We start from the raw sequence: 54,838 nt of genomic DNA on the forward strand, positions 1-54,838 counted from the left end.
GTGGGGGGACGAACGCAGCCGCCGCATCCACATCCCCGGCAGCCTGCCCTCCCCCGAGAGAAACACGAGGGAGACTGGCAGCGGGCCGACCGTCCGGTGAAAGGGGCCGTCATGTGGCAGCGCAGGAGTGTTCCGCGGGACGCCGTGCACCATCCGTTGTTCGCGCGCTGTTATGCGCGGTGCGGGGCCGCGGCCGATCAGCGGGCGGGGGTGGCGGAGCTGCGGCGTGCGCTGCTGTCGGGTGTCACCGGCCGGGTGATCGAGGTCGGCGCGGGCACCGGGCTGAATTTCGCGCACTGTCCCGGGACGGTGTCGGAGGTGGTGGCGATCGAGCCGGAGGCCACCCTGCGGCGGCTGGCGCGGAACGCGGCGGTGCGGGCGGAGGTGCCGGTGGATCTGGTGCCGGGGGTCGCGGAGGCACTGCCGGTCAAGAGTGAGGCGTTCGATGCGGCGGTGGCCTCGCTGGTGCTGTGTTCGGTGCGGGACGTGCGCCGGTCCCTGGCGGAGCTGCGGCGGGTGCTGCGGCCCGGCGGTGAGCTGCGCTTCTTCGAGCACGTACGGGCGGCGGGCGGCGGGCTTTCGGCGGTGCAGTGGACGCTGGACCGTACGGTCTGGCCGACGCTGATGGGCGGCTGCCACACCTGGCGGGATCCGCTCGCCGAGATCCGGGCCGCGGGCTTCGATGTGGTGCACGTCCGGCGGCTGAAGGTGCCGGAGCGCGGGCCGACCCTGCCGACCTCTCCCGCGGTGCTGGGGACGGCACGACGGCCGGTCGGCTGAGCGGAGGCGAATCGCGAGGCGGCTCAGCGGAAGCCGAAACGCGAGGCGGGACCGTGCCCGTCTCGCGTCCGCCGGCCGGTCAGACCGTCCAGCTGCGCAGTTCCTCGGCGATGGCGTGCAGGTCGGTGGTGCCGTCCTTGACCAGGCGGGCGAGGTCGCGGACGCGCTCAGGGGAGGTGGCGATCTTCAGGCCGCTGGCGATGAGGTAGCCGTAGGCGACGGCGGTCGCGAACATCGCGTTGGAGCGCGCCAACGCCGGTACGTGCAGCAGCAGTTGGAGCAGTGCCGCGGCCCGGTCCTGCGGGTCGGTGTAGACGGGTACGCCGAGGATCTCCGCCTCGTGGCGGCTGACGGCGGCCACCAGGGCGCCCCAGTCGGTGATCGGAGGGTCTCCCGGGGTGTGCTGTTCGGCGATCAGGAGGAGCCAGGCGAGGTCGATGCGCAGGGTCACTTCTTGCCCGGGTGTCCTTCCCGGCCCTGGGCCCTGCCGTGGCTGCTGCCGACGGCCGGATCGAGGCCGAATTCTTCGGCGAAGACGCGCTCGTACTGCTTCATGAAGTCGGATGCCGCCTCGACGAAGGTCTGGCCGACTTCTCCCGCGTCCTTGAGGACGAGTTCTTCGATATAGCGATTCACGCTGACTCCCCGCTGCAGGGCTCGCTCCCGGGCCGCTTCGGCGGTGGCTTCGTCCACACGGACGTTCAATTGTGTCTTCGCCACGCTCCCAAGCTAGCGCGCATCCGCTAGCACCGGCAAGCGGTACCGCCCGGCTCGCCCCGCCCTCCCGGTCCCTCCGCCGGCTCCGCAGCCCGCGTAGCCGGCCGAGGAAGACCTGGCGCACGCCTAGCCCGGTACGTCCTCCGTGGACAGCGGCCGGAGCGGATCGGTCGCCGCGGGTGGGGTGGCCGGCAGATCCCGGGCGGTGGCCGCGGCCGGTACCGGGTGCCCGGTGTCGTCGCCGGTGCGGCGGGCACGGGACCACAGGTAGTAGAGCGGGGCGGTCACGATCAGGCCGACGAGCCAGGACAGGTCGGCGCCGCCGAGGTGGGCGGCGAGCGGGCCGGTGTAGAGGTCGGTGGCCAGGAACGGGATCTGGACGGCGATGCCGATCGCGTACGAGCCGAGCGCGATGGTGTTGAAGCGCCCGTAGCGGCCGCCGTCCGGTGCGAAGAGGGCGTCGAAGTCGTAGCGGCCGTGGTGCAGCAGGTAGAAGTCGATGAGGTTGATCGCGGTCCAGGGCACGAGGACGACGAGCAGGACCAGCACCAGGTTGACGAAGCGGGCGACGAAGTCGCTGGACAGACCGAGGGCGAAGGCCAGTGCGCAGGCCAGGACCAGTGCGGAGACGGCGCCGCGGGCCATCAGGCGGGGCTGCCAGCGGCTCCGGAAGGTCTGCCCGATGGTGATCATCGAGAGGACCGCGCCATAGAGGTTGAGCGCGTTGTGGTTGATGACGCTGAAGAGGAACAGGATCAGCAGGACGGGCCCGAAGGCGCCGGCCGCGTCGTGGAATCCCCCGACCGTGTCCGGGTTCGGGCTGACCAGGGCGACGACGGTGCCGGCCAGGAACGGCAGCATCGAGCCGAGGGCGGAGCCCCAGTAGGTGGCCCAGAAGGTGCTCGCGGTACGGACGGTGCGCGGCAGGTAGCGCGAGTAGTCCGAGACGTACGGGGCGAACGCGAGCTGCCACAGGGCGCTGAGCGAGACGGTCGCCAGCCAGCCGGCGAAGGTGAATTCGCCGCGGGTGAAGAAGTCGTGCGGCAGTCCGCGGGCGACGACCACCGCGATGCCGGTCACGATGCCGAGGCCGAGCACCACTGTCGCGATCTTGTTGAGGGTGTGGATGAGGCGGTAGCCGATCAGGCAGATCACCGCGGATCCCGCGGCGCCCAGCAGGATGCCGGCGCCGACCGGTACGGCGGGAGCGAGCCCGTGCAGCGACTTGCCGGCCAGCACGATGTTGGACGCGAAGAAGCCGACGTACATCGCGGCGGCCACCACCACGATCAGCAGCGCGCCGAGCGTGCCGAACTGTGCGCGGCTCTGGATCATCTGGGGCACGCCGAGGTGCGGCCCCTGTGCGGAGTGCAGCGCCATGAAGACGCCGCCGAGCAGCTGGCCGACGAGGACGGCGAGGACGCCCGACCAGAGCGACTGGTGGAAGACCTGAACGCCCATCGCGCCGGTGACCAGCGGGAGGGGCGCGATGTTGGTGCCGAACCACATGGTGAACAGATCACGGGGGCGCCCGTGCCGTTCACTGTCCGGCACCAGGTCGATGGTGTGGCGTTCGACCGCTGCGGGCTGCGCGGTTCCTCCGGGTCCGGTCATGGCGACCTCCTCGGGGCGGCCCGCGCAAGGCGGCGGGCTGGCGGGTGGCGGGAAGGGCCGGCCGTCGGGCTGCGGCGGGGCGCGGGTGGCCGGCGGGCGGCGGGCGGCCGGTGCGGGGTGGTCCGGCGGGTGACGAGGGGCCGGATGGATCGGCCGACCGGCGGGGTTGGACGGGAGTCTTGGGCACTCCGCGCCGTCCGGTCAATCAGAGAAATCCGTCCTCCCCCATCACTTTTGCCGATGCAGGCGATGCGCGAGGATCGCCGGCATGCCCAAGGACGCGAACTTCACGCTCGTACAGCTGCGCTACTTTCTCGCCGCCGCGGAGCTCGGCAGCATGACGGCGGCCGCCCAGCGCATCAACGTCTCGCAGTCCGCGATATCGACCGCGGTGACCCATCTGGAGCGCGAGCTGGGGGTGCAGCTGCTGATCCGCCGGCACGCCAAGGGGCTGTCGCTGACGCGGGCGGGCGAGCGGTTCCTGCACGAGCTGCGCGGCTTCCTCACGCACGCCGACGATCTGACGGAGGCGGCGCGGAGCCTGGGCACGGACCTGGTCGGCGAGCTGGCGGTGGGGTGTTTCCAGACGCTGGCGCCGTTCTGCCTGCCGCAGCTGCTGCGGGAGTTCGGCCGGGCGCACCCCGCGGTCCGGGTGCAGGTGACCGAGGGCGACATCCGGACGGTGCAGGACGCGTTGCGCGGCGGGACCTGCGAGCTGGCGCTCCTCTACGACCTGGGACTCGATCCCGATCTGGACCGTGAGGTGCTGGCGGTGGCGCCGCCGTACGCACTGGTGCCGCCCGAGCACCGGCTGGCCGGTGCCGGGGCGGTGCGGCTTGCCGATCTGGCGGAGGACCCGATGATCGTGCTCGATCTGCCGCTGAGCCGCGACTACTTCCGGTCGCTGGCGCTGAAGGCGGGGATCGAGCCGCGGGTGCGGCACCGCAGCACGAGTTACGAGACGGTGCGTGCGCTGGTCGCCGCCGGGCACGGTTTCGCAATCCTCAACCAGCGTCCCGTGCACGACACGACCTATGACGGCGGGCGCGCGGTGGCGCTGCGGCTGACGGATCCGCTGCCCGCGCTGCCGGTCGTGCTGGCGCGGCTGTCGGGGGTGCGGCCCACGGGGCGGGCGCAGGCGTTCGCCGCGGTCTGCCGGGAGGCCATGGGGGCCTGAGCCGCCGGGCTTTCGGAGCGGTCAACTGCCTCTCGTCCGGGACTTTTCCGGGTATCCGTAAAACAGATGCAGTTGCTCGAAAACATCTGCTTTACGGATGGAGAGCGCGGCTCCCATAGTGGTCGCTCAGCAGAGCCCGCACCCTTTGGGAGGCTGATGATGACGCTCGCCCCGGACCACCTGACCGACCCGCGTCCGCTCCGTTCCGACTTCGTCGCGGCCATGGCCAACGCGGCGACCGGCGTCACCGTCGTCGCCACGGACGGCCCGGCCGGACGCTTCGCCCAGACCGTCAGCGCCATGACGTCGGTCTCCGCCGATCCCCCGTCGCTGCTGGTCTGCGTCAACCGGCGCAGCCCGCTGGCGGACGCCGCGGCCCGCAACGGCGTGTTCGCGGTCAGCGTGCTGGCCGTCGAACAGGCCCATGTATCCGATGTGTTCGCCGGCCGGGCGCACGGCGGTGCGCCCTACGACTTCGGGTGCGCGCCCTGGCGGCATCTCGCCACCGGCGCCCCCGCGCTGACCGAAGCGGCCGCCGTCTTCGACTGCCGGCTGTCGGCGTCGTACGAGCACGGCACGCACCGCATCCTGCTCGGCGACGTGCGCGCGTCCGGCCTCACGACGGCCCGGCCGCTGGTGCACCACGCCCGCGCGTACGGCGCGCCCCGGGCCCTGTGACCGGCCCCGCCCGTGCCGCCTCACCCCTCACGTCCCTGTAAGTCACTGTAAGGAGCGCCCAGATGATCCGTACCGGGGAGCAGTACCGGGAGTCGATCCGCGACGGCCGGGAGGTGTGGATCAACGGCGAGAAGGTCGCGGACGTCACCGCGCATCCCGCCTTCCGGCCGCTGGTCGACATCCGTGCCCGTATCTACGACATGGCGCACGATCCGGCGACCCGCGACGTGATGACGTACACCGCGCCCGGCGGCGACGAGGTCAACGCGGTACAGCAGAAGCCGCCACGCACCCAGGAGGACTGGGACGCGAAGCGGGCCGCCACGGACGCGGTGCTCACGGATGTGGGCGGCGTGGTCACGCGGGTCGGCGACGAGACGATCGGCGAGGTGTGGTCGCTGATCGACGGCCAGGACATGCTGGACGCCATCAACCCGGCCTACAGCGGCAACGTCCGGCGCCATATCGACCAGGCGTGCTTCGGCGACCCGTTCCACGTCTCGGCGAACACCGACCCCAAGGGTGACAGGTCCAAGCGGCCGCAGGACCAGGACCCGGACATGCTGCTGCATGTCGTCAAGGAGACGGACCGCGGCATCGTCGTGCGCGGCGCCAAGTACGAGACCGCGGCCGCCTACGCCAACCAGGCGTTCACCAAGCCCACCATCGCGAACTGGGGCGACTCCGAACTCTCCGACTACGCCCTGGGGTTCATGCTCGACATGGGCTCGCCCGGCCTGAAGTACATCTGCCGCACGGGCTTCGCGGGCCGCGCGCCGGCCGATGACTACCCGCTGGCGAACCGCTTCGACGAGGTGGACACGCTGGTCGTCTTCGACGATGTCGAAATCCCTTGGGAGAACGTGCTGTTCTACCGGGACACCAAGGCGGCGACGTTCATACGGGCCACCCTGCACCGCTACAGCGCGTACGCGTTCACCCAGCGCAATCTGCGGCTCGCCGACCTGATGATCGGCGCCGCACTGTGGAACGTGAAGCAGACCGGTCTGGAGAAGCAGCAGGCCGTGCAGGAGAAGCTGGCGACGCTCGCCTGTTACCGGGAGGGCATCAACGCGCACCTGACGGCGGCGGTGGCGATGGCGGAGCCGAGCCCCGGCGGGCTGCTGATGCCGAATCAGTCGCTGCTCTACACCGGCCGGGTGCTGGCCTGTTCGCAGCTGCACGAGATGATGCACATCGCGCGGGAGCTGTGCGGCGGGCAGATCTGCATCACGCCGGACAAGGCGTCGTTCGACCACCCGGACACCGCGCCGTGGCTGGAGAAGTTCTACTCCGTCAACGAGCACTGGGTAGCCGAGGACCGCCGCAAGCTGCTCGCCTATGCGCGGGACCTGCTGAACTCCGACTACGCGGGCCACCGGCTGACGTTCCAGCTCTTCGCGCAGTCGCCGCCGTTCGCGCATCTGGGCGCGGTCTACCGCAACTTCGACTGGGACGGGCCGCTGGACCTGGTCAAGGACGCGGCCGGGCTCTCGGACAAGGTCCTGGGCACCCTGGGGAGGACGGCATGAGCGCGCACACCCGGATCCGGCGGTTCAACACCGCCGACACCTATCCCGAGCAGAGCCTCGCCAACGACCTGGCGCAGGCCGTGGTCGCGGAGGGCACGGTCCATCTGCGCGGTCAGATCGGGCAGGACCTGGACAGCAGGGAGAGCGTCGGCGTCGGCGACGTGGCCGCGCAGGCGGAGCGGGCGATGGCCAACATCGCGATGCTGCTGGCGGAGTGCGGCAGCCGGCTCGACGAGATCGTCAAGATCACCGTCTATCTGACCGACATCCGGCACCGGGAGGCGGTGTACCGCACGATGGGCCACTGGCTCAAGGGCGTGCACTACGTCTCGACCGGGCTCGTCGTCTCGGCGCTGGCCAGGCCCGAGTGGCTGGTGGAGATCGACGCGACGGCGGTGATCCCGGAGCACCGGCGGGCCGAGGCGGAGCAGGAGCGGCTGCGGCACGCCGCCGAGCGGGGTGAGGCGCTGTGACGTTCTCGATCGCGGCGCGCTGCGTCCGCACCGGTGAGTTCGGGGTCGCGGTGTCCTCCTCCAGCCCTGCGGTGGCGGCCCGTTGTGCGTACGTCCGTGCCGGGGTCGGCGCGGCCTGCTCGCAGAACGTGACCGATCCCCGGCTGGGCCCGGCCCTGCTGGACGCACTGGCGGACGGGGCGGGCGCCGAAGAAGCCGTGAAGCGGCTGGCCGATGCCGAACCGCACGCCGCATGGCGGCAGTTGACGGCGGTCGGCGTACGCGGCGTGCCGGCGCAGCACTCGGGTTCCGGCACGTTGGGGGTGTATGCCCACGCGGTGGGCGCGGACGTGGTCGCGGCCGGGAATCTGCTCGCGGATCCCGGTGTGCCGGCGGCGATGGCCGAGGCGTTCGCCACCTCCCCGGACGCTCCGCTGGGCCTGCGGCTGACCAATGCGCTGGCGGCGGGCGCGGCGGCCGGCGGCGAAGCGGGCCCGGTCCATTCGGCGGGGTTGCTGATCGCCGCCGATGTGCCCTGGCCGGTCACCGATCTGCGGGTGGACTGGACGGACGGCGACCCGGTCGCCGAGCTGGCGGCCCTGTGGCGGCGGTGGGAGCCGCAGTGCGCGGATTACGTGCGCCGCGCGCTGGATCCGGGTGCCGCTCCCGGTTACGGCGTGCCGGGTGATCCGGCGTGACGCCGGTGACCGCCGCGCACACGGCGGCGCGGACCGCCGTCGCCGCCGCGGCCGACGACCTGCTCGCGCTCAGCCACCAGCTGCACGCGCACCCCGAGGTGGCCTGGGAGGAGGAGCGCGCCGCCCGGTGGACGGCCACCGCCCTGGACGAACTGGGCTACCGCGTGACCCCGGGCATCTGTGAGCTGCCCACCGCCTTCTCGGCGACCGTCGGCTCCGGGCCGCTGCATCTGGCGCTGTGCGCGGAGTACGACGCGCTGCCGGGGCTCGGGCACGCCTGCGGGCACAACCTCATCGCGGCGTCGGCGGTGGGCGCGGCGGCCGCGCTGGCGCCGCTCGTCGACGATCTGGGGCTGACGGTGACCGTGCTGGGCACGCCGGCCGAAGAGGGCGGCGGCGGCAAGATCCTGATGCTGGAGCGGGGCGCGTTCGCCGGGGTGCACGCGGCGATGATGGTGCATCCGGGCCCGGTGGACGTCGCCGAGGCGGAGCCGTTCGCGGTGGCGCACATGGAGGTCGGCTACCGGGGCAAGGCCGCGCACGCCGCCGCCTACCCGGAGCAGGGCCGCAACGCTGCCGACGCGTTCACCCTCGCGCAGGTCGCGATCGGCCTGCTGCGGCAGCAACTCCCGTCCACGGTACGGGTGCACGGCATGGTCACCCGCGGTGGCGAGGCGCCCAACGCGATCCCCGAGCAGACCCTGGGCCGCTGGTACGTGCGGGCCAGGACGCTGGAGGAACTGGCCGCGGTGCGGCCGCGGGTCGAGCGGTGCTTCGAGGCCGGGGCGCTGGCGTCCGGCTGCGAGCTGCACATCGAGGACGAGAGCCCGCCGTACGCGGAGTTCCGTACGGACGAGGACCTGCTGGGGCTCTACCGGCGGCACGCCCTGGAGGTGGGGCGGCGGTTCACCGCGCCCGGTGCGCCGGAGGCCAGGATGAACCGGGCGTCGACCGACATGGGCAATGTGTCGCGGGTGCTGCCGGCCATCCATCCGTACATCGGCATCGGCTCGCTGCCCGCGGTCAACCACCAGAAGGAGTTCGCCGCGCACTGTGTGCGTCCCGATGCCGACCGTGCGGTGCTGGACGGTGCGGCGGCGCTGGCGCTGACGGCGGTGTCGGCGGCCGCCGATCCGGAGCGCAGGGCGCGGCTCACCGGCGGGAGCGGCCGCTGACCGGCCGGGCCCCGGCGTGGACCGCGTCGCACGGAACGCGATCCGCGGCCGGGTTCCGGTCGTCGTGAGCGCGGTCCGTCCGGCCGGCCCGCTCGGCGCCGTCGCCCTGCAGCCGGACCCCGGCGCCGCCGGGCGTCCGTCCCAGCGCATGCACGCACAGGCCGACGACGACGAGCGCGAGCCCGAGCCAGCCGGACAGCGCGGGCGCCGCGACACCCACCACAAGGGCCTCGCCGAGCAGAGTGAAGGGCACCTCGGCCGCCTGGGTCGCCTCGACGGCACCCAGCGCGGCCGGCTCGTGGCGCACCAGATCGGTGGCGCGGAAGAAGACGGTGGTGGCCACGACTCCCGAGACCAGGGCGACGATCAGGCACTGCACCACCTGGTCGCCGGACGGCGGACCCGCCGTCGCCGCCGCCGTGCCCGCCAGCACGAACCACAGCGGGAGCGAGCCGAGCGTCATCGCCAGGGTGCGCTGGACGCCGTCGAGCCCATCGAGGCCGAGCAGCTTGCGGTTGCCCAGCGGGTAGGCGACGGCGGCGACCGCGACCGGCAGCACGACCTTGAGTGCGGTGAGCGCTCCGGTGCCCTCGGCGTGCTGAAGCTGGGCCAGGACGACACCCGCGACGATCAGCGCCGAGACGCCGATGGTGCGCAGCGGCACCCGGCCGCCGCTGAGCGCGCCGATGGCGATGCCCGCGACGATCACCAGTTGCCAGGTGGAGGCGACCAGCCAGCCGGCGCCCGCCTCGCCGGCCCAGGTCAGGGGCGCGTAGAAGAGGCCGAAGCCGACCGTGGACCAGACGAGCCAGACGGCGGGCCTGGTCCGCAGACTGCGCAGGACGCCGGGCAGTCCGCCGCGCACGGCGACCAGGGCGGTCAGCGGGACGGCCATGAACAGGTAGCGCAGGCTCGTGCTCCAGAGCCACGATCCGCCGGAGACGCTCATCCAGCGGTTGAGCACGAACGTCGTCGCGAAGCAGGCGGCGGCGACGATGCCGAGCGCCATGGGGCCTGCCACGCCGCCCCTGCGGGCGGGCGCGGGGACCGCGCCGTGGTCGTGGGTGGGTATCGGCACCGCGTCTCCCGTTGTCCGTCGTCGGATGGCGGGCCCGGCCCTGCTCGCCGCCCGCTGATTGATATCTGAAATGTTAGTTGGCCTTCGCGGACGGCCGACGGCAGGGGCAGGTCCGGCCGCCGCCTCCGGGCCACCGCGGTGGTGGGCGCGTGCGGGTGGACGGCGGCCACGAATCAGGGCGTGTGCGACGGACGCCACGGCGCCCCCTCGCACACGCCCTAAGATCGGGGCGTGACCGCACTGGAACCGGTGCCGAGAAGGCTGCTGCGCGACCGGGCCTATGACGCGCTGCTGGAGGCCATCGTCTCCGGCGAACTCTCCCCCGGGCAGAAGCTCAGCGACGCCCAGCTCGCCGAGCGCCTCGGCCTCTCCCGCGCCCCCGTCCGGCAGGCGCTCGCCCGGCTGGCCGACGAGCGCCTGGTGGTCTCCAAGCCGCAGAGCTATACGCGGGTGGCGCCGGTCGTCGAGCAGGAGATCCGCGACGCGCTCGCGGTCGTCCGGGCCCTGCACGCACTCGCCGTGCGCGAGGCGGTTCCGCATCTCACCGAGGTGCACCTGACGCGGATGCGGGATGCCAACGACGCGTTCGTGCGTGCCCTGGACGCCGAGGACGCGGCGGCCGCCATCGCCGCGGACGACGCGCTGCACGCCGTCCCGATCGAGGTGTGCGGCAACCGCGCGCTCGCCGAGACGATCGCCCGCTACACCCCGCTGCTGCGCAGGCTGGAGCGGCGGCGCTTCTCCGGGGACGCGGCGCGCTCATCCGCCGCGCGGCACGACGCGTTGATCGCGGCCTGCGCAACGGGCGCCACGGACAAGGCCGTTGAGCTGTCGGGCGAGATCTGGGACGGCCTCGAACTGACGGGCTGAGGACCGCGGCCGGCGCTCCCCATGAGGGGCGGGGCGGATTCCGGGCGTGAGTGGGTGAGGTACAGGAAACCCCGGTGAGATCGACCTTGCTGGAGTCCGCCTGCTGCGCGGGGCTGCGAGCCGGCGGGGTACCGCGCCGGCGCGCAATTCCTTCAGGCCGGGGACGTGGTTGTGGAGGGTGCCCGGGGAGGCGCCCAGGAGGTGCGGGTTGAGCAAAGGCGAGAAGGAGAGCATCAGTTCGGGGCTTGAGTGGCTCATTGGCCCTGTTGGCCCTGCTCGTGTCCGGTGAGCATGTTGATCAGGCTGTGGGGTGCGTTGTCGACGAAGGCGGCCTCGTAGAAGAGGGCACCCTCAGCGGCGGCTGTGGCGCTGCGGGGGAACATGGCCTGCTCGTATCCGGTGAGCGCGGCCTCGACGTCGTCGGGGTGCGCGGCGATGGCCTTGCCGAGTTCGGCGCCGTCGTACATGGCCAGGTTGGCGCCTTCACCGTTCGGGGCCGAGAGGTGGGCGGCGTCGCCGAGCAGGGTCACCCCCGGCACCCGGTCCCACCGGTGCTCGATCGGCAGGGCGTTGAGGGGGCGCAGGACCGGTGCGGTGTCAGCGTCGGTGATCAGCGCGGTGAGTTGCGGTGCCCAGCCGTCGAATTCCTGCGCGATCCGCGCGGTCGCGGAGGCGGGGTCGGTGAAATCGATCCCGGCGAACCAGTCCTGCGGCTTGAAGAGCGACACGTAGGTGTGGAGGACCCCGCCGCTCTCCCGGTGCGCCTGGATCGCCTTCCCCGGCGCGGGCGCGAACAGCGACCCGCCCCCGACTGCCCGTGCGCCGGCGGGGTGCCGGGTGTCGGCGTCGAACAGGTAGGTCTCGACGAACGACGCGCCGACGTACTCGGGTGTGGCGTCGGAGAGCAGCGGGCGGACCCGTGACCAGGCGCCGTCCGCGCCGACCAGCAGGCTCGTGACGACGGTGGAGCCGTCGGCGAACGTCACCTCGTGACGGGCATCGCCGAGGGCACGGACGCCGCTGACCTTGTGCCCCCACCGGACGGTGCCGGCCGGGAGCGAGTCGAGCAGGACCCGTCGCAGCTCCCCACGCTGCACCTCGGGACGTCCGCCCGTGCCGTCGTCGGCTACGTCGAGGAGCACGGTCCCGTCCCGGTCGAGGACCCGGTACTGCTGGCGGCCCTCCAGGATGAGGCCCCGGAACTCGTCGATCAGGCCCGCCGCCTGCAGAGCCGGTTGACCGTTGTCGTCGTGGATGTCCAGCATTCCGCCCTGGGTACGCGCCGTCGGGGAGGGCTCCGCCTCGTAGACGGTGGCCGGGATTCCGTGGACGTGCAGGACGCGGGCGAGTGTGAGGCCGCCGAGTCCGGCGCCGATGATCGTGACAGGGGTGCGCATGGTGATTCCTTGCGTGTCGCACGCCTGCCGGGCGGGCACCCGGCAGGATCTCCGCAAAGGTGCCAGGCCCCGCCGACAAGCCGCCGACACCGGACCGACAGCCCCCTCATCGCCTCGCACCAGTACGCGCTGGACTTCGGCAGCTCGACCTCCAGGCGCCGGTACAGGCCGTCGCCCCAGTGCGCGGTCAACCTGCCACGCCTGCCGAATCGGCGGCGATCCGCTCCTGCGCCTCGACGATCCGTGCCTTCGGCTCGGCGCCCGGGTCGATCGTGCTCATGCCCGCGTTCTCGCGCCGCTCCCCGGGCGGCGAAGTCCGGCTGCACGGCATCCTTGTGCTGCTGTCGCAAGCCACCCACGGCCGGCCGACGATCGGCGACAGCCATGCGTACGCGGCCACCGCCCGGCCGGTGTCGACGCCGCCGGATTCGGCGAACTCCCCTCTCCGCACCTCGTCGGCCGGATCCGGCCGAGTTATCCGGGGGAAGCCTCCGGTTTCTGGCCTGGGCATGGTTGCATGGGCTCGGCAGTCCGCGGCACGACGGTCACGGGCGCCATGTCCCCAGGGGGTCTCATGTCACGTCCGTTCCGCTTCGGCCTCAACATGCTCACCATCGACTCCGGCCCCACCTGGCGCGAGAAGTGCCGCAGGGGCGAGGAGTTGGGCTACGACGTGCTGCTCGTCCCGGATCACCTCGGCCGACCCGCGCCGTTCCCCGCGCTGGTCGCGGCGGCCGACGCGACCGAACGGCCGCGCGTGGGCACCTTCGTGCTCAATGCCGGCTTCTTCAGCCCCGCGCTGCTCGCCCGCGAGGTGGCCACCACCGACGCGCTCACCGGAGGCCGCCTTGAGCTGGGCCTGGGCACCGGGTACGTACGCGCCGAGCACGACGACGCCGGACTCCCCTGGGGTTCGCCGGGTGAGCGCGTGGACCACCTGACGCGCACCGTCGAGGAGTTGGACCGGCTGCTCGGCGATCCCGGGTACGCGCCGAAGGCCGCCCAGCAGCCCCGCCCGCCGCTGCTCATCGGCGGCAACGGCCCGCGGATGCTGCGGCTGGCCGCGAAGCACGCCCAGATCGCGGCGTTCAGCGGCGGCCGGCAGGCGCCGGGCAAGCCCGAAGGCACCTTGGAGCTGCTGACCGCCGAGCAAGTGGCGGCGTCGGTGGCCAGGTACCAGGAGTTCGCGGCCGGCCGTACCGAGCCCGCGGAGCTGAACATCCTCGTGCAGCAGGTGCTGGTCACCGACGACCGCCGGGCCGCCGCCCGCGAGTTCGCGGCGCACGGCGTCGGCCTCGACGAGGACCAGGTGCTGGAAGCCCCGACCCTGCTGATCGGCACGCCGGAGCAGATGGCCGACCAACTGCGGGAGCGCCGCGAGCGCTACGGCTTCTCGTACATCACCGTCCTGGACCCGTTCATGGAGGCGTTCGCCCCGGTGATCGCGGTACTCCAGGGCAGCTGAGCCGGGCAGGGCGGGCGGCGGGCGGGCGCACCCCGCCGCTTCGGCCGGCGCACCCCGCCGCCCCTTCTTCCCGCCGCACGGAAATCACTCGCCGAACGAACCGGCGCTCTGGTTGGCTCGCCGGATGAACGATCTTCACATCCGTCACGCCCACCTCACCGACATCGACGCCGTGTTGCAGTTCTGGCGCGAGGCCGCGGAGGGGACGAGCATCAGCGACGACCACGACGGGATGACCGGGCTCCTGGCCAGAGACCCCGAAGCCCTGCTGCTGGCCGAGCGTGACGGCGTTCTGGTGGGAACCGTCATCGCCGGTTTCGACGGCTGGCGCTGCTCCGCCTACCGGCTGGCCGTGCACCCGGACTTCCGCCGACAGGGCATAGCAACCGCCCTGCGGGAAGCGGCGGAACAGCGCTTCCGCTCCCTGGGCGGGCGACGCGTGGACGCCATGGTCCTGGAAGCCAACGAGCGGGCGCACCACGCGTGGGCCGCGGGCGGCTACCACCGCGAGGACCACTGGCGGCGCTGGGTGAAGCCGCTTTGACGACTGACGCGACGGACACGGCGGGGCTCCGTTCCGGTAAGGGACGGAGCCCCGCCGCCACCCCCTCGAAGATCACCATCCCCAACTCCCGCCACACCCTTCTCCCTGGCCCCGCCTTCCGCCTATCTAAACATCGCGTGTATACATGCTGCACATAGTCAGCGGGTTCGCCGTCCGGCGCGCCTCGTCACTCGATCCGGAGGACCCACGTGCTCAGGGCCAGTTCGAAGCTTCTCGCCCGACGGAGACACCTGCGCGGCGAGGTGCCGGACACCGGGGAGGGCATCCGGGCGCGGGCCGGGGGAACGCGGCTGGCCGCCATCGACGGGCTGCGCCTGGTGGCCGCCGTCGCCGTCGCCGCCTACCACTACCTGGGCACCACCACCCCGCACTTCTGGGGCGAGCACGAGCTGAGCGACTTCGCCCCGGCGCTGCACGACATCAGCCGCTACGGCTGGTTGGGCGTCGAAGCCTTCTTCATCATCAGCGGCTTCGTCATCTGCATGAGCTGCTGGGGACGCACCCCCGCGCAGTTCGTCGTCTCGCGCGTCTCCCGGCTGTTCCCCGCCTACTGGTGCGCGGTGCTGCTCGTCATAGCCCTGGTCCTGACCGCCAGATTCAGCCACCTGGAGGCCGCCACCCCCATCGACCTGCGGACGATCCTGGGGAACCTGACGATGGCCCCGGGCCCGCTGGGGCTCTCCCTGATCGACGGCGTCGCCTGGACGCTCTGGGTGGAGGCCCGCTTCTACCTGCTGATCGCGGTCATGCTCTTCGTCGGGCTCACCTACCGCCGCATGATCGCCTTCTGCGGGGCCTGGCTCACCCTCGCGATCATCGCCCGCGAACTCCACTCGCCCGTGCTCGACGAGTTCGTCATCAGCCAGTACGCGGGGCTCTTCATCACGGGAACGGCGCTCTATCTGATGCACAGGTTCGGACAGAACCTGGTGCTGTGGCTGCTGGCCGGTTTCGCCTGGTGCTTCGAACTCACCGTGCTCCACGACCGGGTGGCCGGCCATGCGGCGAAGCCCGCCGAGGGAGGCGCGCTCTCCTGGGCCGTCTGCGCCGCCGTGCTGACCCTCTTCCTCGTCGTCCTCGCGCTCGCCGGATGCGGTCCGGTGGCCCGCATCCGGTGGCGCTGGCTCGTGACGGCGGGCGCCCTGACCTACCCCTTCTACCTGGTGCACCAGAGCATCGGCATACCCGTGGCCAAGGGGCTGCTGAAGGTGGTCCCCGCGCTCGGCCCCCTGCCGTCGATAGCCATCGCCCTCGTCTTCTCCCTGCTGCTTTCGGCCGCCATCTACCGCACGGTCGACGGACCGATCGGCCGCATGGTGCGGCGCCACCTCACCCGCGGCATGAGCCCCCGGGACCGGACGCTCGCCACGACGGCGCCGCACAAGACCGAACAGAACGCCGCCGTCGCGCAGTTGACCGCCCCAGGAGGCCCGCCGACGGAACCGGCCACCGAGCCGGACGCGCGCAGCGTCGGCAGCAACGCCTGAACCGGGGAACGCACAGCCACCCGCGCCGGGCGGCGCCGACAGCTGCCCGCCCGGCGTCCGGGAAGCCGCCCCACGGGAGCCCGCCCGGCCGCCGGAACACCTTCACACCGACCCCACTTTGCCGGTCCTTTACCATGGTGGGATCTCCGAACCCCAGTGAAAGGTGTGTGAGCGTCCAGCCATGGGCGAACCTCCCAGTTGCCGAGCACGCTTCCGACAGAGCGCGAACCTCCCGATCCTGTTCGATCATGGGACGGAGGTGACCCGATGACCGAGCTGCTTCTCCTGGCCCTGGCGCTCCTCCTGACCCTGGCCTGCGGCGTCTTCGTCGCGGCCGAGTTCTCGCTGACGACCGTCGAGCGCAGCGACCTCGAACGCGCGGTGGAGCGCGGCGAGCGCGGCGCGGACAGCGCCCTGAAGGCCGTCCGCCGCCTCACCTTCCAGCTCTCCGGCGCACAGCTCGGCATCACCGTGACCGGCCTGGTCATCGGCATGCTGTCCAAACCGGCCATCGCCACCCTCCTCACCGGGCCGCTCGCCGCGGCGGGACTGCCGCACTCCGCCGCGGATTCGGTGGCCCTGGTCCTCGGCACCGCCCTCTCCACCATCGTCCTGATGGTGATCGGCGAGCTGGTCCCCAAGAACTGGGCGATCTCCAGCCCGCTGGCCCTCGCCAAGCGGGTCTCCGGCGCCCAGCGCGCGTTCAGCGCCGCCTTCGGCCCGCTGATCGGCCATCTCAACACCGCCGCGAACCACATGGTGCGCCGGATGGGCCTGGAGCCCGCCGAGGAGCTGGCCTCCGCCCGCGGGCCGCAGGAGCTGGTGGCGCTCGCCCGGCACTCCGCGAAGGAGGGTGCCCTGGAGCCGGACACCGCCGAGCTGTTCGTCCGCACCCTCAACCTCGCCGACCTCACGGCCGAGAACGTCATGACGCCGCGGGTCCAGGTGACGGCCCTGGAGGTACAGGCCACCGCCGAGGATGTCGCGAACGCGACCCGGACGACCGGCCTGTCCCGTTTCCCCGTCTACCGCGGCAGCCTGGACAGCGTCGTCGGCGTCGCCCACATCAAGGACGTCCTCGCCATCCCCGCCGAGCTGCGCCGCCGCCGTCCGGTGTCCGAGCTGCTGCGCGAACCGCTGCTGGTACCGGAGACCCTGCCCGTCGACCGGCTCCTCGACCGGCTGTCCGGCAAGCGCACGATGGCCGTGGTGATCGACGAGTACGGCGGCACGGCCGGCGTGGCGACGCTGGAGGACATCGTCGAGGAGGTCGTCGGCGAGGTCCGCGACGAGCACGATCCGCTGGAGACCCCCGACCTGGCGGCGGCCGGCACCGACGCGGACGGCCGCGACGTCTATCACGCCGACGGCGCCGCCCGTACCGACCAGCTCGCCCGCATCGGCCTGCGGCTGCCCGACGGGCCGTACGAGACGCTGGCCGGCGTGATCGCCACCGAACTCGGCCGCATCCCGGAGGCCGGCGACACCCTGGAGGTGGCCGGCTGGACGATGGACGTGCTGGACGCTTCGGGCCACCGCGCGGCGCGCGTGCTGCTGCACGCCCCGCCCGCCGAGAGCACGGACACCACCGACGAGGAGGCGGCCCGATGACCGTGCTGCAACTCTTCGTCGGCCTGCTGACCCTGGTCGTCAACGCCTTCTTCGTCGGCGCCGAATTCGCACTGATCTCGGTCCGCCGCGGCCAGATCGAACCGCACGCCGACGCGGGCGACCGGCGCGCGACGAGCGTGCTGTGGGGACTCCAGCACGTCTCCGCGCTACTCGCCGCCGCGCAGCTGGGCATCACGCTGTGCACCCTGGTGCTGGGCGCGGTCGCCGAACCGGCCATCGCGCACCTCCTGGAGCCGCTGTTCCACGCCGTGTCCGTACCGGACGCGCTGGTCCACCCGATCTCGTTCGTCATCGCGCTGGCGGTCGCGACGTATCTGCACATGCTCTTCGGCGAGATGGTGCCGAAGAACGTGGCGCTGGCGGAGCCGGTGCGCAGCGCGCTGCTGCTGGGCCCGCCACTGGTGGCACTGACCCGGGCGCTGCGGCCGGTGATCTTCACGGCCAACACGCTGGCCAACGGGCTGCTCGCGCTGCTGCGGGTGGAGACCAAGAGCGAGGTCACCGCGACGTTCTCCGACGACCAGCTCGCGAAGATGGTCGAGGACTCGCGCGACGCCGGGCTGCTGGACGACCGGGCCAAGGAGCGCCTGCGGGACGCCCTGGAGCTGGGCCGCCGTCCGGTCCGCGACGTGGTGCTGCCGGTCGACAAGGTCGTGTCGGCAAGGCTGGGCATCACCCCCGACGGCCTGGAGCGGCTGGCCGGAGCCTCCGGCTTCTCGCGGTTCCCGGTCCTCGACGACACCGGCCGCATCCTCGGCTATCTGCACGTCAAGGACGCGCTGGACGCCACCCCGCGCGAGGTCCCGTTCCCGGTCGGCGCGATGCGTCCGATCGCCCGGGTGCGGGCCGCGACGCCGCTGGACGACGTGCTGACCGCGATGCGCGGCTCCCGGACGCACCTGGCCGCGGTGATCGGCGACGCCGGGACGCTGGCAGGGCTGGTGTCGATGGAGGACGTCCTGCGCGAGCTGGTGCTCCAGCGGCCCGCCGGCTGACCACGCGGGGCCGGGATCCGGGTGACCGTCCTGGAGAAGCACCGGGACTTGACGATGTCCTGAACGTAGGGGTCGAGGGCAAGGTCGTCACGGCGTCGGCGTCAACCTCGCGCTCCAGGACGCCGTGGCCGCCGCCAGGATCCTCGCCGGTCCGTTGCGCGCGGGCACGGCCGGTACCCGCGAACTGTCCCGCGTACAACGCCGCCGGGAACTCCCGCCGGCCATCGCCCAGAAGGCCCAGCAGACCGAGCACACACTGATCTCCGCCACCCTGGACGGCACCCTCGACGAACACCGGCTGCCGCTGGTGCTCCGGCTGCTGCGCCGGGTGCCGCCGCTGCGTACGGTCACCGGCTGCCTCGGCGCCATCGGAGTGCGCCCGGAGCACGCCCCGGGCTTCGCCAGACCGGGCGGCGCACCGGTCAGGCGGGGCGCTCGATCACGCAGAGGGTGAAGGTCTCCAGCTCGGCGGCGGCCGCGTCCAGGTCGGGGTGGACCAGCCAGTGCGCGATCACGCCGTCGATCGCGCCGCCGATGGCCAGCGCGACGGCCCGGGTGTCGAACTGCCGCGGCCGGTCGGCTTCCCGGCCGGCCGCGAGCAGCGCGGCGAGGGTCTGCCGGCGCGCGTGGGTGTCGTGCGACCCTGGGGGCTTCAGGCGGGTGCCGCCCTCGTCTTCGAGCAGCATCTCGGTGATCACACGGGCGTGGCGCCGGTTGGCCTGCTGGCAGCCGATCATCGCGCGGACGTAGGCGACCACCGGCGTAGAGCGGGTCGCTCTCGCGCGCCACCCGCTCGGAGACGTACGCGCCGCAGCGGTCGAGGACCTGGGTCAGGGTGGCGCTGGTGAGGTTGTCCTTGGAGGAGGAGTGGAGGAGGAGTGGTAGAGGACCGCGGCCTTGGAGAGGCCGGCGCGTTCAGTATGGCGGCGAGCGAGGTCGCCGGGTGGCCGCGGGTGGAGATCAGATCGATGGTGCACTCGATCAGCTGCTGCCTGCGGGCCTGCTCGGTGAAGGACCGCGAACTCCGTGCACCGCGAGGCGTCATCGCGAACCCACCCCTGTCTTTCCCGTACGCCGGCGCCTGTGGCACGCGCACCGGACGACAGCCGACCGGACACCGCGGGATAGGATCTTCGCGCCATGGAGATGAATGCCCACTACACCAGTTTCGTCGCGGTCGGCGACAGCTTCACCGAGGGAATGTCCGACGGACTGCCGGACGGCTCCTACCGCGGCTGGGCCGACCTGCTCGCCGCCCGGCTGGCCGCCCGCACCCCCGGATTCCGGTACGCCAACCTCGCCGTGCGCGGCAAACTCATCGGCCAGATCCTCGACGACCAGGCGAGGCCCGCGGCGGCGATGGGCGCCGACCTGGTCACGCTGGTCGGCGGGCTCAACGACGTACTGCGTCCGAAGTGCGATGTGGACCAGGTCTGCGACCGGTTCGCCGCGGCGGCACAGTTGCTGGCCAGAGGCGGCGGGCAGCTGGTCCTGATGCGCAGCCCCGGCCGCCAGGGGCCGGTCCTGGAGCGCTTCCGGCCGCGGATGGAGCAGCTGTTCGCGCACATCGACGCGGTGGCCGAACGGCACGGCGCGGTGGTCGTGGACCTCTACACGTCCCGGGCGCTGGCCGACCCGCGGATGTGGGCCGACGACCGGCTGCACCTCAACGCCGAGGGGCACCGCAGGGTCGCGGAGGCCGTCTGGCAGGCACTGGGCCTCGACGCCGCCGCGGACTGGGACGCGCCGCTGCCCGCCGCGCAGCCGCCCGGCTGGCGTGCCCGGCGCTCCGCGGACCTGCGGTTCGCCCGCGAGCACCTGGTGCCCTGGATCGGCCGCCGGCTCAGCGGGCGCTCATCGGGCGACGGCCGCCCGGCCAAGCGGCCCGAACTGCTGCCGTACGAGGGCTGATCCCGGCCCCGCCCCGGCCACCGGCGACGGCTCGCGGCCGCGCCGGGCGAACCGGCCCACGCCCGGCGCACAAGCCCCGGACCTGGAGGAACGTACAGCCGGGACCGGGGTGCCCCTTGTGTGGGCACCTCTGAACCGCCAGTAGACTCTGGCCACGTGACTGTGTCTGCGAAGCCTCGCATCCCCAATGTCCTGGCCGGCCGCTACGCCTCCACGGAGCTGGCCGTGCTGTGGTCCCCCGAGTACAAGGTCAAGCTGGAGCGCAAGCTGTGGCTTGCCGTCCTCCGTGCCCAGAAGGACCTCGGGGTGGAGGTTCCCGAGCAGGCCCTGGCGGACTACGAGCGGGTCCTGGACAACGTCGACCTGGCCTCGATCGCGGAACGCGAGAAGGTCACCCGGCACGACGTCAAGGCGCGGATCGAGGAGTTCAACGCCCTCGCCGGCCACGAGCAGGTCCACAAGGGCATGACCTCCCGCGACCTGACCGAGAACGTCGAGCAGCTCCAGGTCCGGCTCTCCCTGGAGCTGATGCGCGACCGCAGCGTCGCCGTGCTGGCCCGACTCGGCTCGCTGGCCGCCCAGCACGCCGAGCTGGTCATGGCCGGCCGCTCGCACAATGTCGCCGCGCAGGCCACGACCCTCGGCAAGCGCTTCGCCACCGCCGCCGACGAACTGCTGGTGGCGTACGGACGGCTGGACGACCTGCTGGCGCGCTACCCGCTGCGCGGCATCAAGGGCCCGGTCGGCACCGCCCAGGACATGCTCGACCTGCTGGGCGGCGACTCCGCCAAGCTCGCCGATCTTGAGCAGCGGATCGCCGGCCACCTCGGCTTCGGCCGGGCGTTCACCTCCGTCGGCCAGGTCTACCCGCGCTCGCTCGACTACGACGTGGTCACCTCGCTGGTCCAGCTCGCCGCCGCGCCGTCCTCGATCGCCAAGACGATCCGGCTGATGGCCGGGCACGAGCTGGTCACCGAGGGCTTCAAGCCCGGCCAGGTCGGCTCGTCCGCGATGCCGCACAAGATGAACACCCGCTCCTGCGAGCGCGTCAACGGCCTGATGGTGATCCTGCGCGGCTACGCCTCGATGGCCGGTGAACTGTCCGGTGACCAGTGGAACGAGGGCGACGTCTCCTGCTCCGTGGTCCGCCGGGTCGCGCTGCCGGACGCGTTCTTCGCGCTGGACGGCCTGCTGGAGACCTTCCTTACGGTGCTCGACGAGTTCGGCGCCTTCCCCGCCGTCGTCGCCCGCGAACTGGACCGCTACCTGCCGTTCCTCGCCACCACCAAGGTCCTGATGGGCGCCGTCCGTGCCGGTGTGGGCCGCGAGGAGGCGCACGAAGCGATCAAGGAGAACGCGGTCGCCTCGGCGCTTGCCATGCGCGAGCAGGGCGCCGAGCGCAACGAACTCCTCGACAAGCTGGCCGCCGACGCGCGCATCCCGCTCGACAAGGCGCAGTTGGACGCGCTGATGGCGGACAAGCTGTCCTTCACCGGCGCGGCCGCAGACCAGGTGGCGTCCGTCGTGGGCCGCATCGAGGAGATCACCGAGCAGCACCCCGAGGCCGCTGCGTACACCCCCGGATCGATCCTCTGACCCGGGCCGCCGACAGGGACCGCCGCTGACATGGGCTACACCCCCGAAGAGCTGCAGGCCGCTCGCGACCGCCTCGTCCCCGACGTGACGGCGAGCGGTCTGCGGGTGCTGTTCTGCGGCATCAACCCCGGGCTGATGACGGCGGTCACCGGGCATCACTTCGCCCGGCCCGGCAACCGTTTCTGGCCCGTCCTGCACGCGGCGGGCTTCACCCCCCGCCTCCTCATGCCCGCCGAGCAGGGCGAGTTGCCCGCTCACGGCCTCGGCATCACCAACGTCGTGGCGCGGGCGACCGCCAAGGCCGACGAGCTGACGGCGGCCGAGTACCGCGAGGGCGGACGGCTGCTGGCCGAGAAGGTCGCCCGGCTGCGGCCGCAGTGGCTGGCGGTCGCCGGGGTCACCGCCTACCGCGTCGCCTTCGGCGACAAGCACGCCGCGATCGGCCCCCAGCAACGGACCCTGGGCCGCACCCGCATCTGGGCCCTGCCCAACCCCAGTGGCCTCAACGCCCATTGGACGCTCGCGACCATGGCCGAGGAGTACGGCAGACTGCGCGCGGCGGCCTTCGGGGACGAAGGGCCGACGCCGGACTAGGCGTGTCGGGCCGGGCCGTCCGAAGGTGCCGGGGCCCGGCTGCGGCCCCCGGCACCGGCCCGCCCTACGCCATCGGACCCGCGCCACCGGCCCGCCCTCCCCATGTCGGCCCCGGATCGAACCTCGCCTCCCCCGTGGCCGCCAGCACCTGGACCGGTAGCTCCGGCCCGCCGTGTCCCGCGCCGAGCGCCACCCAGCGGCTGCCGTCCTGCCAGACCGACAGCCGCTCGGCCGCCGCGCACAGAACGTCCAGCGGCGGCCGCACCGGCAGACCCTGCGCCACCCGCTCCAGAGATCCCGTGAGGTCCACTTCCGCGGGCTCGCCCCACCGTAAGGACAGGACGGCGACCAGCGCCTCCAGTTCGGCCCTGCCCTCCTCGCGTATCCGCTCCGCATCCGCCGGGTCGGCGTCCCACGCCGGAGGGCCGGCCCACAGCCGCGTCAGATGGAAACCGGGCCCGCTCTCGCCCGTCGGAGACCGTTCCCTGCCTTCGGGGAACGGCCGTTGCCTGAGCTGGTCGAGCGCCGCCAGGCCGCGGGCGGTGGGGTGGTGGTACCACACATCAGTCGTCATGCCGTCAGTAAACAGCGGGGGTCTGACAATTGGCCGCCCGTCAGGACAACCGCCCGGCGGAGCGGGGCCCGCGGGGCGGCCCGAGGGTGCCGCGGCCCCGTTCCGCACGGCGGCCCGCCGCGTTGCCGGGGGCCGCCGGGGCTCGCCGCGCAACCCGCTGACCGGCTACGATCCGCCACACACGCGAGGCGAGGGAGACGACGTTGGGGCGGCTCACCGGCGGGGATCCCTCCCTGCTGCGACGGATCAACTCGGCGGTGGTGCTGCACGCGCTGCGCGCCGCCGACTCCCCCACCCTCACCGACCTCGTCCAGGTGACCGGCCTGTCCCGGCCGACGGTCGAGGGTGTGGTCGAGGGGCTCATCGAGACGGGTCTGGTGGCGGAGGCCGCCGCCGATGAGAGCGAGGCGCGGCGCCAGGGACGGCCGGCCCGCCGCTTCCGCTTCCGTGCCGAGGCCGGGCATCTGCTGGGCATCGAGATCGGCCCGCACCGCGTCACCGCCCTGCTGTCCGATCTGGGCGGGCAGGTGCAGGAGTCCGCGCAGCGGCCGGTGGACGAGCGAGCACGGGCCGACGAGCGGCTGGACCGGGTACGGGCCGTGGTCGCCGAACTGCTGCGCCGCACCGGGGTGCCGCGCCGTTCACTGCGGGCCGTCGGGGTGGGCAGCCCCGGCATCGTGGAGGCGGACGGCACCGTACGGCTCGGCACGGCGCTGCCCGGCTGGACCGGCCTGCCGCTGGGCGAGCGGCTGCGGCGTTCGTTCCGTTGCCCGGTGCTGGTCGAGAACGACGCCAACGCGGCTGTTGTGGCGGAGCATTGGAAGGGTGCGGCGACCGGTTCGGACGACGTCGTGTTCGTTCTGGCGGGGCTGAGCCCGGGGGCGGGCGCGCTGATCGGCGGGCGGCTGCACCGGGGGTTCGGCGGGGCGGCCGGCGAGATCGGCGCGCTGCACCTGCTGGGGCGGGACGTGACCCCGGAGAAGCTGCTGTCGACGACCGGGAAGCCGTTGCATCCGCTGGACGAGGCGCAGGTCGCCGAGGTGTTCGCGCTGGCCCGCGAGGGCGACCTGCGGGCGCAGGACGCGATGGACCGGTTCCTCCAGCGGCTGGTGCACGACGTGGCGGCGCTGGTGCTGGCGCTCGATCCGGAGCTGGTGGTGATCGGCGGCTGGGCGGCCGGGCTGGCCGGCATCCTCGATCCGCTGCGTGACGAGCTGGCGCGCTACTGCCTGCGGCCGCCGCAGGTGACGCTGTCGGCGCTGGGCGAGGCGGCGGTGGCGACCGGCGCGCTGCGGCTCGCGCTGGATCACGTGGAGGGTGAACTCTTCGCCGTGGAAGGCACGATGACCGGCCGCAGGTGAGCGGTGGGGGCGCGGCGCCGGTCCGTTCCGTCAGGCGGCGGCGTTCTCCGGGTCCGTGGAGCGCCGGTGCACGCGGCCGTCCCGGGGGACTCGGTACGCGGCGGGCCCGCGCCGGCGTGGTGCGCGGCGCGGGCCCGGACGGCGTGGTGCGGGGTCAGCCCGCCAGCAGGGACACCGCTTCGCTCTCCCCGAAGGTGAGCCGGCAGGTATCGGCGCGGTAGGTGGAGACCGCGACGGCGGTGGTGCGGCCGGCCGCGACGTAGCGGGTGGTGACGACCAGGACGGGGGCGCCGGGCAGCCGGTCGAGCGCCTTTGCGTCCTCCGCTCGGGCCGAGCCCAGTTCGACCGTGCGGTCCTGGCCTTCCAACTCCTGTGCGTGCAGGGCGTGCAGCACGGCACGGGCGCGGGCGGTGGCGCTGACGGCGGCGATCTCGGAGCAGCCGGGGACCGCGGACGCGGGGACGTACAGCAGCTCGGCGGCGACGGGCTGGCCGTGCGTGACGCGGTTGCGGCGCACGATGTGCACGGTCTCGCCGGAGGCCGTCTCCAGGAGGCGGGCGACGGACGCGGGGACCGTCTCCGAGGTGACGGCGTCAACCGGCTGCCAGGCGTCGCCGGGGGCGCCGGGCCAGGTGTGGCGGGCGGGGTCGACGGCGACGCCGACCCGCGGCGGGGCGACGGTGGTGCCCACGCCGCGCCTGCGCTGGAGTCTGCCCTCCAGCTCCAGCTGCTCCAGCGCCTGCCGCAGCGTGGCCCGTGCGACGCCGAACCGCGCCGCCAGGTCACGCTCGTTGGGCAGGATCTCGCCGACCGCGAACTCCGAGTCCAGCGCCTCGCTGAGCACGGTCTTGAGGTGCCAGTACTTCGGCTCCGGCACTGTTTCGAGCTGCGTGGTCCCCACCTGTCCTCCGCATCGGCCGTTGCCCCGCGGGGCTGCGCTCCCCCGGTGACGGTCCCGCCCAGGGGCGGCCCGGTTATGAGCGCTTCTTTATTAAAGGTTGTTGCAGTATGCCGACGATATGTCCGCCCTCACCCTTGGTCAAGACCAATACGGGATCCGTTACGCGGACGGGCCCGCCGGCGACGCCGTGCCGCCCGTTTCCGACCGGATCGCGGACGGCCGGCCGGGCGCACCGGAGCCGTCGGTTACCCTCCGCTCATGCTTGCGCTGCTGCACACCTCGCCCGCCCATGTCCCGGTCTTCGACGCCTTGCGTGACGAGGAGGCGCCCGGCCTCCCGCTGCGCCACCTCGTACGGGCCGAACTCCTGGACCGTGCACGGTCGCAGGGGCCGGACGCCGTCGCGCAGGACGTGGCGCAGGCGCTCGCCGATGCGGCGGCCACCGGGGCGCGGGCGGTGCTGTGCACCTGCTCGACGCTGGGGCCGGTCGCCGAGGGGGCGGGCCCGGACGGCGTGCCGGTGCTGCGGGTGGACCGGCCGATGGCCGCGGCCGCCGTCGCTGCGGGCCCCCGGATCACCGTGCTGGCCACCGTGGAGAGCACGCTCGGGCCGACCGCCGAGCTGATCGCGGAGGAGGCGGGACGGGCCGGTTCGGCCACCGAGGTGCGCACGGTGCTGGTGGCGGGCGCCTGGGAGCGGTTCGCGGCCGGTGACGACGAGGGGTATCTGGCGGCGGTCGCCGCCGCGGCACAGCAGGTGCGGGACGCCGATGCGGTGGTGCTGGCGCAGGCGTCGATGGCGCCGGCCGCCGCACTTGTCACGGCGGCCGGGGGCCGCTCCTTCCCGGTGCTGTCGAGCCCGCGCCCGGGGCTGCGGGCCGCGGCGGCCCTGGCGGCCGGGAGGCGGTGAGGGGACACGGGTGGGAGTGCCCCGGCGGTCCGCGGCCGGTCAGGCCCTGGTGAGCGAGACGAGCTTGTCGGGGTTGCGCACGACGTAGACGGTCTGGATCCGCCCGTCGGCGACGTCGAGCTGGATGACGGAGTCCGGCCGGCCGTCGATGTGGGCCAGGACCGCGATACCGCCGTTGACTTCGATGAGGACGTACTCCATGCCGGCGAGTCCGGTCCTGGTGACGCCGATGAGGAAGCGGCCCACCTTGTCCGCGGTTTCGAGGATCCGCAGCGGCGCCTTGGCCTTGCCGCCGCTGTCGCCGACCAGCCGCGCGTCCTCGGCCAGCAGTCCGACGAGGCCGGCCAGGTCCTCGCCTGCGGCCGCCGCCATGAACCGCTCGGTCAGGTCGCGCTGGAGCCGTGGGTCGATGTCGAAGCGCGGCCTGCCGTCCTCGACGTGGCGCCGGGCCCGGCCCGCCAGTTGGCGCACCGCCGGCTCGCTGCGGTCGAGTACGGCGGCGATCTCCGCGTAGGGGTAGCCGAACGCCTCGCGCAGCACGAACACCGCGCGTTCCAGCGGGGAGAGCGACTCCATCACGACGAGCAGGGCCAGGGTGACGGACTCGGCGAACACCGCGCGCTCCGCGGTGTCGGGCGCGTCCCGGCCGGTGTCGGTGGCCAGCGGCTCGGGCAGCCAGGGTCCGACGTAGGACTCGCGGCGGGCCTGGACCTGGCGCAGGCGGTCGATGGCCAGCCGGGTGGTGATGCGCACCAGATAGGCACGCGGTTCGCGGACGTCGGCGCGGTCGGCGGACGACCAGCGCAGCCAGGCGTCCTGGACGACGTCCTCGGCGTCGGCCACTCGGCCGAGCATCCGGTAGGCGACGCCGTGCAGCACGGGGTGGTGCTCTTCGAAGACTTCGGTGGCGGGATCGGTCGGCACCTCTTCATCCCAGCGTCCCGCCGACGCCGTGTCCAGCGGATATCGCTCAAGGCCGGGGTGCGGGGACGTGGTGTGCGGCACAGTGCCGGGCGTCCCGCGGCCGGATCCCACACCTGCCGTACCGCTCAGTAGCCTTTGCTGGCAGGGTGTGGCTCCACGAACCGCCGCGATTCTCCGAGGAGTTGCCCCATGGCCGTCCCGGTCTCCTTCGCCCGCGTCAGCCCCGCAGGACGGCCGCCGTTCACGGTGGCCTACCAACGCAAGGGCGCGGGTGAACCGATCGTGCTGTTGCACGGCATCGGACACCATCTCCAGGCGTGGCGGCCGGTCTGCGACCTCCTGGCCGCCTCCCACGAGGTCATCGCCCTGGACCTGCCGGGCTTCGGTGTCTCGCCCGCGCTGCCCGGCGGCACGTCGTACGCCCTGGCCAGCGTGCTGCCGCTGCTCACCGCGACGTTCGACGAGCTGGGTGTCGAGCGGCCGCACGTGGTGGGCAATTCCCTGGGCGGGCTGCTGGCGCTGGAGTTGGGCCGCGCGAGGGCCGTACGGACCGTCACCGCGCTGTCCCCCGCCGGGTTCTGGACCCCGGCCGAGCGGCGTTACGCCTTCGGTCTGCTGCGCGGGATGCGGGCCGGTGCGCAGGCGCTGCCGCAGCCGGTGGTGGCGGCGCTGGCCAGGTCTGCCGCCGGCCGGGCCTCGTTGACGGGGAGCATCTACGCCCATCCCGGGCGGCGTTCGGCCGACGCGGTGGCGGCCGAGACCCGGGCGCTGCGTGAGGCGCCCGGCTTCACGCCGACGCTCCGGGCGGGCCGCGGGGTGCGGTTCACCGCTGATGTGCCGGACGTGCCGGTGACGATCGCCTGGGGCAGCCGGGACCGGCTGCTGCCGCGCCGCCAGGGAGTGCGCGCGAAATACGCGATCCCCGGTGCCCGGCTGGTGCGGCTGCCCGGCTGCGGTCATGTCCCGATGAACGACGATCCGGCGCTGGTGACGCGGGTGGTTCTCGGCACGGTGGGGTGAACGCCCGCGGGCAGAAGGCCGTTCACGAGGGGTTCCAGGCCCGGCGGCAGAGCACCAGGCGGTAGCCGTCGGGGTCCTCCAGGGTGACGCCCCAGGCGTCCCAGTACGGGTTGTGTGCGGCGACCCGCCGGCCGCCGCACCGTTCCAGGCGGGCGACCAGGTCGTCGGGCACCGGGCCGTCCAGGTAGACGACCGGCAGATCGTCGGGGGTGCCGTCGGTCACTTCGGCGCCTGCGGGGTCGTGGGTCAGCTCCAGGTGCCAGGCCGCGTCCGGCCGGCCGACCATCGGCAGGGAGTGTTCGGCGCTGCCGGACGGGTGGCGGAACAGTACGGAGAGCCCGAGTCCCGCGCACCAGAAGCGGTCGGCCGCCGCCAGGTCGCGGCTGGGACGGGCGATGCGGAGGTGCGCGGAACCGTCGGCGGGCACGGGGAAGCTCCTTCGGCCGGGGCGCTACCGGACGCCGCGTAGCAGGACCGTAAACGTCGGGCCGCTGTCCTGGCGATCGGCCGGTGGTCTTGCGACCATGGCCCCCGCCCCCGCCCCCGGTCGCGAGGCGTAGGACGAACGGAGTTCACCGGGTATTGGGCGGCCGGGCACCGTGGCGCTGTACGAACGGAGCGTCACCGAGAGTTGGTTCGAGCTGGGAGGTTCCGGATGACGCAGGGATACCGCGGCGGCTTCGGACGGCGGTCGCTGCTGCGGGGCACAGCGGCCGGTTCCGCGGCGCTGGCGCTGCCCGCCCTGTCCTGCGCCGCGCCCGCGCAGGCCCGCAGCGGCCGGCCGGCCGCCGAGTGGGGCGCGCAGGTCGGCGACGTGACGACCTCGTCCGGTCTGGTGTGGGTACGGTCCGACCGGCGGGCCCGGATGATCGTGGAGACCGCGGCCACCGAGACGTTCCGCAATGCCAGGACCTGGACGGGTCCTGTCGTCGGGGCCGGTACGGACTTCACGGGGGTGACGGCGCTGCACGGCCTGCCGCCAGGCGAGCAGGTCCACTACCGCGTGCTGCTCGCCGACCCGGACGACCCGCGCCGCACCGGCGAGCCGGTCACCGGCACCTTCAGGACCGCTCCCGCACACCGCGGCCGGGGCGAGGGCGTGCGTTTCCTGTGGTCGGGCGATCTGGCGGGCCAGGGCTGGGGCATCAATCCCGACCGGGGCGGCTACCGCATCTACGAGGACATGCGGCGTCGCGATCCGGACTTCTTCCTGTGCAGCGGCGACAACATCTACGCCGACAGCCCGATCGAGGCGCAGGTGACGCTGCCGGACGGCCGGATCTGGCGGAATGTGACGACCGACGAGAAGGCGAAGGTCGCCGAGACGCTCGCGGAGTTCCGCGGTGCGTTCCGTTACAACCTCCTGGACCGCAATCTGCGCCGGTTCAACGCGCAGGTGCCCACGATCACGCAGTGGGACGACCACGAGGTGCACAACAACTGGTATCCGGGGCAGCTGCTGGACGACGACCGGTACACGGTCAAGGACGCGGATGTGCTCGCGGCGCGGTCGCTGCGGGCGTTCGGCGAGTACTTCCCGATCCGGACGCTCCGCCCGGACCGCGGCGGCCGCGTCTACCGCGTGGTCCGGCACGGCCCCCTGCTCGACGTCTTCGTGCTGGACATGCGCAGTTACCGCAACGCCAACTCGCCCGGCCGCCAGACCGACGACCCGCAGGGCATCCTCGGCGCCGAGCAGCTGCGCCGGCTCAAGCGTGAGCTGTCGCGCTCCCGTGCGGTGTGGAAGGTGATCGCGTCCGACATGCCGCTGGGTCTGGTCGTCCCGGACGGCAAGGAGAACTTCGAGGCGGTGGCGCAGGGCGATCCCGGCGCGCCGCTGGGCCGGGAGCTGCAACTGGCCGAGCTGCTGCGGCACATCAAGCACGCGCGGGTGACCGGCACGCTCTGGCTGACGACGGATGTGCACTACACGTCGGCGCAGCACTACGCTCCGGAGCGGGCGGCGTTCAAGGATTTCGCACCGTTCTGGGAGTTCGTGTCGGGCCCGTTGAACGCCGGTGGTTTCCCGGCGGTGAAGCTGGACGGAACCTTTGGTCCCGACCAACCGTTCGTCCAGGCACCGGACCGGGCCAACACCTCGCCGGCCGAGAGCCCGCAGTACTTCGGTGAGATCGACATCGACGGCGGCAGCGGGGAGCTGACGGTGCGGCTGCGTCAGGAGGGCGGGAAGGTGTTGTTCAGCAAGGTGCTGCAACCAGGACGGGTAGGACAGTAGAGGCCAATGCGTCGATTGCGTCTTTTACCCGTCGGACACAATACGTTGGTGGCCAGGCAACACCGGTCGGCAAGGCTGTCTGCATGACTCGATCCACCTCTGCCGCGTCCGCCCGTCGCCCGCACTGGCGCCGGGACCTCGTCGAACTGGCGGCCCTGTTCACGGCCGTCGCCGTGGCCGATGCCGCCGCCAACCTCGTCGCGCACGGCCCTTCGGGCCCCGTGATGCTGTGCGTCGCCGCGACCGCACTGCTGGCCACGGCCGGCTTCCACGTGTGGTGGTCACGCCGCCACGGCCACGCGCCGCCGTCGGCCGATACCGGCGCCACGGCACCGTCCCCTGCGGCGGCCCCCCGAGCGGCCGCGCAGGAGACGGCGCTGTGGCGGATGCGCACCACCGTCCAGGACACGCCGGGCAGCCTCGCCTCCTTGTGCACGGCGCTGGCCGGGCAGGGTGTGGACATACTCAGCCTGCAGACCCACCCCCTGTCGGCCGGCACGGTCGACGAGTTCCTGCTGCGCGCGCCGGGCACGCTGGCGCCCGCCGAGCTGACCCGTACGGTGGCGGGCGCGGGCGGCGCGCACACCTGGCTGGAGCGGGCCGATACGCACGACCTGGTGGACGTGCCGACCCGGATGCTGGGCCTGGCGACCCGTACGGCCCTGGATTCGGCCGAACTGCCGCTGGCCTTGCGTCAGTTGCTGGGCCGTTGCACGATTCATTCGGTGCCCGCACGCTCGCTCCCCGGCCGCCCGGCGGCCGAACAGGTGCCTGCCGAGGGCGTTCTGGAGGACCACATCATGAGGTTCCGGGCTCCCTCCGGGGGTTCCCTGACCGTCGAAAGGCCGCAGTTGCCGTTCACTCCCACCGAGTTCGCACGGGTGCGCGCGCTGGTCGAACTGGACACCCGGCTCGGACACCGGGTGCCGCCACGGCGTGACGTACTGACGCTGCCCGAGGGCAACGCCCTGACGATCCGCCGCGCCGACCCGGCCGACCGGGCCGCCGCCGTCGAGATGCACGACCGCTGCTCCGCCGCCACTCTCGGGCTGCGCTACCACGGCCCGGTCAAGGACGCCGACAGTTACCTCGGGCATCTGCTCAGCCCGCGGTTCGGGCGCACGCTCGCCGTGGAGAGCGCGTCGGGACGGCTGGTGGCGCTCGGCCACCTGCTGTGGGACGGCGACGAGACCGAGGTGGCGCTGCTGGTGGAGGACGGCTGGCAGCGGCGCGGCATCGGCGCCGAACTGCTGCGCCGGCTGATGGCGATGGCGTCGGACGCCGGGTGCGAGAGCGTGTACGCGATCACCCAGGCGTCGAACACCGGCATGGTGGCGGCGATGCGCGGCCTGGGGCTGCCGCTCGACTACCAGATCGAGGAGGGCACGCTGGTGATCACCTCGCGCCCGAAGGGTGTCCCCGCGCTGCGCGACGCACATGCGTCGACACCGGCCCAGGACGGCCCGGCGGGCCGCTGAGCGCCGTCCGCTGCCTCACCGCCGCCCCCGCCTGGCCCCCGGAGCCCGCTCCCGGGGCCAGGCTCTAGGCTTTCCCGATGCCTCATGCGCTCATCCTCGGCGGCACCGGCATGATCGGCCGTGCCACCGCGCTCCGTCTCCTCACCGCCGGCTGGCAGGTGGACGTCACCGGCCGCGACCCCGCCCACCTGCCGCCCGAACTCGCCGCCGCCGGCGCCCGTTTCCGCCGCGCGGACCGCGCGGACGCCGCCCGGCTGCGTACCGTCATCGGCGACGGCACCGACCTGCTCGTGGACTGCATCTGCTACACCGCGGCCGACGCCCGGCTGCTGCTCCCGCTGGCCAGGGAATCCGGCTCCACGGTGCTGATCTCCAGCAAGGCCGTCTACGTCGACGAGCACGGCAACCACTCCAACTCCGCAGCACCGCCGGACTACGGCGGGCCGGTCCACGAGACCCAGGCCACCCTGGCGCCGAGCGACATCGACTACCGCTCGCCGGAGGGCTACGGCCCCAACAAGGTCGCGGCCGAACACGTCGCCCTGGACAGCGGGCTGCCCATCAGCGTGCTGCGCCCGTCCCGGGTTCACGGCGTCGGCGCGGCCCGGCCGCGTGCCTGGGCCTTCGTCAAACGGGTCATCGACCTGCGCGCCGACGTACTGCTCGCCCGCCGGGGCACCGGCATCGTGCAGCCGACGGCGGCGGCCAACATCGCCGCCCTCATCGAGACGGTCGCCCACAGACCCGGCGCGCGGATCCTCAACAGCGCCGACCCCGACGCCCCGACGGCGCTCGACATCTCCCGGGCCGTCGCCCGGCACCTCGGCCACGCGTGGACGGAAGTGCTGCTCGACGACGACGCCGACGAGAACCTCGGCAGGACTCCCTGGGACGCGCCGCACCCGGTCGTGCTCGACATGTCCGCCGCCCGGCAGCTCGGCTACCGTCCGGCCGGCGACTACGCCGCCACCGTCGCCGCCGAGATCGACTGGCTCGTCGAGGCCGCCAGGACCGGGGACCGCGCCGGGATCCTGCCCGCCGCCGACGACCCGTATTTCAGCCGACTGTTCCCCTATGCCGCCGAGGATGCGTATCTCGCGGCACACCGGGCCTGAGGCTGTGTACGGGCCTGCCCCGGGCCGCTCCTGGGGCAGCCCGGGAACCCCGGCACAAGGTAAAACGGCCGGAACCTCGGCCCACTTGGTGTGACGCGGGCGGGCCATCCGTACCAAGATGGCCGCATGTCCCAGAACCATGCTTCCGGCGGGCAGCTGCCCCGCCAGATCTCCGACGCCTACGTCGACACCCTCATCGACCTGGACCCGATCACCGGCACCTTCCTCGGCATCGCCGAGAGCTCCGGCAGACTCCCCGATCTGTCGCCGACCGGCCAGGAGGCGCTGGCCCAGCTCGCCCGTACGACGCTCGACCGGCTCACCGAGGCCGAGGCACTGCCGGGCGCGGACAGCGCAGCCGAGCAGCGCTGCGCCCGGCTGCTGCGGGAGCGGCTGACCGCCGAACTGGCGGTCCACGAGGCGGGCGAGGGGCTGCGGGCCGTCAGCAATCTGGGCTCGCCGCTGCACCACGTACGCGAGGTGTTCACCGTCACCCCGGCCGAGACCGACGCGGACTGGGCGGCCATCGCCCGGCGGCTGCGGGCGGTCCCCGGCGCGCTGGAGGGCTACCGCGCCTCGCTCGACGCGGGACTGCGGCAGGAACTGCCCGCGGGCCCGCTCCAAGTGACCACCGTGCTCGGCCAGTTGGACGAGTGGATCGGCACGGACCGCAGCTGGTTCGCCGAGTTCGCCGCCGCCGGACCGCAGACGCTGCGCGAGGAGCTGGACGCGGCGGCCGACATCGCGACGGGCGCGCTCGTGGAGCTGCGGGACTGGCTGCGCACCCACTACGCGCCGGCCGTCGCGGGCGCCCCCGACGTGCTGGGCAGGGAGCGCTACGCCCGCTTCGCGCGCTACTACAACGGCGCCGACCTCGACCTGGACGAGGCGTACCGCTACGGCTGGTCGGAGTTCCACCGGCTGCTCGCCGAGATGAAGACGGAGGCCGAGAAGGTGCTGCCCGGGGCCAAGACCCCCTGGGAGGCGCTGGCCTGGCTCGACGACAACGGCGAGACGGTCGAGGGGGTCGAGGAGACCCGGCAGTGGCTCCAAGACCTGATGGACCAGGCCATCGCGGAGCTGGACGGCACTCACTTCGAACTCGCCGAGCGGGTACGCCGGGTGGAGTCGCGGATCGCGCCGGCCGGCAGCGCGGCCGCGCCGTACTACACCCCGCCGTCGCTGGACTTCTCCCGGCCCGGCCGCACCTGGCTGCCGACCATGGGCGAGACCCGCTTCCCGCTGTACGACCTGGTCTCCACCTGGTACCACGAGGGCGTACCTGGCCACCATCTCCAGCTGGCGCAGTGGGCGCACGTCGCGGACGACCTGTCGCGCTACCAGACGACGGTGGGCATGGTCAGCGCCAACGCCGAGGGCTGGGCGCTGTATGCCGAGCGGCTGATGGACGAGCTGGGCTTCCTCGCCAACGCCGAGCGCAGGCTCGGGTACCTCGACGCGCAGATGATGCGCGCGGTGCGGGTCATCATCGACATCGGCATGCACCTCCAGCTGGAGATCCCCGCGGACTCGCCCTTCCACCCCGGCGAGCGCTGGACACCCGAGCTGGCACACGCCTTCCTCGCGTCCCACTGCAGCCGCCCGGCGGACTTCGTGGAGAGCGAGATCATCCGCTACCAGGGCATCGGCGGCCAGGCGATCGGCTACAAGCTCGGCGAGCGGGTCTGGCTACAGGGCCGCGAGGCGGCGCGGGCCCGGCACGGCGCGGACTTCGACCTCAAGGCGTGGCACATGGCGGCACTGTCCCTGGGGTCGCTGGGCCTTGACGATCTGCTCGTCGAGCTGTCCGCGCTCTGAGCGACGGGCGGGCCGCCATCGGGGGCGGGTGCGCGGATACCCGTTTGTGGCCGGCCGCCGCCGTCCGTAGGGTCCGCTGGCATGACGAGGGACATCACGGTGGAGCGACCACTGTTTCTGTTGCCGGCCGATCCGCTGCGGCCGCGCCGGACGGATCCGCAGTTCGCCGGTGAGGCCGCAGCGGCGCGGGCGGCCGGCGCGGCGGTCGCGCTCGTCGGCCTGGAGGAGCTGCTCGCCGGGGACACCGAAGCGGCGGTGGCCCGGGTGCCCCACGGCGCGGGCCCGGCCTGGTACCGCGGCTGGATGCTGTCTGCCGGGCGCTACGCCGAGCTGGCCGCGGCGCTGGCGGAGCGTGGCCGCACGCTGGTGACGTCCCCCGCCGCGTACCGCACCGCTCATGAACTCCCGGGCTGGTACGGCACGTTCCGCGCGGTGACGCCGGCCGGCCACTGGCTGCCGTGCCGGCCGGGCCGGGTTCCCTCGGCGGCGGCGCTGGCCCGGCTGGCCGCGCCGTTCGGCGGCCGGCCCGTCGTCGTCAAGGACTGGGTGAAGTCCCGCAAGCACGAGTGGGACGAGGCGGCCTTCGTCCCGGACGCGTCCGATACCCCGCAACTCGCCGCCGTGGTGGGCCGGTTCATGGCGCTCCAGGGGGAATTCCTCACGGGTGGTGTGGTGCTGCGCGCCTTCGAGTCCTTCGTCGCGGGCGAGGCGCGGGTGTGGTGGGTGGCCGGGGAGCCGGTGCTGGTCGGCGCCCATCCCGATACGCCGGAGCTGCTGCCGGTCCCCGACCTGACCTCGGTGGCGCCGGCCGTCGCCGCGCTGGGGCTGCCGTTCGTGACCACGGACCTGGCGCGGCGCACGGACGGCGGGTGGCGGGTGGTGGAGGTCGGCGACGGGCAGGTCAGCGGGCTGCCCGCGGGGGCGTCGGCGGACCCGCTGTTCGAGGCGCTGGTGACCGCGGGCGCCGGTTTTCCGCTGACGCTCGCGGCGGGCCGGGTGACGCTGCGGGCGCTGCTGCCGAGCGCGGCGGCGCGGGTGGCGGACGGCGGGTGCGCGGGCTTCGACTGGATCGACGGCGGGCCGTCGGAGGCCACGTCAGGCGGCGCCGGAATCGTCGTGGCCGCCGCGGTCGCCGGGCGCTACCTGCCCGGCTGGGGCGTCTTCGTCCTCTCCGACGCCGCCGACGGGAGGGCGCTGGGCAGCATCGGCTTCCACGGCCCGCCGGACGCCGAAGGCCGCGTGGAGATCGGCTACGACCTGTCCCCTTCGGCCCGTGGCGTCGGCCGGGCGACGGACGCGGCGCGGCTGCTGGCGGGCTGGGCGGCTGCCAGGCCCGAGGTGCGGACGGTGTGCGCGGCGACCGAACCGGACAACCTGCCCTCGCAACGGGTCCTGGAGCGGGCCGGTTTCCGCCCCGCCGGAATGCGCGGGGAACTGCGGGCCTTCACGTACGCCGGGCCCGCGGACGGGCCGAGCGGTGACGATCTGCGGCAGCAGCCGTGACCCGCCGGGGAATTCACTGCTGGACAGCGCCCATGACCGGATATTCCCCTGATGCCACCGGCCGGCGCATCCTCGACGTCCTGCAGCACAACGGGCGCGCCGGCTACGCCGAACCGGCCCGCGCCGTCGGCGTGTCGGCGAGCGCGGTCACCGGGCGGGGCCGGCGGCTGGAGGACGCCGGGGTGGTATCCGGCTACGCGGCGGTGGTCGTCCCGGAGCGGGTGGGGCTGCCGGCCCTCGCGTTCGTCCGGCTGTGCTACCCGAACGGCGGCGACCGGCCCCTGCACGCGCTCCTGGAGTCCAGTCCGGAGATCCCGGAGGCGCACCACGTCACCGGCGACGATCGCTTCGTCCTGAAGATCGCCGCGCGTTCGACGCGGCATCTGGAGGAGGTCTCGGGCCGGATCGGCGGGCCCGGCGCCGCGACCACCAGCGTCGTGTACTCCTCCCCGCTCCCCCGCCGCCCGGTCAGCGGCTGGCCTGGCCCCCGGTCCCGGCGGCGCGCTCAGCCGGGCGTCCGGTGCCGGACGGTCGATCCCGACCGGTTCTTGACGACCTCCAGCTGGGCGGGGATGCGGCCCTTCAGGTCGGCGACGTGGCTGACGATGCCGACGCTGCGGTCGCGTTCGCGCAGCCCGTCGAGGACGTCGAGCACCTCGTCCAGGGTCTGTTCGTCGAGGCTGCCGAAGCCCTCGTCGATGAAGAGGGTGTCGAGACGGGTGCCGCCTGCCTCGTCGGTGACGACATCGGCCAGGCCGAGGGCCAGCGCCAGCGAGGCGAAGAAGGTCTCGCCGCCGGAGAGGCTGGAGGTGTCCCGTTCCTGTCCCGTCCAGGCGTCGATGACGTGCAGGCCGAGTCCGGAGCGCCGGGTGCCGCCGGAGCGTTCGTCGGAGTGCACGAGGGTGTAGCGGCCGGATGACATCTTGTGCAGCCGGGCGCCGGCGGCCGCGGCGACCTGTTCGAGCCGGGCGGCCAGGACGTACGACTCCAGGCGCATCCGCCGCTCGTTCTCGGCCGAGGTGCCGGAGGTGAGCGTGGCGAGCCGGGCGATGAGGTCGTAGTCGGCGCGCAGCGGGGCCAGTTGGCGGGTGTCGGCGGTGGCCCGTGCGGAGAGCCGGTCCAGTTCGGTGCAGCGGTCGCGGGCGGCCTCGTACGCCGCCGCGGCGGCCCGCAGCCGGTGGCCCGCGCGTTCCAGTGCGGCGCGCGCGGTGTCCGGGTCCGCGGCGGGCAGGGCGGCCGCTGCGCCGCTGTGCGGGTCGGCCAACTCGGCCCGGACGGCGGCTGATTCGTCCTGCCAGGTGTCGATCCGTTCCTGGAGGGCACGCCATTCGGCATCCGTCAGCTGCGCGTCGGCCGCGGCCCCGGGAGCGTCGAAACCGGCCCGCCCCGCGGCGTCGGCCAGCGCCGCTTCGGCCTCCTCCAGGCGTGCGGACGCGGCACGGGCCACGCGGGCGGCCTCCGCGGCATCGGCGAGCTGCGCGACCCTGCTCTCCAGGCGGCGGGCCCGTTCGGCGACGCTCGCACAGTCGCCGCGCGCCTGTGTCAACTCCTCGTCCAGGGCTGCGTGTTCGCGGTCCAGTGCTTCGCGCTGCGAGGTGCGGGCGGCGGCCCTGCGTTCGGCCTGCTGCTGTGCGGTGCGGCGCCGCTCGTATTCGTTCTCGGCGCGGTCGAGCGCTTCGCGTGCGGCGTACAGATCGGCGCCCGCCGCGTGCTCGCGCGCATGATCGGCCCGCAACTGCTCGACGTGCGCGGCGAGTTCACCGGCCGGGGTGTCGCCTGCGGTGGCGGCGGCGCCGGCCAGCGCCTCTTTGACGGCCTGCCGGTGCCGCTCCGCCTCCTGGCGGGACTCCTCGCAGGTGTGGTGGGCGGCGAGCGCGGCTTCCTCGGCCGCCCGGTCGACGTGCCCGGCGCCGGCGCGGGCGGGCGCGGGGTGCGCGGTCGCGCCGCACACCGCGCAGGGGTCGCCGTCGCGCAGCCCGTCGGCGAGTTCGGCGGCAATGCCGCGCAGCCGGCGGTCCTTGAGGTCGAGCCAGTGCTCGTGGGCGGCGGCCGACCGCTCCCTTGCGGTGAGCAACTCCGCATCGGCGGTGCGGACGTCGGCGGCCAGCCGGTCGCGTCTGCGGGCCGCGTCCAGGCGTTCCCGGGCGGGGTCGATGCGGGCCCGCAGCTGTTCGGCGCGGGTGGCGGCTTCCTGGGCCGTTTCGATGCGGCGATGGAGTGTCTGGCGGGTGGCGTCCCAGCCGGTGAGCCATTGTGCGGCGTCAAGGAGCGCCTGGTCGTCGGCGCGTGCCTCGCGGTCGAGTACGGCGCGCTCGGCGGCGATGCCGGCGGCCCGGCGTTCGGCGCGCCGGGCCGCGGCGAGCGAACCGAGGTCCTCGCGCGAGCGGCGTTCCAGGTCGGCGAGCCGGTCGCCCCCGGCGTCCGCGAGGCCGGGGGCGAGTACGGAGCGGCAGCGCTGTTCGGCGCGCCTGGCGGTGTCGTGGTCCCGCCGGGCGGCGTCGTGCAGCGCGAGGGCGGGCGCGACGTCGGCGGCCGCCCGTGCGCGCTCCAGCCGGGTGCGAGCCTGCTCGCACGCGTCGGCCGTGGCGTCGAGCTGCGCGGCGCGGCGGCGGGCGGTGGCGTACCGCTGCTGGAGCCGGTCGCGTTCGCGTTCCTCGTCGAAGCGTTCCGCTGCCGCCCGCTCCGCCGTCTCCACGGCCCGTACGGCGGCGCCCGCGCCCGCCAGACGTTCCCTGGCACTCGCCCTGGCGACCGCGGCGCGGACGAGGACGGCCTCGGCGAAGCCCGGCTCCCCCGGGCCCGGCGCGGCTTCGGATGACGGTGCGGCGGCGGTACGGGAGGCCGTGCGGCCGCCGGCACCGGCCTGGCCCGGGACGCGCGCGGTTGCCGGTTGCCGCGCCCGGCCGCCGGAGCGGTCCCGTGCGGCGGGGTCCGGGGCCACTGCACCCGGTGCGGGGAGCGACGGGTCGGCGAGGTCGGCGCAGTCGCCCGCCGCCTGGGTGATGCGGTGAGCCAGCGCCAGCAGGCGGTCGTCACCGGCAGCGACCCGGTCGGCGGCGGCCTTGCGGCGGGCGCCCAGCCGCTCTTCGAGCGCGGCGAACCTGCGGGTGTCGAAGAGCCGGCCGAGCAGCCGGGCGCGGGATTCCGCGTCGGCGCGCAGGAAACGGGCGAAGTCGCCCTGCGGCAGCAGCACCACCTGGCAGAACTGTTCCTTGCTCATCCCGAGCAGCCGGCCGACCTCCTCACCGATCTCCTGGTGGGAGCGGCTGAGCGCCTTCCAGTGGCCCGCCGCGTCGTCCCCGTCCCCGGGTACGTACTCCCGCAGCCGGCTCTGCGCCTTCTCCCGGGTCGTGCCGCTGCCGCGCTTCTTGGGGCGGGCCTGTTCGGGCAGCCGGGTGATCTCCAACCGGCTTTCCGCAACGGTCAGTTCGAGGACGACCTCGGTGAGCGTGAACGGGTCGGCGAGGTCGCTGCGGAGCGCCTGGCCGCTCTGCCGCGCGCCCGGCACCGAGCCGTACAGCGCGAAGCACACGGCATCCAGGACGGAGGTCTTGCCCGCTCCGGTCGGCCCGTGAAGGAGGAAAAGGCCGTCCCGCGAGAGCCGGTCGAAGTCGACGGTCTGGGTGGCGCCGAACGGCCCAAATGCGGTGACGGCGAGCCGGTGCAGCCTCATCGGGCCACCTCGTTCACTGCGTCATCGAGCCGTACGTCGTCGATCGCCGACCGCAGCACGGCGCGCTCCTGCGCGTCGGCGGCGCGGCCGGACCGCACGTGTTCCACGAAGTCCTCGGCGATCTCCTGGTCGCTGCGCCCGCGCAGCCGCTGGGCGTACGAGGCGAGCGAACGGGCGGGCCCCTCGTCGGGATCGAAGACGAGGCTCACGGTGTGCGGGAAGCGCTCGGTGAGGCGGGCCATCGGCTCGTGCGGGCGCACCGGGTCGGTGAGCGTCGCCTCCACCCAGGCCGCCTCGTGACGGCCCAAGTCCGGGTCGTCCAGCAGGGTTTCGAGCGGGCCACGGATCCGGGCCAGCGGCCGGGGCACCGGGCAGTCGATCCGTTCGGCGTGCACCGTGCCGTCCACGTCGAGGTCGACGAGCCAGGAGGACTTGCGGTGGGCGGCCTCGGAGAAGGAATAGGCGAGCGGGGAGCCGGAGTAGCGGACCCGGTCGGTGAGCGCCTGGCAGCCGTGCAGATGCCCGAGCGCCGCGTAGTGCACGCCGTCGAACACGGCTGCCGGGACGGAGGCGACGCCGCCGACGGTGAGGTCGCGCTCGCTGTCGCTGACGGCGCCGCCGGTGACGAAGGCATGCGCGAGCACCACGGAGCGCGTCCCGGCCGGCCGGTCGGACAGGTCGGCGCGCACCCGGTCCATGGCGGCGCCCAGGACCTCGGCGTGCCCGGCTCGGCGGGCGCCGAGGGTGTCGCGCACCAGGGCGGGCTCCAGGTAGGGCAGTCCGTAGAACGCCACCGGGCCGTGCGCGTCGTCGAGCAGCACCGGGGTGGCGCAGTGTTCCGGGTCGGTCCGTAGGTGGATGCCGGCCTTCTCCATGAGCCCCGAGCCAACACCCAGCCGACGGGCGGAGTCGTGGTTGCCGGAGATCATGACGGTGGGGACGCCGAGGTCGGCGAGGCGGTGCAAGGCACTGTCGAACAATTCGACGGCGGCCAGCGGCGGCACCGCCCGGTCGTAGACGTCCCCGGCGACGAGCACCACGTCGACGGCGCGATCACGGACCGTCGTCACGAGGTGATCGAGGTAGGCACGCTGGGCGTCCAGCAGGCTCACGCGGTGGAAGGAACGCCCCAGATGCCAGTCGGAGGTGTGCAGAATCCTCACAACAACGCTCCGACCTGCATATTTACCGCTCCTCCGCCTCCGCAACCAGCACGGAGCCGGCACGGGCACCGCTGTCAGCACCGACCACGTTAGCGCCGCCCGGCACCGAGCCCCGCACCGACCTCGGCTTGCCGCCCACCGCGGTAGCCGGCTGACCACATGCCCGGCCGCCGCCCCCGCAGATGCCGACCGCCACACCCCGCCCGCCCCGCCCTGCATTCCCGCACCCCCTCCACGCGATAGACACTGTCTACACGACCATGGTAGACAGTGTCTATGGAAAACGAGAACTCTCTTCGCGAACGGCTGATCGACGTCGGCGTGAACCTCGTGATGACCGAGGGCTCCGCTTCGCTGGGGCTGCGTGAGATCGCGCGACGGGCGGGGGTGTCGCACGGGGCTCCGCGCCGCTACTTCCCCACGCACCACACCCTGCTCTCCGCAATCGCCGGTCGCGGTTTCACGGACCTTGAGGCCCGGCTCGCAGGTGAGATCGGTGGCACGACCTCGGCGCGCGGCCAGTTGGAGATACTCGGGCGCGCGTATGTCGGCTATGCGCTGGAGCATCGCGGCATGTTCGAGCTGATGTTCCGCCACGACCTCCTCGACAGCGACACGAACTCATCGGACCGGCCACGGCTGCGGGAGTCGACGCTCCCCGTGTTCCAGCTCCTCGTCGGCCTCGTTGCCAGATGCCGGGCGGAACGCGACGTCGCGCAGCGGCCGGACTCGCCGGGCCAGGCCGCGACGCCGGACGTGACGGCCGCCGCCCTCTGGTCCAACCTGCACGGCATCGCGCAGCTGTGGGTGTGGGGCAGCCTGCAGCTCGCCCTCGACGTCCGGCCGGAAGGCGGAGCACCTGACAGCGATCAGCTCGACCGGCTCGTCGCGGCGGCGCTCCACGCTCACCTCGGGCCGGTGGCCTCGTGACCGCGGCCGTACGGCCGCACCTGGTGCTCCTGGTCAGCGTGGCGGGCGCGATGCTCGTCGCGCTGGACGGCACGGTCCTGCTCGTGGCGCAGCCCAGCCTGCAACGCGATCTCGGCGCGAGCGTGGCGCAGGTCCAGTGGACGAGTACGGGCTACCTGCTCGCGGTGGCGGCGCTGCTCGTCTTCGCCGGGCGTCTCGGCGACCGGTACGGACTCACACGGCTGCTGTTCATCGGCGTGCTCGGCTTCGGGGCCGCCTCGGGCGGCATCGCGCTCGCACCCTCGGTCGGCTGGGTGATCGGCCTGCGCACCGCACAGGGTGTGTTCGGCGCGCTCCTGCAACCGGCGACGCTCGCGCTGCTGAGACTGGCGTACCCGGCGGACCGGCTCGGTACTCCGGTGGCCATCCGTACCAGCGCGATCGGGGTTGCCGCGGCGATCGGTCCGGTCCTCGGGGCGTCCTCGTCGCGAGTCTTGGCTGGCGTGCGGTGTTCGTGGTCAACGTCCCCGTCGCGCTCGCCATCGCCGCCGTCACCTTCGCCGTTCGGGTGCCCGCGCCGGAACATACCGCGCCGCAGCGGCTCGGCCTCACGGGCGCAGCGCTGCTCACGGCCACGCTCGCGGTCCTGGTCCACACCCTGGTCGGCATACCGGCGCACGGGTGGACCGCCGTGCCGACGCTGCTCGGGCTCCTGGCCGTCGCGGGCCTCGCGGCGGTACTCGTCGTGCACGAACGCCGGACCGCCCACCCGATCGTGCCGCTCGTCGTGGCGCGCTCCGTACCGGTGACCGCATCGATGGCGCTCCTGCTGGTCACGACCGGCGGGATGTTCGGCGCGCTGTTCGTCGCCACCTTCTTCCTCTTCTTCCTCCAGGACGTACTCCGGCTCGACCCGCTCGCCAGCGGTCTGCGGGTTCTCCCGCTGACCGCGCTCATGGTTCTCGGCGCGCCCGTCGCCGGCGGTGCGCCACGGCGGTACGGCCCACGCCGCACCGCGATCACCGGCACGCTTCTCGTCGTCCTCGGCACAGCCGGTCTTTCCCTGCTCGGCCCGACCAGCACCTGGCCGACCACCGGCGCCGCCTTCGCCGTGCTCGGTGCGGGGTTCGCCACCGTCATGGTGACCGCGACCGGAACCGTGGTCGGTGACGCGCCGCCCGGGTACGCCGGGGTCGTCGGCGGCCTCAAGCAGACCGCCGTGAACATCGGCCCGACACTCGGCATCGCCGTCGCCGCCGGGATCACGCTGCGCCCGTCGGACGTCGGGACCTCGGCGACGGCCGCCACGGCAATGGGCTCCGCCCTGCCGGTCCTGGCCGGGCTCGCCGCACTCGGACTGCTGCCGGCGTCGTTGCTGCCCCGCGGCCGGCCCGTCGCCCGAGACGGACCGGCCGCGGGCCAACTCCCCGCCCGCCGGACTGAATTCCGCCTCAATCTCCCCCGTCGGGACCGGAGCCCAACGGATGACGACACACTCCACGTGATGCTCAACTACGCACCACCCCGGCGCGCGGTCCGACGTCAGGCGTCCCCGTACGCCTCGCCGCCGAGGTCGAGCGCCGCCGTTCCGGAGGTGGCGTCGGCCAGCCAGGCGCGGAAGCCTTCGACATCGGCTTCCGGCAGGCCGACCTCGATGCGGACGTCGGCGCCGTAGCTGACCTCGCGCACGATCCGTCCCGTGGCCCGCAGGTCGTTCTCGACCTTGCCTGCACGCTGGTGGTCGACGGTGACCGTCGCCAGCCGGTAGCGCTGCCTGGTGACCGTGCCGAGGGTGTCGAGCGCCTCGCCGACGACGCCTCCGTAGGCGCGGATCAGCCCGCCGGCGCCGAGCTTGACGCCGCCGAAGTAGCGCGTGACGACCGCGACGACGTAGCGCACCTCGCGGCGCACCAGCATCTGCAGCATCGGCACACCCGCCGTGCCGCCCGGCTCTCCGTCGTCGCTGGCCTTCTGGATGCCGCCGTCGGCACCCAGCACGTAGGCGAAGCAGTGGTGGCGGGCGCCCGGGTGCTCCTTGCGGACACCTGCGATGAAGTCCTGGGCCTCGGCCTCGGTCGCGACGGGCGCGAGCGCGCAGAGGAAGCGGGACTTGTTGATCTCGATCTCGTGCACACCCGCGTGGGCGAGGGTCCGGTACTGCTCCTGCATCGCACCAGCCTATGCGGCCCGCCCGCGCGGCCCGGCACCGGCCGGTCCGATGCGCCCCAGGCCCGCGCCGCGCTGCGGGTGTCCGCCGTACGGGGGCTCCGCGCACGGCCAGGCGGCGTATCCCCGGGGCCCCTCCGGTGCGTCGGGCAGACGTGCGGGCCGACCGTGGGCACTGTGGCCGGGGCGACGGCCTCGTGGACGGGGCCCGGTCGCGTACCCAGGAACCGTACGGCGGGTTGGCGGAGGGCTTCATGGACGACAGCACACAGACGACGGTGGCGGTAGGTGTTCCGGTGACGGGCCAGGAGATGCCCGATCCGCCCCCCGAGGTGATCGAGGCGGCCCGCAGCGCGCCGGACCACTGGCTGGCCATGGTGGATCTCACCTGGACCGGCGAGGGGCCGCCGCCGCGCTGGGCGCTGATCGGGCAGTGGCGCTCGGGCCCGACCGGCGAGATCGAGGAGTGGCGGGACAACCCGGAGTACCGGCCGTCCCCGCAGATGCTGGACTGGGCGGACCCGACGGACCCGGTCGACCAGGCCGTGCAGCTGGCCGCGACCGGGTACGGCCCGGCGCAGGACGTGCCGGACGCGCTCGCGCGCGCGGAGGTCGCGGTCCTGGTCAGCGCGACCGGCAGCCCGCTGGCCGCGGCGTCGCCCGAGGGCACTCCGGTGGTGCCCGTCTACACGTCGGACAGCCACCTGGAGGCTGTGGGGCGACTGCTCTACGACCGGCGCCCGGTGGCGGAACTCGTCGGGCAACTGCCGCCCGGCCATGCGATGTACCTGAACCCGACGGGGCCGGTCAGCATGCTGGTGGACATGGAGGAGCTGCAGGCCGCCCTGTCGGCATCCGGCGCGGGGGCGGCGGGTGAGGGCGACGCACCGGCCGACGGCTTCGCCCTGGTGGACGGGCCGGCGGCGCCCCGGCGTCCGGGTACGGCGGCGGGCGGTGCGGAGCCGGTGGGCGCGCATCCCGAGGACGGTCCCGAGGGCCCGGCCGGCGGCCTGCCGATCGGCAAGCCCGCCCGTACGGCGGCCGTCGGCGCCGGTATGGCGAGCAGCGGCGCCAGGGGCAGCACCGGCTGACGTTCCGGCACATGATCCCGCCCCGCCCGTCTTCCCCTTCGGGCGGGGCGTTCCGCTGCCCGGGGTCTTCGTGGGGGAACCGGGTGGCTGCACGGGGGGGTGAAGGCGGCGGGACGAAGCGGCCGGGGAAATGCGGCCGGAGCGGGAATCCTTGCGCGAGGCCGTCCGTTTTGCGGACAGGACTCTTTCCTTCCACAGGAGGCAGCGCGTGTACGGCGATCCCGCAACGATCCGCAGCATGCTCACCGGGCTGGGTGACACCTGGGCCGTCGTGGGCCTGTCGTCGAACCGGCAGCGGGCCGCGTACGGCGTCGCGGAGGTCCTGCAGCGCTACGGCAAGCGGATCGTGCCGGTGCACCCGAAGGCCGAGACGGTGCACGGTGAGAAGGGGTACGCGTCGCTGTCGGAGATACCGTTCCCGGTCGATGTGGTCGATGTGTTCGTCAACGGCGGGCTGGCCGGTGCCGTCGCCGACGAAGCCGTCGCGGCCGGCGCGCGGGGCGTGTGGTTCCAGCTCGGTGTGGTCGACGAAGCGGCCTGGGAACGGGTGCGCGACGCGGGGCTCGACATGGTGATGGACCGCTGCCCGGCGATCGAGATACCCCGGCTGCGGTGAGCGGGCGCCGCTCAGCCGATGGCCTGCCGGGTACGGGCGGTGAGGGTGTGCCACGGGCGGGAGGCGACCACGGGCAGGGAGTGCAGGCCGGCCTGGTGGCTGAGCCAGTGTGAGAACTGCGCGCTGACCTGCGCCCGGTGCGTCTGCGCGGCGAGGTCAGGTTCCCTGGATGCGTAGTTGGCGGTGATCTGCCCGGGGTCCGCTTCGTGCAGGAACACCGCCCGGACGCGGCGGCCGGACGCCAGACCCTCGCGGACGGCTCGGGTGGCGGCGGCCGGGGTGAGGTAGTCGCCCTCGATCACGGCGGGTACGTCGACGGTCAGGCGGTTGCGCACCACGCCGAGCGCCGCGGGTTCCAGGGCTCGTGCGGTGGCGATCTGGTGGGCCAGTACCTGCGCCGTGGGGAGGGCCGGGGCGGCGACATGGTCGAAGTGGTGGAGATCCGGGTGCTGTTCGGCGGTGGTGATCGCCTGTACGGCGCTGACCACGTCATCGAACTCGACGACGAAACCCTGTGACTCCTCGGCGAGTTGGGCGGCGAGACGGCTCTTTCCGATGCCGGACGCCCCGCCGAGCAGCACGATGTCCCACGAGGTTCCTGTCACGGCGTGACGGTATCGCGCGGGGCCCGCCCCGTGCCCGGCGGTTTTCGCCGCGGCCGGTCGGGGCGGCCGGGGCCTCGCCAAGGCGCGGCCGGGCCCGAGGTTTCGGCGGCTGTCCGGCCCGTGAGATATCCCGTTCGGGCCTGGCGGCCGCTGCGCTAGCGTCCCGGCATGACCACGCCACGCCACGCCGTCCCCGAAGACGCCGCCGAACTGGTCCGGTTGCGCCGCCTGATGTTCGCCGCGATGACCGGCCGCGACGCCCCCGGGGCGTGGGAGCGGCACGCCGAGGAGGTGGCGCGCCGGCAACTCGCGGATCCGCAGGGGCCGCTCGTCGCGTTCGTGGTGGACGGCGCCGCCGAAAACGGTGCGCCGCGCCTGGCGGCCTGCGCGGTGGGCACGGTCGAGCAGCGGCTGCCTGCGCCCGGTCACCCCTCGGGCCTGTTCGCCTTCGTCTTCAACGTCTGTACGGACGTCGGCCACCGGGGGCTGGGCTACGCGCGGGCGACGACGGAGGCGCTGCTGGGGCGGTTCACCGAGCTGGGTGTGAGCCGGGTCGACCTGCATGCCACGGAAGGCGCCGAACCGCTGTACCGCAGCCTGGGATTCGCCGAGCACTCCACCGCGCTGTCCCTGGACCTGCGATCCCGACCGTCGGACGCCGGATAGCGGGCGGGGCGGTCCTTACGACCTGGGGAGCAATAGCCCTTCTCCCGAGGACCATTGTTCCCCAGGTCGTTAGCCAGGTCAGGCCACGCCCAGCCCGTCGATGACCGTGGCGTTGGGGAGTTCGGCCAGCGCCTTGCCCGGCGCGATGATCTTGCCGCGTCGCCGGCCGCTGCCGATCAGCGCGTACGGGATGTCCGCGACGGCGGCGTCCACCAGCACCGGCCAGCTGCCGGGCAGGCCGATCGGGGTGATGCCGCCGTATTCCATGCCGCTGTCGCCGACCGCGGTGTCCATCGGCGCGAACGACGCCTTGCGGGAGCCGAGTTGGCGGCGCACCACGCCGTTGACGTCGGCCCGGGTGTGCGACAGGACGAGGCAGGCGGCCAGGGTGACCTCGCCGCCGCGCTTGCCCGCCACCACCACGCAGTTCGCCGACTGCTCCAGCAGCCAGGCGCCGTAGTGCTCGACGAGCAGCGCGGTGTCCGCGATGGCCGGGTCGGTGTCGACGTAGCGGATCTCCTCGACCGGTACGGAGCCGCGCCAGTCGCGGAGGGCGGCGGCTACGGGCTCGGGCAGCAGGTCCAGGCAGTCGATCGCGGGCCGGACATCGTCGAAGGCATCCATGGGCACGGGCATGGCGCCAAGCTAACAGGCACGGCCGGCCGGGTCGGGGCGCGTCTCAGGGGGCGAGAAGACCGGCGGCCTGCGGTCAGCGGCCGGGTGGGACGAGTACCGACATGGTCATCTCGACCGGTTCGGTGCCGTCGTTGCGGTAGCCGTGCGCGGCCTTCGCCTCGAAGGTCGCCGATGCGCCCGCGGGGACCGCGTGATCGGTGCCGTCGACGGTGAGGGTGAGGGTTCCGGTGCGGACGTGGAGCAGTTCGACGGTGCCGGGCGGGTGCGGGTCCGACTGGCTGCTGTCGCCCGGCATCAGCAGCCAGTCCCAGAGCTCGTAGGGCCCTGGCGCCTCGGCGCCGACCAGCAGCAAGGTGTGGCTGCCGGCCTCGGTCGACCACATGCGGACGGCTTCGCCGGGGGCCACCAGCCGTACCTGCGGGCCCTGTTCGTGGTCGAGGAGGGTGGTGATGCTGATGCCGAGGGCATCGGCGATCTTGACGGTGGTGCCCACGCTCGGGTTCGTACGGGCCTGTTCGATCTGGATGATCATGCCGCGGCTGACTCCGGCGCGGGCCGCCAGCGCGTCGAGGGTGTAGCCGCGCTCGGTGCGCCAGCGCTTGAGGTTGCGGGCGAGCGACTGCGTGAGCTGGTCGAGGTCCGTCACGGTCCGTCCAATATAGTGAATGACATAGTCCGTCTTACTGAACTACGGTGTGCTGCACTTCAGCGTCCAGCTCACTGTACTGCGAGGTTTCACCATGACTGCGGTCTTCGCCCTGGCCACCAGCTTGCTGTGGGGGCTCGCCGACTTCGGCGGCGGACTGCTCACCCGACGCCTGCACGCACTGACCGTGGTGGTGGCCTCGCAGGCCCTGGCCGCCCTCGTGCTGGGCGCCGTCGTGCTCGCCACGGGCGGCTGGCAGGAGGCCGGCGGCTCGCTGTGGTTCGCGGTGGCCGCCGGTGTGGTGGGCCCGGCCGCCATGCTCTGCTTCTACCGCGCCCTGGCGCTCGGCCCGATGGGCGTGGTCTCCCCTCTCGGCTCGCTGGGCACCGTCGTCGTCCCGCTCGGCGTCGGCTTCGTCCTGGGCGAGCGGCCGGGACCGGTGCAGGCGGCGGGCATGGTGGTGGCCGTGGCGGGGATCATGCTGGCCGGCGGGCAGCGGATGGGCGGGGTGTCCGTGCCGCGCCGGACGATCGTGCTCACCCTGGTCTCGGCGTTCGGCTTCGGGACCGTGATGGCGCTGATCGCCGAGGCGTCAACGAACGTCACCGGCCTTTTCCTTGCCCTGTTCGTCCAGCGTCTGTGCAATGTCGCGGTCGGCGGCGCCGCCCTGTACGCGACGGTGCGGCGCGGTACGCCCGCGCTGCCCGACGACGGGCTGCCCGCGCTGCGGGGCGCGCTGCCTGCGCTCGCGTTCGTCGGTATCGCCGATGTCGCGGCCAACGGCACCTACGCGCTCGCCGCGCAGCACGGCCCGGTCACCGTCGCCGCCGTACTCGCCTCGCTCTACCCCGTCGTCACCGCACTCGCCGCGCTCGGCATCCTCAAGGAGCGGCTGCGCGCGGTCCAGGCGGCCGGCGCCTCGCTGGCGCTGCTGGGCACGGTACTGCTGGCGTCGGCCGGCTGACCCGGCTCAGCCGGCGTCCGCCGCGGAGCGCTCCTCCGCCGACAGCGCCAACAGCTGCTCCGGCGTGACCCCTTCGGGGATCGGCACCGGCGCCGGGGTGCGCAGCGGCGGCTGCCAGCCGGCCCGCGGATCCCAGCGCCGTACGACCTTCGCGGGCGCCCCGGCCACCACCGCGTGGTCCGGCACCTCGCCGCGTACGACGGCGCCCGCCGCGACCACGACGTTCCGGCCGAGCCGGGCACCGGGCAGGATGACGGCTCCGGTGCCGATCCAGCTGCCGGGTCCGATCTCGACCGGATCGGTGCGCGGCCACTGCTTGCCGACCGGCACGTCCGGGTCGTCGTAACTGTGGTTGGTGGTGGTGAGGTAGACCCCGGGGCCGAAGAAGCAGTCATCGCCGATCGTCAGCCGGACATCGGCGATCACATGGCTGCCGCGGCCGAGCACCACACCGTTGCCCAGGGTGAGGATCGGGTCGGGGCCGAGGTCGAGATCGGGCATCATGCCCGCGGTCAGCGTCACGTCCTGGGCGATGATGCAGTGGTCGCCGATCTCGATCCACGGGTCGCCGAACACCGTCCCCTGCGGGAACGCCAGCCGGGCCCCGGTGCCGATGCTGCGGAAGCGGTACGGGCCCGGCCGCTCGGCGGTCACGGCCGCGGCCTGCCGCACCCAGCGCGTGCCACGGTGGAGGAGGCGCGATACGGCCCGGCGCCGCCAGGCCACGAGGGATGAGAACACGTTCTGGTTCGACGGCACCCGGACACCGTACTCAGCACGCCCCGCGACCGGCCGCGCACCGCCCTGTGATCTTCGCCCCACCGTGCGGCGCCCCCGCGCGCCCGGAGGTCAGCCGGTGACGGACTCGCGGTGCGCCGCCGCCAGCTCCAGGTACATCGCGGCGTTGACCTTGATGCCCTCGCGCTCCTCGTCGGTCAGCTCCCGCTTGACCTTGGCGGGCACCCCGGCCACCAGCGAGCCGGGCGGCACGACCATTCCCTGGGGTACCAGGGCCTGCGCGGCGATCAGCGAACCGGCGCCGATGTGCGCGCCGTTGAGTACCGTCGCGCCCATGCCGACCAGGACGTCGTCCTCGACGGTGCAGCCGTGCAGCACGGCGTTGTGGCCCACCGAGACGCGGTCGCCGACGGTCACCGGGAACCCGGGATCGACGTGCACGGTGCAGTTGTCCTGGACGTTGCTGTCGGCCCCCAGGACGATCGGGCCGCAGTCGGCGCGCAGCACCGTGTGGTACCAGACGCTGGCTCCGGCGGCCAGCGTCACCTCACCCAGCACGACCGAGGTCGGTGCGGTGAAGGCCGTCGGGTCGATGCTCGGTGCGGTGCCGCCCACACCGGCGATCAGTGCGCCCTGCGCCATTGCCGTTCTCCTTCTTCCGTACGGGATCAAGCCGCGTGCACAGTAAGCGACGGGCCACGGAAGGAAGTCGGCGGGAGGGGCGCGGGCGGGCGGTCAGCGGTGCGGCGCGTCGTGCACGTACGTGATCCGGCCGCCGCCGACCCTGACGACCCGTACGGTCATCCTCCGGTCCGTGCCGCGCAGATAGTGGGCCGTGCAGCGGACGCGCGCTCCTTTGACGGCCCGCAGGGCACCGCGGCAGTCGACCGAGCGCGGCCCTTTGGGGATCAGCGGCAGCGACAGGTGCCCGGCGATCGACGAGGCGACCTCGACACCAGGGACGGAATGGCTGACGCGGTCCACCTTGCTGGTCGCGTACCGGTCGAGCATCCAGTACGCGCCCGCCGCCAGCCCACCGGCCAGCAGAGCCATCCCGGCCAACGCCAGGCCGACGGCCCGCAGATACCTCACCGCATTCCTCCTGCCGGATGCCCGAGCTGCCATGAACTCCGGACGCACCGAAGGCGCCGGATCACGGGTCCATTGTTGTGGATCACGGGGCCGCGGCAACACGGATGCCCCGGATGCCGCGGCCCCCGATGCGGCGTCGGACGGCGTGCGTCGGGGAATGCTCGCGCATCCGGTCCGGCGGCCGCACGTCCTCTCGTGCCCCGTGGAGTCGCGTCAAGCGCACCGGACGTCATTCCCCCGGTAGATGTCTGTGGACGTGGTTGCCCGGTGGCCGGTCCCGGCATCGTGGAGCGCCGACAGGGATGGGCGAGGCGCCGTGCCGTGCCGTGCCGTGCCGTGAACGGGGATGACCGATGAGCGCGTGGGCAGCTCACCGGCCGCTGCCCGGGATGGTGGGGCGAGCCGTTGAGCACCAGGTGGTGTCCGGGCTGGTCGCGAGCCTGCGGACCGGTGTCCGTGTGCCGCGGCGGAAGCGGACGATGCGCTGCGCTGGTGGCAGTGGAAGGCCGGGAGCGGCGGCCGGAAGGGACGCTTCTTCTCTCGGCTGCGCAGCGGGGCGTAGCCAAGACGGGAATCCTTACCCGCAGTGACCCCACACTCACCTTCGGCATGCGATCATGCCGGGCCGGTCGCACTCTGGTGCCATGAACCGAGCACCTGTGATCGTGCATCCTCCCTGCTCCGGCGGGCGTCGTGTCACGCTCCGCGGGCAGGACCTCGGACGGGCCCGCCGCCCCGGTGACGTGGCCGCGTTCCTGCGCCGCGCCGGATTCCCGGCGACGCACCTGGTCTGGGATGACACCGGCGTCTTCGAATGGCGCGACGGCGGACCCGACATCTGGTACACGCCCTGACGGCAACGGCCCGGCAGCGCAGGGCTGCCGGGCCGTTGAGGTCGGGTGACCGCCGCTCCCGGTGGTCGGCCGGGGCGGGGGCGTCCGAGCGGGTCAGTCGACCGCCGCGGGGGCCGGGGCCTCGGCGGCCTCGCGTTCCGCGGCCGCCTTCTGCGCCCGCCGCTTCATGACCAGGAACGAGCCGATGCCGAACAGCAGGGCGGCGACGAGTCCGAGCCAGGAGAACCGGTTGAGCCAGGGCTCGGCGACGATGCCGACGCTGTAGATCAGTGCGGTCGTCCCGCCCGCCCAGACGATGCCGCCCAGGACGTTGGCGATCAGGAACTTCCAGTACGGCATCTTCAGAACGCCGGAGAGCGGCCCCGCGAAGATCCGCAGCAGGGCGATGAAGCGGCCGAAGAAGACCGCCCACATGCCCCACTTCTCGAACTTCTCCTCGGCCATCGCGACGTGGTCGGGGCCGAAGTGCTTGGGGAACTTCCGGCCCGCCCAGTCCAGCAACGGCTGGCCGCCCTTGCGTCCGATCAGGTACCCGATGGAGTCACCGATGATCGCGCCGGCCGACGCGCACGCACCCAGCACGACGGGATCGATGTGGTCCTGGGTCGCGGCGAGGATCGCCGCGCTGACGAGGACGATTTCACCGGGCAGCGGAATGCCCAGGCTCTCCAGTCCGATGACCACCCCCACCAGGAGGTACACACTCACGGCCGGTACCGTCCCCAGCCACTCCTGGATATGCAAAGCCGCTTCCTCCGCACGATGTCGGGCCCCCGTGGGCCGCTCGCCGTGTCACCGAATCCGGTGCCGGCCGATTCCCCCGCGCGCCGGACAGCGCGCCCGGGAAGGGTACTCGATCGGCCGTCCCGCCTGACGGTGCCATCGCGCGTACAGGGACACCTCGGGAACACCGGCCGCGCGGAGGGAAGCGGCTCGTCCGGGCCCGGGGATCAGCGGTTCGGGCGCAGGGTCCAGACGATCGTCATCTCGCCGGTCACCGCGCCGTCCTCACGGGTGAGGGAGACGTTCACCGGAAATTCCGGGCGCTCGCCCGCGTCGAGATCGGCGATCACCTCGGCGACCGGACGACCGAGCTGTGCGGTCGCGGTGACCGGGCCCATCGCGAGCTTCTTGTAGTCGATCTCGGCGCGTACGGCCAGCGGCACCGCGCGGCCCAGTTCGGAGCCGAAAGCCGTCATCACGATCGCGCCGCTGGCCGACTCGGCGAGGGTGAACATCGCTCCGGCGTGCGGGCCGCCGACGTGGTTGTGGAAGTCGGAACGGTCGGGCAGCCGGACCACGGCGCGCTCGGCGGTGGTCTCGGTGAACTCAAGGTTGAGGGTGCGCACCATCGGCACGGATGCCGCCATCATTTCGCCGATCGACGGCAGGGTCTCAGAAGACATGCCCGCATGTTACCTATCGGTAGCTTGGCGGGGAAGGGCCCGGCCCTGGATTACGGTGCGGACCGTGCCGGAAAGCGCGGTGACCGCCGGTCCGCGGCCCGCATATCGTTGACCCCCATGTGGTCAGGACAGCAGCAGCACGGGGACGAGAGACATCCGCACCCGGGACACCGCGGAGCGGACACCGGACGCCGGTCCGCCTCCCGGCCGACGGCGGCAGCCGCACGACCGGTCCGGTCTTGGTGATGGCCCGTCCCACTTGGGCGGGACGCAACTACACCCTCCTCACGGCGGCCACCGTGATCGCCGGCCTCGGCAGCTCCGGCGCCCTGATCGCGTCCGCCTTCGCGGTGCTCGGTGCGGGCGGCTCCGCCACCGACGTCGGACTCGTCGCCACCGCGCGGACGGTGCCGCTCGTCCTGTTCCTGCTCGTCGGCGGCGCGCTCGCCGACCGGCTGCCGCGGCACCGGGTGATGGTCGCCGCCAACACCCTCAGCTGCCTCTCCCAGGGCGCCTTCGCCGTGCTGGTCCTGGCCGGCCGGCCGGAACTGTGGCAGATGGCGGTGCTGGCGGCGCTCGGCGGCACCGGGCAGGCGTTCTTCGCGCCCGCATCGGAAGGCATGGTGCTCGCCAGCGTCTCCGGCGCGCACTCCGGCCGGGCGTTCGCCGTCTTCCGGATGGGGATGAACGGCGCGAACATCGGCGGGGCGGCTCTCGGCGGCGCGCTGGTCGCCGCCGTCGGGCCCGGCTGGGTCCTCGCCGTCGACTCGCTCTGCTTCGCCCTCGCCGGCGCACTGCGCGCCTTCCTCGACGTGAGCGGCGTGCCCGAGCGGGCTCCCGGCGCCGGACTGCTGCACGATCTGCGGGACGGCTGGCGCGAGGTCGTCTCGCGGCCCTGGCTGTGGGCGGTGGTGGTGCAGTTCGCCGTCGTCAACGCCGTCGTCGTGGCGGCCGAGGCGGTCTACGGGCCGATGGTCGCCGACGAGCATCTGGGCGGCGCCGGGCCCTGGGGCATCGCCCTCGCCGCGTTCGGTGCGGGCACGGTCTGCGGTGCACTGCTGATGACCCGCCTCACCCCGCGCCGCCTGCTGTTCGTCGGCTCCCTCTGCGTCTTCCCGCTCGCGCTGCCGTCGGCCGCGCTCGCCGTGCCGGTGTCCGCCACGACGCTGACCGCGATCATGTTCGCCACCGGCATCGCCATCGAGGTCTTCTCCGTGACGTGGATGACGGCGCTGCACCAGGAGATCCCGGAGGACAAGTTCTCCCGCGTCTCGTCGTACGACTGGCTCGGGTCGCTGGCCATCGTCCCGTTGGCCACCGCTCTGGCCGGACCCGTCCAGGACCTCATCGGCCGGAAGGCC

Annotated in this window: 54 protein-coding genes and 2 pseudogenes (1 of these 56 cut by a window edge); 34 read left to right on the forward strand and 22 right to left on the reverse strand. The window is 73.3% G+C overall.

What is annotated here, in order from left to right:
- Positions 1-111: 111 nt before the first annotated feature.
- On the forward strand, positions 112-780 hold the full coding sequence (locus LIU39_RS17655; RefSeq protein WP_227047706.1) for a class I SAM-dependent methyltransferase: 669 nt from the start codon (positions 112-114) through the stop codon (positions 778-780).
- A gap of 79 nt (positions 781-859) precedes the next feature.
- On the opposite strand, the gene LIU39_RS17660 is transcribed toward LIU39_RS17655, so the two are convergent.
- The 3 genes from LIU39_RS17660 to LIU39_RS17670 all read right to left on the reverse strand — a co-directional run bounded on the left by LIU39_RS17660 (position 860) and on the right by LIU39_RS17670 (position 3,111).
- Complete coding sequence (locus tag LIU39_RS17660; protein ID WP_227047707.1) at positions 860-1,231, reverse strand: fic family toxin-antitoxin system, toxin component; 372 nt, start codon at positions 1,229-1,231, stop codon at positions 860-862.
- A complete protein-coding gene (locus tag LIU39_RS17665) occupies positions 1,228-1,500 on the reverse strand; it encodes a hypothetical protein (protein WP_227047708.1) in 273 nt (90 codons plus the stop codon). The genes LIU39_RS17660 and LIU39_RS17665 overlap by 4 nt, the downstream gene beginning before the upstream one ends.
- Positions 1,501-1,623: 123 nt before the next feature.
- Complete coding sequence (locus tag LIU39_RS17670) at positions 1,624-3,111, reverse strand: purine-cytosine permease family protein (protein ID WP_227047709.1); 1,488 nt, start codon at positions 3,109-3,111, stop codon at positions 1,624-1,626.
- A 268-nt stretch (positions 3,112-3,379) separates the two neighbouring features.
- Between LIU39_RS17670 and LIU39_RS17675 the strand changes: the two genes are divergently transcribed.
- From LIU39_RS17675 to LIU39_RS17700, 6 genes are all read left to right on the forward strand, one after another.
- On the forward strand, positions 3,380-4,288 hold the full coding sequence (locus tag LIU39_RS17675; RefSeq protein WP_227047710.1) for a LysR family transcriptional regulator: 909 nt from the start codon (positions 3,380-3,382) through the stop codon (positions 4,286-4,288).
- Between the two features lie 159 nt (positions 4,289-4,447).
- Positions 4,448-4,966, forward strand: coding sequence for a flavin reductase family protein (locus LIU39_RS17680; RefSeq protein WP_227047711.1), 519 nt, complete (start codon positions 4,448-4,450; stop codon positions 4,964-4,966).
- Positions 4,967-5,028: 62 nt separating this feature from the next.
- Positions 5,029-6,498 (forward strand): 4-hydroxyphenylacetate 3-hydroxylase family protein, encoded by a 1,470-nt coding sequence (locus tag LIU39_RS17685; RefSeq protein ID WP_227047712.1) that lies wholly within the window; start codon positions 5,029-5,031, stop codon positions 6,496-6,498.
- On the forward strand, positions 6,495-6,971 hold the full coding sequence (locus LIU39_RS17690) for a RidA family protein (protein ID WP_227047713.1): 477 nt from the start codon (positions 6,495-6,497) through the stop codon (positions 6,969-6,971). Before LIU39_RS17685 ends, LIU39_RS17690 begins: the two co-directional genes overlap by 4 nt.
- A complete protein-coding gene (locus LIU39_RS17695; protein WP_227047714.1) occupies positions 6,968-7,648 on the forward strand; it encodes a DUF1028 domain-containing protein in 681 nt (226 codons plus the stop codon). The genes LIU39_RS17690 and LIU39_RS17695 overlap by 4 nt, the downstream gene beginning before the upstream one ends.
- Positions 7,645-8,823 (forward strand): M20 family metallopeptidase, encoded by a 1,179-nt coding sequence (locus LIU39_RS17700; RefSeq protein ID WP_227047715.1) that lies wholly within the window; start codon positions 7,645-7,647, stop codon positions 8,821-8,823. Before LIU39_RS17695 ends, LIU39_RS17700 begins: the two co-directional genes overlap by 4 nt.
- Here LIU39_RS17700 and LIU39_RS17705 read toward each other — a convergent pair.
- Positions 8,801-9,901 (reverse strand): multidrug resistance efflux transporter family protein, encoded by a 1,101-nt coding sequence (locus LIU39_RS17705; protein WP_227047716.1) that lies wholly within the window; start codon positions 9,899-9,901, stop codon positions 8,801-8,803. The two genes, LIU39_RS17700 and LIU39_RS17705, sit on opposite strands and share 23 nt — an antisense overlap.
- A gap of 231 nt (positions 9,902-10,132) precedes the next feature.
- Here LIU39_RS17705 and LIU39_RS17710 point away from each other — a divergent pair, with 231 nt between their 5' ends.
- Complete coding sequence (locus tag LIU39_RS17710) at positions 10,133-10,771, forward strand: GntR family transcriptional regulator (protein WP_227047717.1); 639 nt, start codon at positions 10,133-10,135, stop codon at positions 10,769-10,771.
- A gap of 254 nt (positions 10,772-11,025) precedes the next feature.
- On the opposite strand, the gene LIU39_RS17715 is transcribed toward LIU39_RS17710, so the two are convergent.
- Positions 11,026-12,168 carry an FAD-dependent oxidoreductase gene (locus LIU39_RS17715; protein ID WP_227047718.1) on the reverse strand — a complete coding sequence of 381 codons (1,143 nt, stop codon included), beginning with the start codon at positions 12,166-12,168 and terminating at the stop codon, positions 11,026-11,028.
- A 187-nt stretch (positions 12,169-12,355) separates the two neighbouring features.
- Positions 12,356-12,679 carry a hypothetical protein gene (locus tag LIU39_RS17720; RefSeq protein WP_227047719.1) on the reverse strand — a complete coding sequence of 108 codons (324 nt, stop codon included), beginning with the start codon at positions 12,677-12,679 and terminating at the stop codon, positions 12,356-12,358.
- 63 nt (positions 12,680-12,742) lie between these two features.
- Between LIU39_RS17720 and LIU39_RS17725 the strand changes: the two genes are divergently transcribed.
- The 6 genes from LIU39_RS17725 to LIU39_RS17750 all read left to right on the forward strand — a co-directional run bounded on the left by LIU39_RS17725 (position 12,743) and on the right by LIU39_RS17750 (position 18,766).
- Positions 12,743-13,633: an LLM class F420-dependent oxidoreductase gene (locus LIU39_RS17725; protein WP_227047720.1), complete on the forward strand. Its 891-nt coding sequence runs from the start codon at positions 12,743-12,745 to the stop codon at positions 13,631-13,633.
- Positions 13,634-13,757: 124 nt separating this feature from the next.
- Positions 13,758-14,177: a GNAT family N-acetyltransferase gene (locus tag LIU39_RS17730; RefSeq protein ID WP_227047721.1), complete on the forward strand. Its 420-nt coding sequence runs from the start codon at positions 13,758-13,760 to the stop codon at positions 14,175-14,177.
- Positions 14,178-14,386: 209 nt separating this feature from the next.
- Positions 14,387-15,685 carry an acyltransferase family protein gene (locus tag LIU39_RS17735; protein ID WP_227047722.1) on the forward strand — a complete coding sequence of 433 codons (1,299 nt, stop codon included), beginning with the start codon at positions 14,387-14,389 and terminating at the stop codon, positions 15,683-15,685.
- Between the two features lie 267 nt (positions 15,686-15,952).
- Positions 15,953-17,296, forward strand: coding sequence for a hemolysin family protein (locus LIU39_RS17740; RefSeq protein WP_227047723.1), 1,344 nt, complete (start codon positions 15,953-15,955; stop codon positions 17,294-17,296).
- Positions 17,293-18,312 (forward strand): hemolysin family protein, encoded by a 1,020-nt coding sequence (locus LIU39_RS17745; protein WP_227047724.1) that lies wholly within the window; start codon positions 17,293-17,295, stop codon positions 18,310-18,312. The genes LIU39_RS17740 and LIU39_RS17745 overlap by 4 nt, the downstream gene beginning before the upstream one ends.
- Positions 18,313-18,436: 124 nt before the next feature.
- Complete coding sequence (locus tag LIU39_RS17750) at positions 18,437-18,766, forward strand: hypothetical protein (protein WP_227047725.1); 330 nt, start codon at positions 18,437-18,439, stop codon at positions 18,764-18,766.
- Here the strand turns inward: LIU39_RS17750 and LIU39_RS17755 are convergent.
- Positions 18,735-19,070: a TetR family transcriptional regulator C-terminal domain-containing protein gene (locus tag LIU39_RS17755; protein ID WP_227047726.1), complete on the reverse strand. Its 336-nt coding sequence runs from the start codon at positions 19,068-19,070 to the stop codon at positions 18,735-18,737. The genes LIU39_RS17750 and LIU39_RS17755 overlap by 32 nt on opposite strands.
- A gap of 382 nt (positions 19,071-19,452) precedes the next feature.
- Here LIU39_RS17755 and LIU39_RS17760 point away from each other — a divergent pair, with 382 nt between their 5' ends.
- The 3 genes from LIU39_RS17760 to mug all read left to right on the forward strand — a co-directional run bounded on the left by LIU39_RS17760 (position 19,453) and on the right by mug (position 22,413).
- On the forward strand, positions 19,453-20,223 hold the full coding sequence (locus tag LIU39_RS17760; RefSeq protein ID WP_227047727.1) for an SGNH/GDSL hydrolase family protein: 771 nt from the start codon (positions 19,453-19,455) through the stop codon (positions 20,221-20,223).
- Between the two features lie 162 nt (positions 20,224-20,385).
- Positions 20,386-21,819: an adenylosuccinate lyase gene (purB, locus tag LIU39_RS17765; protein WP_227047803.1), complete on the forward strand. Its 1,434-nt coding sequence runs from the start codon at positions 20,386-20,388 to the stop codon at positions 21,817-21,819.
- Positions 21,820-21,849: 30 nt separating this feature from the next.
- On the forward strand, positions 21,850-22,413 hold the full coding sequence (mug, locus tag LIU39_RS17770; RefSeq protein ID WP_227047728.1) for a G/U mismatch-specific DNA glycosylase: 564 nt from the start codon (positions 21,850-21,852) through the stop codon (positions 22,411-22,413).
- 64 nt (positions 22,414-22,477) lie between these two features.
- Here mug and LIU39_RS17775 read toward each other — a convergent pair whose 3' ends face one another.
- Positions 22,478-22,987, reverse strand: a complete 510-nt coding sequence (locus tag LIU39_RS17775) for a hypothetical protein (protein WP_227047729.1) — start codon at positions 22,985-22,987, stop codon at positions 22,478-22,480.
- Between the two features lie 203 nt (positions 22,988-23,190).
- On the opposite strand from LIU39_RS17775, the gene LIU39_RS17780 reads away from it, so the two are divergent.
- Complete coding sequence (locus tag LIU39_RS17780) at positions 23,191-24,348, forward strand: ROK family transcriptional regulator (protein WP_227047730.1); 1,158 nt, start codon at positions 23,191-23,193, stop codon at positions 24,346-24,348.
- Between the two features lie 154 nt (positions 24,349-24,502).
- Here the strand turns inward: LIU39_RS17780 and LIU39_RS17785 are convergent, their stop codons facing one another.
- A complete protein-coding gene (locus tag LIU39_RS17785; protein WP_227047731.1) occupies positions 24,503-25,249 on the reverse strand; it encodes a GntR family transcriptional regulator in 747 nt (248 codons plus the stop codon).
- Positions 25,250-25,507: 258 nt separating this feature from the next.
- Here LIU39_RS17785 and LIU39_RS17790 point away from each other — a divergent pair, with 258 nt between their 5' ends.
- Positions 25,508-26,158, forward strand: coding sequence for an aspartate/glutamate racemase family protein (locus LIU39_RS17790; protein WP_227047732.1), 651 nt, complete (start codon positions 25,508-25,510; stop codon positions 26,156-26,158).
- Positions 26,159-26,197: 39 nt separating this feature from the next.
- Here the strand turns inward: LIU39_RS17790 and LIU39_RS17795 are convergent, their stop codons facing one another.
- The gene (locus LIU39_RS17795) at positions 26,198-27,082 is read right to left on the reverse strand and encodes an RNA polymerase sigma-70 factor (protein WP_227047804.1); all 885 of its coding nucleotides are present in this window, start codon (positions 27,080-27,082) and stop codon (positions 26,198-26,200) included.
- Between the two features lie 189 nt (positions 27,083-27,271).
- Between LIU39_RS17795 and LIU39_RS17800 the strand changes: the two genes are divergently transcribed.
- Positions 27,272-28,102: an alpha/beta fold hydrolase gene (locus tag LIU39_RS17800; RefSeq protein WP_227047733.1), complete on the forward strand. Its 831-nt coding sequence runs from the start codon at positions 27,272-27,274 to the stop codon at positions 28,100-28,102.
- A 22-nt stretch (positions 28,103-28,124) separates the two neighbouring features.
- Here the strand turns inward: LIU39_RS17800 and LIU39_RS17805 are convergent, their stop codons facing one another.
- Complete coding sequence (locus LIU39_RS17805; RefSeq protein ID WP_227047734.1) at positions 28,125-28,529, reverse strand: VOC family protein; 405 nt, start codon at positions 28,527-28,529, stop codon at positions 28,125-28,127.
- Positions 28,530-28,757: 228 nt separating this feature from the next.
- Here LIU39_RS17805 and LIU39_RS17810 point away from each other — a divergent pair, with 228 nt between their 5' ends.
- The 6 genes and pseudogenes from LIU39_RS17810 to LIU39_RS17840 form a co-directional block, all read left to right on the forward strand.
- A complete protein-coding gene (locus LIU39_RS17810; RefSeq protein ID WP_227047735.1) occupies positions 28,758-30,338 on the forward strand; it encodes an alkaline phosphatase D family protein in 1,581 nt (526 codons plus the stop codon).
- Between the two features lie 83 nt (positions 30,339-30,421).
- Positions 30,422-31,816 (forward strand): GNAT family N-acetyltransferase, encoded by a 1,395-nt coding sequence (locus LIU39_RS17815; RefSeq protein WP_227047736.1) that lies wholly within the window; start codon positions 30,422-30,424, stop codon positions 31,814-31,816.
- Positions 31,817-31,893: 77 nt separating this feature from the next.
- Positions 31,894-32,931 carry an NAD-dependent epimerase/dehydratase family protein gene (locus LIU39_RS17820; RefSeq protein ID WP_227047737.1) on the forward strand — a complete coding sequence of 346 codons (1,038 nt, stop codon included), beginning with the start codon at positions 31,894-31,896 and terminating at the stop codon, positions 32,929-32,931.
- A 126-nt stretch (positions 32,932-33,057) separates the two neighbouring features.
- Positions 33,058-34,749, forward strand: a complete 1,692-nt coding sequence (locus LIU39_RS17825; RefSeq protein WP_227047738.1) for a DUF885 domain-containing protein — start codon at positions 33,058-33,060, stop codon at positions 34,747-34,749.
- Positions 34,750-34,830: 81 nt separating this feature from the next.
- Positions 34,831-36,252 carry a GNAT family N-acetyltransferase gene (locus tag LIU39_RS35290; RefSeq protein WP_308409392.1) on the forward strand — a complete coding sequence of 474 codons (1,422 nt, stop codon included), beginning with the start codon at positions 34,831-34,833 and terminating at the stop codon, positions 36,250-36,252.
- Between the two features lie 32 nt (positions 36,253-36,284).
- Positions 36,285-36,722: pseudogene (locus LIU39_RS17840) on the forward strand (Lrp/AsnC family transcriptional regulator); the annotation flags it as partial.
- 35 nt (positions 36,723-36,757) lie between these two features.
- Here LIU39_RS17840 and LIU39_RS17845 read toward each other — a convergent pair.
- Entirely contained in the window at positions 36,758-39,925 is a 3,168-nt protein-coding gene (locus LIU39_RS17845; protein WP_227047739.1) for an AAA family ATPase, read from the reverse strand.
- Positions 39,922-41,088 (reverse strand): exonuclease SbcCD subunit D, encoded by a 1,167-nt coding sequence (locus LIU39_RS17850; protein WP_227047740.1) that lies wholly within the window; start codon positions 41,086-41,088, stop codon positions 39,922-39,924. The genes LIU39_RS17845 and LIU39_RS17850 overlap by 4 nt, the downstream gene beginning before the upstream one ends.
- A gap of 276 nt (positions 41,089-41,364) precedes the next feature.
- On the opposite strand from LIU39_RS17850, the gene LIU39_RS17855 reads away from it, so the two are divergent.
- Positions 41,365-42,018 carry a TetR/AcrR family transcriptional regulator gene (locus LIU39_RS17855; protein WP_227047741.1) on the forward strand — a complete coding sequence of 218 codons (654 nt, stop codon included), beginning with the start codon at positions 41,365-41,367 and terminating at the stop codon, positions 42,016-42,018.
- A gap of 50 nt (positions 42,019-42,068) precedes the next feature.
- A pseudogene (locus tag LIU39_RS17860) lies at positions 42,069-43,399 on the forward strand (MFS transporter); the annotation flags it as partial.
- Positions 43,400-43,539: 140 nt separating this feature from the next.
- Here the strand turns inward: LIU39_RS17860 and LIU39_RS17865 are convergent.
- Complete coding sequence (locus tag LIU39_RS17865) at positions 43,540-44,166, reverse strand: YigZ family protein (RefSeq protein WP_227047742.1); 627 nt, start codon at positions 44,164-44,166, stop codon at positions 43,540-43,542.
- A 251-nt stretch (positions 44,167-44,417) separates the two neighbouring features.
- On the opposite strand from LIU39_RS17865, the gene LIU39_RS17870 reads away from it, so the two are divergent.
- Both LIU39_RS17870 and LIU39_RS17875 read left to right on the forward strand, forming a co-directional pair.
- On the forward strand, positions 44,418-45,254 hold the full coding sequence (locus LIU39_RS17870) for a type VII secretion system-associated protein (protein WP_227047743.1): 837 nt from the start codon (positions 44,418-44,420) through the stop codon (positions 45,252-45,254).
- Between the two features lie 208 nt (positions 45,255-45,462).
- Positions 45,463-45,870 carry a CoA-binding protein gene (locus LIU39_RS17875; protein ID WP_227047744.1) on the forward strand — a complete coding sequence of 136 codons (408 nt, stop codon included), beginning with the start codon at positions 45,463-45,465 and terminating at the stop codon, positions 45,868-45,870.
- A gap of 11 nt (positions 45,871-45,881) precedes the next feature.
- Here LIU39_RS17875 and LIU39_RS17880 read toward each other — a convergent pair whose 3' ends face one another.
- Complete coding sequence (locus LIU39_RS17880; protein ID WP_227047745.1) at positions 45,882-46,475, reverse strand: AAA family ATPase; 594 nt, start codon at positions 46,473-46,475, stop codon at positions 45,882-45,884.
- Positions 46,476-46,643: 168 nt separating this feature from the next.
- Here LIU39_RS17880 and LIU39_RS17885 point away from each other — a divergent pair, with 168 nt between their 5' ends.
- Positions 46,644-47,141: a GNAT family N-acetyltransferase gene (locus LIU39_RS17885; protein ID WP_227047746.1), complete on the forward strand. Its 498-nt coding sequence runs from the start codon at positions 46,644-46,646 to the stop codon at positions 47,139-47,141.
- 78 nt (positions 47,142-47,219) lie between these two features.
- Here the strand turns inward: LIU39_RS17885 and LIU39_RS17890 are convergent, their stop codons facing one another.
- Entirely contained in the window at positions 47,220-47,777 is a 558-nt protein-coding gene (locus LIU39_RS17890) for a YbaK/EbsC family protein (RefSeq protein WP_227047747.1), read from the reverse strand.
- Positions 47,778-47,850: 73 nt separating this feature from the next.
- On the reverse strand, positions 47,851-48,423 hold the full coding sequence (locus LIU39_RS17895; RefSeq protein WP_227047748.1) for a helix-turn-helix domain-containing protein: 573 nt from the start codon (positions 48,421-48,423) through the stop codon (positions 47,851-47,853).
- 94 nt (positions 48,424-48,517) lie between these two features.
- On the opposite strand from LIU39_RS17895, the gene LIU39_RS17900 reads away from it, so the two are divergent.
- Positions 48,518-49,387 carry a DMT family transporter gene (locus tag LIU39_RS17900; RefSeq protein ID WP_227047749.1) on the forward strand — a complete coding sequence of 290 codons (870 nt, stop codon included), beginning with the start codon at positions 48,518-48,520 and terminating at the stop codon, positions 49,385-49,387.
- 6 nt (positions 49,388-49,393) lie between these two features.
- Here LIU39_RS17900 and LIU39_RS17905 read toward each other — a convergent pair whose 3' ends face one another.
- The 3 genes from LIU39_RS17905 to LIU39_RS17915 form a co-directional block, all read right to left on the reverse strand.
- Positions 49,394-50,146, reverse strand: a complete 753-nt coding sequence (locus LIU39_RS17905) for an acyltransferase (RefSeq protein ID WP_227047750.1) — start codon at positions 50,144-50,146, stop codon at positions 49,394-49,396.
- Between the two features lie 90 nt (positions 50,147-50,236).
- Positions 50,237-50,767, reverse strand: a complete 531-nt coding sequence (locus tag LIU39_RS17910; protein WP_227047751.1) for a gamma carbonic anhydrase family protein — start codon at positions 50,765-50,767, stop codon at positions 50,237-50,239.
- 93 nt (positions 50,768-50,860) lie between these two features.
- Entirely contained in the window at positions 50,861-51,217 is a 357-nt protein-coding gene (locus tag LIU39_RS17915) for a DUF4333 domain-containing protein (protein WP_227047752.1), read from the reverse strand.
- A 644-nt stretch (positions 51,218-51,861) separates the two neighbouring features.
- Between LIU39_RS17915 and LIU39_RS17920 the strand changes: the two genes are divergently transcribed.
- Entirely contained in the window at positions 51,862-52,071 is a 210-nt protein-coding gene (locus tag LIU39_RS17920) for a hypothetical protein (RefSeq protein WP_227047753.1), read from the forward strand.
- A gap of 93 nt (positions 52,072-52,164) precedes the next feature.
- Here the strand turns inward: LIU39_RS17920 and LIU39_RS17925 are convergent, their stop codons facing one another.
- Complete coding sequence (locus LIU39_RS17925; protein ID WP_227047754.1) at positions 52,165-52,815, reverse strand: DedA family protein; 651 nt, start codon at positions 52,813-52,815, stop codon at positions 52,165-52,167.
- A gap of 206 nt (positions 52,816-53,021) precedes the next feature.
- Positions 53,022-53,477, reverse strand: coding sequence for a DUF4442 domain-containing protein (locus LIU39_RS17930; protein WP_227047755.1), 456 nt, complete (start codon positions 53,475-53,477; stop codon positions 53,022-53,024).
- Positions 53,478-53,722: 245 nt separating this feature from the next.
- Between LIU39_RS17930 and LIU39_RS17935 the strand changes: the two genes are divergently transcribed.
- Positions 53,723-54,838, forward strand: the 5' portion of a protein-coding gene (locus tag LIU39_RS17935) for an MFS transporter (protein ID WP_227047756.1). Its footprint extends 153 nt past the window's final position; the window shows 1,116 of its 1,269 coding nt (coding positions 1-1,116); the start codon lies at positions 53,723-53,725; its stop codon lies off the right edge, out of view.

It is taken from the genome of Streptomyces pinistramenti (assembly GCF_020564935.1).
In the GTDB taxonomy this organism is placed as follows: Bacteria; Actinomycetota; Actinomycetes; order Streptomycetales; family Streptomycetaceae; genus Streptomyces; species Streptomyces pinistramenti.

What these genes read in the sequence shown, in the direction of transcription:
- LIU39_RS17730 (WP_227047721.1), top strand. Translation starts at nt 13,758, where the DNA reads ATGAACGATCTTCACATCCGTCACGCCCACCTCACCGACATCGACGCC.
- LIU39_RS17820 (WP_227047737.1), top strand. Translation starts at nt 31,894, where the DNA reads ATGCCTCATGCGCTCATCCTCGGCGGCACCGGCATGATCGGCCGTGCC.
- LIU39_RS17720 (WP_227047719.1), bottom strand. Translation starts at nt 12,679, where the DNA reads ATGCCCAGGCCAGAAACCGGAGGCTTCCCCCGGATAACTCGGCCGGAT.
- LIU39_RS17725 (WP_227047720.1), top strand. Translation starts at nt 12,743, where the DNA reads ATGTCACGTCCGTTCCGCTTCGGCCTCAACATGCTCACCATCGACTCC.
- LIU39_RS17870 (WP_227047743.1), top strand. Translation starts at nt 44,418, where the DNA reads ATGGACGACAGCACACAGACGACGGTGGCGGTAGGTGTTCCGGTGACG.
- LIU39_RS17800 (WP_227047733.1), top strand. Translation starts at nt 27,272, where the DNA reads ATGGCCGTCCCGGTCTCCTTCGCCCGCGTCAGCCCCGCAGGACGGCCG.
- LIU39_RS17910 (WP_227047751.1), bottom strand. Translation starts at nt 50,767, where the DNA reads ATGGCGCAGGGCGCACTGATCGCCGGTGTGGGCGGCACCGCACCGAGC.
- LIU39_RS17760 (WP_227047727.1), top strand. Translation starts at nt 19,453, where the DNA reads ATGGAGATGAATGCCCACTACACCAGTTTCGTCGCGGTCGGCGACAGC.
- LIU39_RS17890 (WP_227047747.1), bottom strand. Translation starts at nt 47,777, where the DNA reads ATGCCCGTGCCCATGGATGCCTTCGACGATGTCCGGCCCGCGATCGAC.
- LIU39_RS17930 (WP_227047755.1), bottom strand. Translation starts at nt 53,477, where the DNA reads ATGTCTTCTGAGACCCTGCCGTCGATCGGCGAAATGATGGCGGCATCC.
- LIU39_RS17655 (WP_227047706.1), top strand. Translation starts at nt 112, where the DNA reads ATGTGGCAGCGCAGGAGTGTTCCGCGGGACGCCGTGCACCATCCGTTG.
- LIU39_RS17690 (WP_227047713.1), top strand. Translation starts at nt 6,495, where the DNA reads ATGAGCGCGCACACCCGGATCCGGCGGTTCAACACCGCCGACACCTAT.
- LIU39_RS17845 (WP_227047739.1), bottom strand. Translation starts at nt 39,925, where the DNA reads ATGAGGCTGCACCGGCTCGCCGTCACCGCATTTGGGCCGTTCGGCGCC.
- LIU39_RS17855 (WP_227047741.1), top strand. Translation starts at nt 41,365, where the DNA reads ATGGAAAACGAGAACTCTCTTCGCGAACGGCTGATCGACGTCGGCGTG.
- LIU39_RS17815 (WP_227047736.1), top strand. Translation starts at nt 30,422, where the DNA reads ATGACTCGATCCACCTCTGCCGCGTCCGCCCGTCGCCCGCACTGGCGC.
- LIU39_RS17920 (WP_227047753.1), top strand. Translation starts at nt 51,862, where the DNA reads ATGAACCGAGCACCTGTGATCGTGCATCCTCCCTGCTCCGGCGGGCGT.
- LIU39_RS17715 (WP_227047718.1), bottom strand. Translation starts at nt 12,168, where the DNA reads ATGCGCACCCCTGTCACGATCATCGGCGCCGGACTCGGCGGCCTCACA.
- LIU39_RS17790 (WP_227047732.1), top strand. Translation starts at nt 25,508, where the DNA reads ATGCTTGCGCTGCTGCACACCTCGCCCGCCCATGTCCCGGTCTTCGAC.
- LIU39_RS17685 (WP_227047712.1), top strand. Translation starts at nt 5,029, where the DNA reads ATGATCCGTACCGGGGAGCAGTACCGGGAGTCGATCCGCGACGGCCGG.
- LIU39_RS35290 (WP_308409392.1), top strand. Translation starts at nt 34,831, where the DNA reads ATGACGAGGGACATCACGGTGGAGCGACCACTGTTTCTGTTGCCGGCC.
- LIU39_RS17675 (WP_227047710.1), top strand. Translation starts at nt 3,380, where the DNA reads ATGCCCAAGGACGCGAACTTCACGCTCGTACAGCTGCGCTACTTTCTC.
- LIU39_RS17745 (WP_227047724.1), top strand. Translation starts at nt 17,293, where the DNA reads ATGACCGTGCTGCAACTCTTCGTCGGCCTGCTGACCCTGGTCGTCAAC.
- LIU39_RS17810 (WP_227047735.1), top strand. Translation starts at nt 28,758, where the DNA reads ATGACGCAGGGATACCGCGGCGGCTTCGGACGGCGGTCGCTGCTGCGG.
- LIU39_RS17885 (WP_227047746.1), top strand. Translation starts at nt 46,644, where the DNA reads ATGACCACGCCACGCCACGCCGTCCCCGAAGACGCCGCCGAACTGGTC.
- LIU39_RS17740 (WP_227047723.1), top strand. Translation starts at nt 15,953, where the DNA reads ATGACCGAGCTGCTTCTCCTGGCCCTGGCGCTCCTCCTGACCCTGGCC.
- LIU39_RS17680 (WP_227047711.1), top strand. Translation starts at nt 4,448, where the DNA reads ATGACGCTCGCCCCGGACCACCTGACCGACCCGCGTCCGCTCCGTTCC.
- LIU39_RS17900 (WP_227047749.1), top strand. Translation starts at nt 48,518, where the DNA reads ATGACTGCGGTCTTCGCCCTGGCCACCAGCTTGCTGTGGGGGCTCGCC.
- LIU39_RS17865 (WP_227047742.1), bottom strand. Translation starts at nt 44,166, where the DNA reads ATGCAGGAGCAGTACCGGACCCTCGCCCACGCGGGTGTGCACGAGATC.
- LIU39_RS17825 (WP_227047738.1), top strand. Translation starts at nt 33,058, where the DNA reads ATGTCCCAGAACCATGCTTCCGGCGGGCAGCTGCCCCGCCAGATCTCC.
- LIU39_RS17775 (WP_227047729.1), bottom strand. Translation starts at nt 22,987, where the DNA reads ATGACGACTGATGTGTGGTACCACCACCCCACCGCCCGCGGCCTGGCG.
- LIU39_RS17670 (WP_227047709.1), bottom strand. Translation starts at nt 3,111, where the DNA reads ATGACCGGACCCGGAGGAACCGCGCAGCCCGCAGCGGTCGAACGCCAC.
- mug (WP_227047728.1), top strand. Translation starts at nt 21,850, where the DNA reads ATGGGCTACACCCCCGAAGAGCTGCAGGCCGCTCGCGACCGCCTCGTC.